Annotated in this window: 62 protein-coding genes and 1 tRNA gene (2 of these 63 only partly in view); 52 read left to right on the top strand and 11 right to left on the bottom strand. The window is 37.2% G+C overall.

The annotated features are described in order from the left end of the window. The 7 genes from NQ540_RS07640 to NQ540_RS07610 all read left to right on the top strand — a co-directional run. Positions 1–868 carry the 3' portion of a phosphotransferase enzyme family protein gene (locus NQ540_RS07640; RefSeq protein WP_005606957.1) on the top strand. The gene continues 248 nt to the left of window position 1, outside the view, so the window shows 868 of its 1,116 coding nt (coding positions 249–1,116); its start codon lies off the left edge, out of view; the stop codon is at positions 866–868. A 162-nt stretch (positions 869–1,030) separates the two neighbouring features. Continuing rightward, positions 1,031–3,229, top strand: a complete 2,199-nt coding sequence (gene nrdD / locus NQ540_RS07635; RefSeq protein ID WP_005606955.1) for an anaerobic ribonucleoside-triphosphate reductase — start codon at positions 1,031–1,033, stop codon at positions 3,227–3,229. Next, positions 3,222–3,785: an anaerobic ribonucleoside-triphosphate reductase activating protein gene (nrdG, locus tag NQ540_RS07630; RefSeq protein ID WP_005606953.1), complete on the top strand. Its 564-nt coding sequence runs from the start codon at positions 3,222–3,224 to the stop codon at positions 3,783–3,785. Before nrdD ends, nrdG begins: the two co-directional genes overlap by 8 nt. A gap of 50 nt (positions 3,786–3,835) precedes the next feature. Next, on the top strand, positions 3,836–4,225 hold the full coding sequence (acpS, locus tag NQ540_RS07625; RefSeq protein WP_005606952.1) for a holo-ACP synthase: 390 nt from the start codon (positions 3,836–3,838) through the stop codon (positions 4,223–4,225). An 18-nt stretch (positions 4,226–4,243) separates the two neighbouring features. Continuing rightward, a complete protein-coding gene (gene alr, locus NQ540_RS07620) occupies positions 4,244–5,359 on the top strand; it encodes an alanine racemase (protein ID WP_005606951.1) in 1,116 nt (371 codons plus the stop codon). Next, positions 5,352–5,702, top strand: a complete 351-nt coding sequence (locus tag NQ540_RS07615) for a type II toxin-antitoxin system PemK/MazF family toxin (protein WP_005606950.1) — start codon at positions 5,352–5,354, stop codon at positions 5,700–5,702. Before alr ends, NQ540_RS07615 begins: the two co-directional genes overlap by 8 nt. Before the next feature lie 134 nt (positions 5,703–5,836). Next, positions 5,837–5,909 (top strand) — tRNA-Lys (locus tag NQ540_RS07610). A gap of 292 nt (positions 5,910–6,201) precedes the next feature. Here NQ540_RS07610 and NQ540_RS07605 read toward each other — a convergent pair. Next, complete coding sequence (locus NQ540_RS07605) at positions 6,202–7,683, bottom strand: M protein trans-acting positive regulator PRD domain-containing protein (protein WP_005606949.1); 1,482 nt, start codon at positions 7,681–7,683, stop codon at positions 6,202–6,204. A gap of 285 nt (positions 7,684–7,968) precedes the next feature. Here NQ540_RS07605 and NQ540_RS07600 point away from each other — a divergent pair, with 285 nt between their 5' ends. Next, entirely contained in the window at positions 7,969–8,208 is a 240-nt protein-coding gene (locus tag NQ540_RS07600) for a GlsB/YeaQ/YmgE family stress response membrane protein (RefSeq protein ID WP_005606947.1), read from the top strand. Between the two features lie 192 nt (positions 8,209–8,400). Beyond that, positions 8,401–8,604: a CsbD family protein gene (locus tag NQ540_RS07595; protein WP_039849132.1), complete on the top strand. Its 204-nt coding sequence runs from the start codon at positions 8,401–8,403 to the stop codon at positions 8,602–8,604. A 258-nt stretch (positions 8,605–8,862) separates the two neighbouring features. Here NQ540_RS07595 and NQ540_RS07590 read toward each other — a convergent pair whose 3' ends face one another. After that, positions 8,863–9,264, bottom strand: a complete 402-nt coding sequence (locus NQ540_RS07590; protein ID WP_005606944.1) for a GNAT family N-acetyltransferase — start codon at positions 9,262–9,264, stop codon at positions 8,863–8,865. Between the two features lie 162 nt (positions 9,265–9,426). On the opposite strand from NQ540_RS07590, the gene NQ540_RS07585 reads away from it, so the two are divergent. The 7 genes from NQ540_RS07585 (at position 9,427) to NQ540_RS07555 (ending at position 15,740) form a co-directional block, all read left to right on the top strand. Next, positions 9,427–10,320 carry a DUF2268 domain-containing putative Zn-dependent protease gene (locus tag NQ540_RS07585; protein ID WP_005606942.1) on the top strand — a complete coding sequence of 298 codons (894 nt, stop codon included), beginning with the start codon at positions 9,427–9,429 and terminating at the stop codon, positions 10,318–10,320. 242 nt (positions 10,321–10,562) lie between these two features. Continuing rightward, a complete protein-coding gene (locus tag NQ540_RS07580) occupies positions 10,563–11,654 on the top strand; it encodes an ABC transporter permease (RefSeq protein WP_005606940.1) in 1,092 nt (363 codons plus the stop codon). After that, a complete protein-coding gene (locus NQ540_RS07575) occupies positions 11,644–12,333 on the top strand; it encodes an ABC transporter ATP-binding protein (protein WP_005606938.1) in 690 nt (229 codons plus the stop codon). Before NQ540_RS07580 ends, NQ540_RS07575 begins: the two co-directional genes overlap by 11 nt. 38 nt (positions 12,334–12,371) lie before the next feature. Then, positions 12,372–13,055 (top strand): response regulator transcription factor, encoded by a 684-nt coding sequence (locus NQ540_RS07570; RefSeq protein ID WP_039849128.1) that lies wholly within the window; start codon positions 12,372–12,374, stop codon positions 13,053–13,055. After that, entirely contained in the window at positions 13,048–14,100 is a 1,053-nt protein-coding gene (locus NQ540_RS07565) for a HAMP domain-containing sensor histidine kinase (RefSeq protein ID WP_005606934.1), read from the top strand. Before NQ540_RS07570 ends, NQ540_RS07565 begins: the two co-directional genes overlap by 8 nt. A gap of 102 nt (positions 14,101–14,202) precedes the next feature. Beyond that, the gene (locus tag NQ540_RS07560) at positions 14,203–14,928 is read left to right on the top strand and encodes a helix-turn-helix domain-containing protein (RefSeq protein WP_005608228.1); all 726 of its coding nucleotides are present in this window, start codon (positions 14,203–14,205) and stop codon (positions 14,926–14,928) included. Beyond that, positions 14,820–15,740: an IS3 family transposase gene (locus NQ540_RS07555; RefSeq protein ID WP_324602848.1), complete on the top strand. Its 921-nt coding sequence runs from the start codon at positions 14,820–14,822 to the stop codon at positions 15,738–15,740. Before NQ540_RS07560 ends, NQ540_RS07555 begins: the two co-directional genes overlap by 109 nt. Positions 15,741–15,904: 164 nt before the next feature. Here the strand turns inward: NQ540_RS07555 and NQ540_RS07550 are convergent, their stop codons facing one another. Genes NQ540_RS07550 through cbiM form a run of 3 tightly spaced genes read right to left on the bottom strand, consistent with a single transcriptional unit; the run spans position 15,905 to position 18,404 of the window. After that, on the bottom strand, positions 15,905–16,630 hold the full coding sequence (locus NQ540_RS07550; RefSeq protein ID WP_005606932.1) for an energy-coupling factor ABC transporter ATP-binding protein: 726 nt from the start codon (positions 16,628–16,630) through the stop codon (positions 15,905–15,907). Positions 16,631–16,642: 12 nt separating this feature from the next. Then, entirely contained in the window at positions 16,643–17,431 is a 789-nt protein-coding gene (locus tag NQ540_RS07545; RefSeq protein WP_039849125.1) for an energy-coupling factor transporter transmembrane component T, read from the bottom strand. Then, on the bottom strand, positions 17,424–18,404 hold the full coding sequence (gene cbiM / locus NQ540_RS07540; protein WP_005606930.1) for a cobalt transporter CbiM: 981 nt from the start codon (positions 18,402–18,404) through the stop codon (positions 17,424–17,426). The genes NQ540_RS07545 and cbiM overlap by 8 nt, the downstream gene beginning before the upstream one ends. A 170-nt stretch (positions 18,405–18,574) precedes the next feature. Between cbiM and NQ540_RS07535 the strand changes: the two genes are divergently transcribed. From NQ540_RS07535 to NQ540_RS07525, 3 genes are all read left to right on the top strand, one after another. Further along, positions 18,575–18,847: a GNAT family N-acetyltransferase gene (locus NQ540_RS07535; RefSeq protein ID WP_005606929.1), complete on the top strand. Its 273-nt coding sequence runs from the start codon at positions 18,575–18,577 to the stop codon at positions 18,845–18,847. Positions 18,848–19,097: 250 nt separating this feature from the next. Continuing rightward, positions 19,098–19,718: a class I SAM-dependent methyltransferase gene (locus NQ540_RS07530; RefSeq protein WP_005606928.1), complete on the top strand. Its 621-nt coding sequence runs from the start codon at positions 19,098–19,100 to the stop codon at positions 19,716–19,718. 3 nt (positions 19,719–19,721) lie between these two features. Then, the gene (locus tag NQ540_RS07525) at positions 19,722–20,489 is read left to right on the top strand and encodes a class A sortase (protein ID WP_005606927.1); all 768 of its coding nucleotides are present in this window, start codon (positions 19,722–19,724) and stop codon (positions 20,487–20,489) included. A 40-nt stretch (positions 20,490–20,529) separates the two neighbouring features. On the opposite strand, the gene NQ540_RS07520 is transcribed toward NQ540_RS07525, so the two are convergent. After that, a complete protein-coding gene (locus tag NQ540_RS07520) occupies positions 20,530–21,417 on the bottom strand; it encodes a cation diffusion facilitator family transporter (RefSeq protein WP_005606926.1) in 888 nt (295 codons plus the stop codon). Between the two features lie 980 nt (positions 21,418–22,397). Between NQ540_RS07520 and NQ540_RS07515 the strand changes: the two genes are divergently transcribed. Both NQ540_RS07515 and NQ540_RS07510 read left to right on the top strand, forming a co-directional pair. Next, positions 22,398–22,844, top strand: coding sequence for a flavodoxin (locus NQ540_RS07515; protein WP_039849122.1), 447 nt, complete (start codon positions 22,398–22,400; stop codon positions 22,842–22,844). 61 nt (positions 22,845–22,905) lie between these two features. Further along, the gene (locus NQ540_RS07510; RefSeq protein WP_005606923.1) at positions 22,906–23,136 is read left to right on the top strand and encodes a hypothetical protein; all 231 of its coding nucleotides are present in this window, start codon (positions 22,906–22,908) and stop codon (positions 23,134–23,136) included. Positions 23,137–23,213: 77 nt separating this feature from the next. On the opposite strand, the gene NQ540_RS07505 is transcribed toward NQ540_RS07510, so the two are convergent. Then, positions 23,214–24,725 carry a flavocytochrome c gene (locus NQ540_RS07505; protein ID WP_039849121.1) on the bottom strand — a complete coding sequence of 504 codons (1,512 nt, stop codon included), beginning with the start codon at positions 24,723–24,725 and terminating at the stop codon, positions 23,214–23,216. Between the two features lie 496 nt (positions 24,726–25,221). Here NQ540_RS07505 and trpX point away from each other — a divergent pair, with 496 nt between their 5' ends. From trpX to NQ540_RS07480, 5 genes are all read left to right on the top strand, one after another. After that, on the top strand, positions 25,222–26,256 hold the full coding sequence (trpX, locus tag NQ540_RS07500) for a tryptophan ABC transporter substrate-binding protein (RefSeq protein ID WP_005606920.1): 1,035 nt from the start codon (positions 25,222–25,224) through the stop codon (positions 26,254–26,256). A 106-nt stretch (positions 26,257–26,362) separates the two neighbouring features. Then, entirely contained in the window at positions 26,363–27,259 is an 897-nt protein-coding gene (locus tag NQ540_RS07495; protein WP_005606919.1) for an ABC transporter permease, read from the top strand. Next, entirely contained in the window at positions 27,260–28,042 is a 783-nt protein-coding gene (locus NQ540_RS07490) for an ABC transporter ATP-binding protein (RefSeq protein ID WP_005606918.1), read from the top strand. Between the two features lie 96 nt (positions 28,043–28,138). Beyond that, the gene (locus NQ540_RS07485) at positions 28,139–29,686 is read left to right on the top strand and encodes a ClC family H(+)/Cl(-) exchange transporter (RefSeq protein ID WP_005606915.1); all 1,548 of its coding nucleotides are present in this window, start codon (positions 28,139–28,141) and stop codon (positions 29,684–29,686) included. 52 nt (positions 29,687–29,738) lie between these two features. Further along, the gene (locus NQ540_RS07480) at positions 29,739–29,999 is read left to right on the top strand and encodes a hypothetical protein (RefSeq protein WP_005606913.1); all 261 of its coding nucleotides are present in this window, start codon (positions 29,739–29,741) and stop codon (positions 29,997–29,999) included. Between the two features lie 33 nt (positions 30,000–30,032). Here NQ540_RS07480 and NQ540_RS07475 read toward each other — a convergent pair whose 3' ends face one another. Beyond that, positions 30,033–30,758 carry an N-formylglutamate amidohydrolase gene (locus NQ540_RS07475; RefSeq protein WP_005606912.1) on the bottom strand — a complete coding sequence of 242 codons (726 nt, stop codon included), beginning with the start codon at positions 30,756–30,758 and terminating at the stop codon, positions 30,033–30,035. A 93-nt stretch (positions 30,759–30,851) separates the two neighbouring features. Here NQ540_RS07475 and pepF point away from each other — a divergent pair, with 93 nt between their 5' ends. Then, positions 30,852–32,660, top strand: coding sequence for an oligoendopeptidase F (gene pepF / locus NQ540_RS07470; RefSeq protein WP_005606910.1), 1,809 nt, complete (start codon positions 30,852–30,854; stop codon positions 32,658–32,660). A 135-nt stretch (positions 32,661–32,795) separates the two neighbouring features. Here the strand turns inward: pepF and NQ540_RS07465 are convergent, their stop codons facing one another. Next, positions 32,796–33,548: a DeoR/GlpR family DNA-binding transcription regulator gene (locus NQ540_RS07465; RefSeq protein WP_039849118.1), complete on the bottom strand. Its 753-nt coding sequence runs from the start codon at positions 33,546–33,548 to the stop codon at positions 32,796–32,798. Positions 33,549–33,688: 140 nt separating this feature from the next. Here NQ540_RS07465 and NQ540_RS07460 point away from each other — a divergent pair, with 140 nt between their 5' ends. The 16 genes from NQ540_RS07460 (at position 33,689) to NQ540_RS07385 (ending at position 47,418) form a co-directional block, all read left to right on the top strand. Beyond that, entirely contained in the window at positions 33,689–34,411 is a 723-nt protein-coding gene (locus NQ540_RS07460) for a class II aldolase/adducin family protein (RefSeq protein ID WP_005606906.1), read from the top strand. Positions 34,412–34,430: 19 nt separating this feature from the next. After that, entirely contained in the window at positions 34,431–36,197 is a 1,767-nt protein-coding gene (locus NQ540_RS07455; RefSeq protein WP_039849116.1) for an L-fucose isomerase, read from the top strand. Between the two features lie 18 nt (positions 36,198–36,215). Continuing rightward, positions 36,216–36,512 carry a PTS sugar transporter subunit IIB gene (locus tag NQ540_RS07450; protein WP_005606903.1) on the top strand — a complete coding sequence of 99 codons (297 nt, stop codon included), beginning with the start codon at positions 36,216–36,218 and terminating at the stop codon, positions 36,510–36,512. A gap of 4 nt (positions 36,513–36,516) precedes the next feature. Continuing rightward, positions 36,517–36,888, top strand: a complete 372-nt coding sequence (locus NQ540_RS07445; protein WP_005606901.1) for a PTS lactose/cellobiose transporter subunit IIA — start codon at positions 36,517–36,519, stop codon at positions 36,886–36,888. Beyond that, positions 36,881–38,377, top strand: coding sequence for a sugar ABC transporter ATP-binding protein (locus tag NQ540_RS07440; RefSeq protein ID WP_005606899.1), 1,497 nt, complete (start codon positions 36,881–36,883; stop codon positions 38,375–38,377). Before NQ540_RS07445 ends, NQ540_RS07440 begins: the two co-directional genes overlap by 8 nt. A gap of 18 nt (positions 38,378–38,395) precedes the next feature. Continuing rightward, on the top strand, positions 38,396–39,379 hold the full coding sequence (locus tag NQ540_RS07435; RefSeq protein WP_005606897.1) for an ABC transporter permease: 984 nt from the start codon (positions 38,396–38,398) through the stop codon (positions 39,377–39,379). A 77-nt stretch (positions 39,380–39,456) separates the two neighbouring features. Then, positions 39,457–40,539, top strand: a complete 1,083-nt coding sequence (locus NQ540_RS07430; protein ID WP_039849115.1) for an ABC transporter substrate-binding protein — start codon at positions 39,457–39,459, stop codon at positions 40,537–40,539. 30 nt (positions 40,540–40,569) lie between these two features. Beyond that, on the top strand, positions 40,570–42,060 hold the full coding sequence (locus NQ540_RS07425; RefSeq protein WP_005606894.1) for a rhamnulokinase: 1,491 nt from the start codon (positions 40,570–40,572) through the stop codon (positions 42,058–42,060). Continuing rightward, a complete protein-coding gene (locus NQ540_RS07420) occupies positions 42,054–42,476 on the top strand; it encodes an RbsD/FucU family protein (protein ID WP_005606893.1) in 423 nt (140 codons plus the stop codon). The genes NQ540_RS07425 and NQ540_RS07420 overlap by 7 nt, the downstream gene beginning before the upstream one ends. A 25-nt stretch (positions 42,477–42,501) precedes the next feature. Beyond that, a complete protein-coding gene (locus NQ540_RS07415) occupies positions 42,502–43,653 on the top strand; it encodes an iron-containing alcohol dehydrogenase (RefSeq protein ID WP_005606891.1) in 1,152 nt (383 codons plus the stop codon). A 180-nt stretch (positions 43,654–43,833) separates the two neighbouring features. Continuing rightward, the gene (gene agaF / locus NQ540_RS07410; RefSeq protein ID WP_005606889.1) at positions 43,834–44,274 is read left to right on the top strand and encodes a PTS galactosamine/N-acetylgalactosamine transporter subunit IIA; all 441 of its coding nucleotides are present in this window, start codon (positions 43,834–43,836) and stop codon (positions 44,272–44,274) included. Continuing rightward, positions 44,274–44,549 (top strand): preprotein translocase subunit YajC, encoded by a 276-nt coding sequence (yajC, locus tag NQ540_RS07405; protein WP_005606888.1) that lies wholly within the window; start codon positions 44,274–44,276, stop codon positions 44,547–44,549. The genes agaF and yajC overlap by 1 nt, the downstream gene beginning before the upstream one ends. Next, positions 44,527–45,048, top strand: coding sequence for a hypothetical protein (locus NQ540_RS07400; protein ID WP_005606887.1), 522 nt, complete (start codon positions 44,527–44,529; stop codon positions 45,046–45,048). The genes yajC and NQ540_RS07400 overlap by 23 nt, the downstream gene beginning before the upstream one ends. A gap of 223 nt (positions 45,049–45,271) precedes the next feature. After that, on the top strand, positions 45,272–45,748 hold the full coding sequence (gene agaV / locus NQ540_RS07395) for a PTS N-acetylgalactosamine transporter subunit IIB (RefSeq protein WP_005606885.1): 477 nt from the start codon (positions 45,272–45,274) through the stop codon (positions 45,746–45,748). 28 nt (positions 45,749–45,776) lie between these two features. Then, complete coding sequence (locus tag NQ540_RS07390) at positions 45,777–46,583, top strand: PTS mannose/fructose/sorbose/N-acetylgalactosamine transporter subunit IIC (protein ID WP_039849113.1); 807 nt, start codon at positions 45,777–45,779, stop codon at positions 46,581–46,583. Beyond that, the gene (locus NQ540_RS07385) at positions 46,573–47,418 is read left to right on the top strand and encodes a PTS system mannose/fructose/sorbose family transporter subunit IID (RefSeq protein WP_039849112.1); all 846 of its coding nucleotides are present in this window, start codon (positions 46,573–46,575) and stop codon (positions 47,416–47,418) included. Before NQ540_RS07390 ends, NQ540_RS07385 begins: the two co-directional genes overlap by 11 nt. A 55-nt stretch (positions 47,419–47,473) precedes the next feature. On the opposite strand, the gene NQ540_RS07380 is transcribed toward NQ540_RS07385, so the two are convergent. Both NQ540_RS07380 and NQ540_RS07375 read right to left on the bottom strand, forming a co-directional pair. Further along, complete coding sequence (locus tag NQ540_RS07380; protein ID WP_005606882.1) at positions 47,474–48,001, bottom strand: biotin transporter BioY; 528 nt, start codon at positions 47,999–48,001, stop codon at positions 47,474–47,476. A 19-nt stretch (positions 48,002–48,020) separates the two neighbouring features. After that, positions 48,021–49,013, bottom strand: coding sequence for a biotin--[acetyl-CoA-carboxylase] ligase (locus tag NQ540_RS07375; protein ID WP_005606881.1), 993 nt, complete (start codon positions 49,011–49,013; stop codon positions 48,021–48,023). Positions 49,014–49,182: 169 nt separating this feature from the next. On the opposite strand from NQ540_RS07375, the gene NQ540_RS07370 reads away from it, so the two are divergent. From NQ540_RS07370 to NQ540_RS07330, 9 genes are all read left to right on the top strand, one after another. Then, positions 49,183–50,442 (top strand): UDP-N-acetylglucosamine 1-carboxyvinyltransferase, encoded by a 1,260-nt coding sequence (locus tag NQ540_RS07370; protein ID WP_005606880.1) that lies wholly within the window; start codon positions 49,183–49,185, stop codon positions 50,440–50,442. Positions 50,443–50,453: 11 nt separating this feature from the next. Next, positions 50,454–51,722: a transcription termination factor Rho gene (gene rho, locus NQ540_RS07365; RefSeq protein WP_005606878.1), complete on the top strand. Its 1,269-nt coding sequence runs from the start codon at positions 50,454–50,456 to the stop codon at positions 51,720–51,722. 105 nt (positions 51,723–51,827) lie between these two features. Then, on the top strand, positions 51,828–52,331 hold the full coding sequence (ybaK, locus tag NQ540_RS07360) for a Cys-tRNA(Pro) deacylase (RefSeq protein ID WP_005606876.1): 504 nt from the start codon (positions 51,828–51,830) through the stop codon (positions 52,329–52,331). Then, positions 52,324–53,682 (top strand): bifunctional metallophosphatase/5'-nucleotidase, encoded by a 1,359-nt coding sequence (locus tag NQ540_RS07355; protein ID WP_039849110.1) that lies wholly within the window; start codon positions 52,324–52,326, stop codon positions 53,680–53,682. The genes ybaK and NQ540_RS07355 overlap by 8 nt, the downstream gene beginning before the upstream one ends. Then, on the top strand, positions 53,675–54,493 hold the full coding sequence (locus NQ540_RS07350) for a YutD family protein (RefSeq protein ID WP_005606872.1): 819 nt from the start codon (positions 53,675–53,677) through the stop codon (positions 54,491–54,493). Before NQ540_RS07355 ends, NQ540_RS07350 begins: the two co-directional genes overlap by 8 nt. Further along, positions 54,494–55,276, top strand: coding sequence for a TIGR01457 family HAD-type hydrolase (locus NQ540_RS07345; protein WP_005606870.1), 783 nt, complete (start codon positions 54,494–54,496; stop codon positions 55,274–55,276). Beyond that, entirely contained in the window at positions 55,264–55,908 is a 645-nt protein-coding gene (locus NQ540_RS07340; protein WP_005606868.1) for a TIGR01906 family membrane protein, read from the top strand. Before NQ540_RS07345 ends, NQ540_RS07340 begins: the two co-directional genes overlap by 13 nt. Before the next feature lie 138 nt (positions 55,909–56,046). Continuing rightward, a complete protein-coding gene (pgfS, locus tag NQ540_RS07335; RefSeq protein WP_005606866.1) occupies positions 56,047–56,997 on the top strand; it encodes a glycosyltransferase PgfS in 951 nt (316 codons plus the stop codon). After that, positions 56,987–57,671 carry the beginning of a YfhO family protein gene (locus tag NQ540_RS07330; RefSeq protein WP_005606865.1) on the top strand. Its footprint extends 1,943 nt past the window's final position, so the window shows 685 of its 2,628 coding nt (coding positions 1–685); the start codon lies at positions 56,987–56,989; its stop codon lies beyond the right edge, outside the window. The genes pgfS and NQ540_RS07330 overlap by 11 nt, the downstream gene beginning before the upstream one ends.

Genomic DNA, 57,671 nt, shown 5'->3' with positions numbered 1-57,671 from the left:
TGAAGCAGAAGGACGCGACGCTTCTCGTGAAACGCTACGTGTAATTCGCACCAAAGAGGGGCATTTAACGGCAAACTTGGATAATGGATCTTACTGGCGAATTTATGATTCAGTGGAAAACAGTTATTCATTAGATAAAGTAGAAAATCCGCAACAATTTTATATTACTGCAAAAGCATTTGGACGATTTGCTTATGATTTAAATGACTTCGATGCAAGCCAGTTAGTAGAAGTGATTCCACAATTCCACGATACTCGAAATCGTTATCGCCAATTAGAAGAAGCAATCCGAGAAGATCGTATAGGAAGAGTAAAAGAGGTTCAAGCAGAGATCGACTTTATCCAAAGTCGTAAGGCTGATTGCTTCTTACTATATGATTTGTTAGATGAAGGCGTATTGCCACTTCGAGTAACGCATAATGATACAAAATTAAATAATATTATGTTCGATAGCCAAACGAAAGAGCCACTATGTATTGTGGATTTAGATACCGTAATGCCAGGGTTAGTATTATTTGATTTTGGGGATTCTATTCGTTTTGGAGCGAACGATTGTGCCGAGGACGAACCGGATTTATCAAAAGTGAACTTTGATTTCGACTTATACGAAACATATGTGAAAGGCTTTATCGAAGGAACAAGCGGAATCTTAACCGAAGCTGAACTCGAATACTTACCTTGGGGGGCACGTGTAATCACGTTAGAACAAGGGATTCGTTTCTTGACGGACTACATCAATGGCGATGTCTACTACCAAACCAGTCGTCCAGGACAAAATCTGGACCGAGCACGTACACAATTAAAATTAGTACAAGATATGGAAAATAGTTGGGACCAAATGGTTCAAGCCGTCCAAAATATGAAATAAAAACAAAGCCTCTTCAGAAGAGAACTGAAGAGGTTTTTTTGCACCATTAAAAACTATATATATAAATTATAACGATTCAAAACACAATATATTGTGTTTTAGGGGTTGATTTTTAAATTCAGCATGATAAAATAGATTCGAGAGTTTTGAGGAGGGATTGTGATGTGTGTACAAGAATTGAAGACCTTATTAGTCACTAAAAGAGATGGTCGGGAAGTTGAATTTCAAAAGGAGAAAATCGAACGAGCAATCTTTAAAGCAGAGACAGAGTTAAATGGAGAGATGGATGCTAAAAGAGAAGCGGAATTGAATCGAATCGTAGACGAAGTTCTCCAAGAAATTTCTAGAAGATTTAGTGAGACTATTCAAATTTATGAAATTCAAAGTATTATTGAACATTTTTTAATTGAAGATGGGGAATCTGAATTAGCACAAGCATATATTTCATACAGAGTGGATCGTGATTTACGTAGAAAAAATCAACTGGATTTCCAATGGGCACTATCTCGATTAACGAATAAAGATGCAAGTGTGGTTAATGAAAATGCGAATAAGGATAGTAAAGTTTTTAATACGCAAAGGGATCTAACGGCGGGTACAGTTGGAAAAATTATTGGTTTAAAACTATTACCCCCTCATGTTGCCAATGCGCATTTAAAAGGGGATATTCATTATCATGATTTAGACTATCATCCATATATGCCACTGACCAATTGTTGCTTAATTGATTTTGAACATATGTTAGGACTTGGATTCAAGATTGGAAATGCCGAGGTAGAATCTCCAAAATCGATTCAAACAGCAACTGCTCAAATGGCTCAAATCATTGCGAATGTCGCAAGTAGCCAATATGGAGGATGTTCAGCCAATCGTGTTGATGAATTATTGGCCCCTTATGCGGAATTAAACTATCAAAAACATTTGGCAGATGCAAAAGATTGGATTGATGGAGCGGACCGTCAAGAAGCTTTTGCAATGAAAAAAACGGAAAAAGATATTTATGATGCGATGCAGTCATTAGAATATGAAATCAATACACTCTATACTTCTCAAGGCCAAACCCCTTTTACAACTTTGGGATTTGGACTTGGAACGAGTCGCTTTGAACGTTGTATTCAAAAAGCAATCCTGCAAGTGAGAATGGAAGGGATTGGCAAAGAAAAGAGAACAGCAATTTTCCCTAAATTAGTATTCACGCTAAAACGTGGAGTGAACTTAGAAGAAACCGATCCAAACTATGATGTAAAACAGTTAGCATTAGAATGTGCAACAAAAAGAATGTATCCAGATGTATTAAACTATGATCAAATCGTTCGATTAACCGGTAGTTTTAAAGTGCCGATGGGATGCCGTTCGTTCTTACAAGGATGGAAGGATGAAAATGGGCAAGAAGTGAACGATGGTCGAATGAATTTAGGGGTTGTTACTTTGAATATTCCTCGAATTGCGCTAGAAGCGGAAGGCTCAATTGATAAATTCTGGGAAATTTTCGAAGAGAAACTAGCAATTTGTAAGGATGCATTAACGTACCGCGTTGAACGCTGTAAGGAAGCGCAAAGAGATAATGCGCCTGTGTTGTATCATTATGGAGCGTTTGGACAACGGTTGAAGGATGGGGAAGAAGTGGATCTTCTCTTTAGAAATCGTCGTGCAACTGTTTCTTTAGGATATATTGGACTTTATGAAGCGGCAACAGCATTCTTTGGTCCAAACTGGGAAACAAACCCAGAGGCGAAGGAATTTACTCTAGAGATTGTAAAAGCGTTGAAGGCGCATACGGATGCATGGGGTGACGAATACGGTTATCATTTCAGTGTTTATGCGACTCCAAGTGAAAGCTTGACTGATCGTTTCTGCAAACTCGATATCGAAAAATTTGGTTTGGTACCGGATATTACGGAGAAAGAGTATTATACGAATAGCTTCCATTACGATGTACGTAAAAATCCAACACCATTTGAAAAAATTGATTTTGAAAAAGATTATCCAGTATTTTCTTCGGGCGGATTTATTCACTACTGTGAGTATCCTGTTCTTCGACAAAATCCAAAAGCTTTAGAAGCCGTATGGGACTATGCATATGATAGAGTGGGATATCTTGGAACGAATACTCCAATTGATCATTGTTATAAATGTGGATACGATGGTGAATTTACGCCAACTGCTAAAGGATTTGAATGTCCGCAATGTAAAAACCATGATCCACAAACGTGTGATGTCGTAAAACGAACTTGCGGATACCTTGGAAACCCTCAAGCGCGTCCAATGGTTCATGGACGTCATGTGGAAATTTCTTCTCGTGTAAAACATATGCCGAAACTGAAAGAACGTTACGCTTTAGGAGTGATGGAGGATGAATAATCCAAAACCAAAGGAGTGGACGAGTGAGCAATATTCTAAAGGAAAAATTGCCAGTTACAAACCGTATAATTTTGTAGATGGGGAAGGGGTACGCTGTTCACTGTATGTGAGTGGCTGCCTCTTTGCCTGTGAAGGCTGCTATAATGTAATCGCTCAAAATTTTAATTACGGAATACAATATACGAAAGAGTTAGAAGAGCAAATTGTTTCAGATGTTGGAGCTTCTTATTGCCAAGGGTTGACGCTTCTAGGTGGAGAACCTTTTTTGAATACAGGCGTTTGTCTGTCTTTAGTCAAAGCGTTACGGAAAGCTTATGGAAATACCAAGGATATTTGGTCTTGGACAGGATATACTTGGGAAGAGCTGATGCAAGAAACAGAAGATAAGTTAGAATTATTAAGCTTGATTGATATTTTGGTGGATGGACGATTTGAACTCGCTAAAAAAGATTTGACCTTGCAATTTAGGGGAAGCAGTAATCAGCGCATTATTGATGTACAGTCTTCTCTTAAAACCGGTGAAGTGGTCTTGTGGTCAGGGTTATGGAATTCTTAGGAATTGTTCAAATTTCTGACAAATGATGGTAAATTTGTTAAAATATAGGAATGAATCATAATGAAGGAGACGACAAACGGATGGCGATTAAGGGACTTGGTATGGACGCGGTAGAATTGTCACGCATTGAAAAAATCGTAGCAGAACCTAAATCTTTTTTGGGAAAAGTGTTAACACCAAAAGAGTTGGAAAAATATCATACGCTCCCTTTTAAACGGAAAGTGGAATTCCTTGCGGGACGATTTGCAGCTAAAGAAGCTTATGCTAAAGCACTTGGGACTGGAATTGGACAGCATGTTTCATTTCAAGATATTGAAGTATTGAATGATGCCACAGGAAAACCAGTTCTTGTATGTGAACGCTATTCTCATCAAACGTGGATATCGATTACGCATACGAGTCATGATGCCTATGCCGTTGTCGTACTTGAATCCAATTAAAAAAAGGAATGAATCATCATGTTAGAAGCGATCCATCGAAACACGAGAGTTGTAGTGGATTTATCAATTATTAAACAGAATATTTCTAAACTAAAGTCTAAATTAAACCCCTCCAAACAAGTCTATGCAGTTGTAAAGGCAAATGCATATGGGCATGGTATGATTCCTGTTGCTAAGGCTGCTTTAGAAGCAGGGGTTCAGGGATTTTGTGTCGCAAATGTAGATGAGGCTTTGGCTTTAAGAGAAGCAGGAATTATGGAACCTGTCTTAATACTTGGATTAAGCCGAGTTGAAGATGCGCCACTATTAGCAAGTAATCACATTACTGCTGCGGTCGACTCTGTAGAATGGCTCCTGCAAGCTGCGCCACTATTAAAGGAGATACCCTTAAAAGTACATGTTGCTGTAGATTCGGGAATGGGTCGTATTGGCGTCGTTAACGAAAAAGAATTAACGGAAGTTGAGGCTGTTTTACGAAACGGACCATTCGAGTTCGAAGCAATGTTTACCCATTTTGCAACAGCAGATGAAGAAGACACCGCACATTTAACAAAACAAGAAGAAAAATTCAATGGTATGATTGGAGAGTTGGAAGAAAGACCTCCTCACATTCATTGCTCGAATTCGGCTTATGCAATTTGGCATAGTGCCGGAGATAGTGATATTATTCGTTATGGCATCGGCTTGTATGGCATTAATCCTTCTAATGGAGACTTATGCGTTGAAGATGAAGAACTTCTAACCCCAGCCCTGCAATGGGAAACCGAGATGGTCAAGGTGAAGAAATTGGAAATAGGGGATACGGTGAGCTACGGTGCCACCTATAAAGCTAAAGAGCCTCAATGGGTGGCTACTTTACCAATAGGATATGCAGATGGGTATATACGTGCCTACAATAAAGGAGAGGTCATTGTAGATGGTGTTCGCTGTCCTATTATTGGAAGAGTGTGTATGGATCAATGTATGGTTCGACTGCCTCATGAATATCCTGTCGGCACAAAGGTGACTCTTCTAGGAAAAAACAAAGAAGAGGAAATTACAGCAATTGAATTAGCTAAACGTGCAGATACAATTGCTTATGAAGTCATTTGTATGATCTCTGATCGTGTGAAAAGGGAGTATATCAATGGTTGATAAAATTTTAAGAGGAGATGTCTTTTTAGCGGATTTGTCTCCAGTGATTGGTAGTGAGCAGGGAGGAAAACGCCCCGTTCTCATTATTCAAAATGATGTTGGGAATCACTTTAGCACAACTGTTATTGTGGCAGCAATCACAGCAAAGAATACAAAAGCTAACATTCCAACGCATATTGAAATCAAAAAAGATCAATTTGGGTTCGAACGGGACTCTGTTGTCTTACTTGAACAATTGCGTACGATTGATAAGGCTCGAATTCTTGAGAAAATTACGCAAGTGGATGCGGATTTTATGAACACCATTAACGAAGGACTGAAAGTGAGTCTGGGATTAGAATAAGAAAAGCCCTCTAATGAAAATTTAGAGGGCTGTTTTGATAAACGGTTGTCTGATGAAATACGAATTTCTTTGGAAAATCCCCTTGATTTACAATGGGGATGGTAGTATACTGATTAAGTACCTTAAGTACAAATGCCTCCTTAGCTCAGTTGGTAGAGCAGTAGACTCTTAATCTATGGGTCACAGGTTCGAGCCCTGTAGGGGGCATTTTTTTTACGCAAAAAGCCTTGGAAAACCAAGGCTTTTTGTGCGTATTGTTCCGTATTTGTTCCGTGAAATTGAAAGTGTAATGAAATGTTGAGTTATCAATGTTTCTCAATTTTTTTATACCTCAAAAGTGAAAAAGTCTTTAGATATCTCTTTAGACCAAACTAAACAAAACGGAAAAGAGAATTAAAAATAAAAATGTTGACCTCATTCGTTTTTTTACTATGTTTTAAGCCGCATTCTCCGCTTCACTTAGCCGGAGGATATTAATTTGTTATAAGAATAATCAAAGTTAATCGTCTAATCGAATAAACATCATCGCGTTAAGTAAGGAGATTAGAGCGACTGTATTAATATTATTGCAATAAATCAGTCTCTTATTTTCAATAGGAGGAATAATAAAATTAGAAATAATAATATCATACGGTGATTCTTTTAAAGAATCAATGGATAATTCTAATTCATTCCAAACTTCAAGTTCAAAATTGTTACTACAATAATAAGAAAGAGTTTCCGCTACTGATTTTGCATGATACTGATCAAAATTACTCATAACCAAAACTTTTAATTTGGGTTGATTTTGTAAAAGATTTAGCACTAGGTGTTTGCTATGGGTGATAAACGTATAGGCCAAATGATTGACTTTCATTGAACTACTATCAATATCCAAAGTCTGTAAGTAATGCAGAATCCCTTCTTTTAAATCGGAAACAAATCGAGGAAAAATATTTTGAAAGTTCTTGATTGTATTGCCTTTTTGATCAAATAGGATAAACTCTGTAGATAATTCTTGGCGATGAAGATGTGCCGTATTATGAAGATGCCAAATAAGATTATCCTTATTGTCTACTTTAATATTATACTCTTTTGATACCTGATCAACTAAATCCCCCAACAAATGATATGATTTCTTTACGTAGATGTCCGTTTTTGTATACTTCAGAAATACTTTTTCGTCTATGAAAAACATTTTTTGAAAATAAGATACAAACAATTGACCTATTACTTCTTTTGTTAAAGAGATATTGTATTCTGTTTCAAATTTTTTGACAATATCTTCCATTTCATCTTCCTGCATTAAAAATTCCAACAATTGATTATTAAAAGAATCTTTCTCAACTTCCAGGAAATGACCAAACTTGATTCGATATAAATTCGTAACTAAGAGCAACTTTAACATTCTGTGAGTTGATAAATTCATCGGGAAAGATGTTGCTTTATAAACTAGTTCCAATAATTGAGAGAGCGGATCTGGTGAAAAATCTTCAAATGGCCATTCAAGAAAATAATATTTTTCTGAAAAATATTGGGCAAAAAAGTAACGAATATCTATCTCATTTCCAGTAATTCGAACAGGATTGAGGCTAATTTCAAAATGATATTGTTTCTTAATAATTTTATTAATATGACTAATGATACGGTAAAGAGAGGAAGAACTGATATAAAACTCTTTGCAAATACTCTCAGCATCATATCCTTCATTAAAAAAAACAAATTCTAAAATTGAAAAATGAGTTGAATGCTTAAAAAAATGATGATAGGCCATCTCAATATCACTATCATCGGTATTAATAATACGTATACCATTTGTTGAAGAATGAAATATCAAGTCAGGAAAAGAAGATCTGACATGGGATAAATCATCTTTTACTGAACGCTCTGTAGAATTCAATAATTCAGCTAGTTCAGAAATGTGAAACCAGCGCTTATTTTCAAATAGTATTTCTAATAATTCTAATTGTCTGTGACTTTTTTTAGACAGTAATTCTCGCATAAAATTGTTATCTTTCTTTATAGTATAGTGGTTTTATTATAATTCAATCTTACCATAATGTGTATGTTTTAATTCACTTAACAACTCATAATATATGAAAAGCCATCTTAATTTTCTCTCAAAGCCATCTAAAATCAATGTTTTATCGTTTTATTGTATTTAAAGTACATAAAATCGGCGGAAAAATTAAGCTGAATTATTATGTTTCCAAGTTTGCAAATTATATAATCACATTAATCAAAAGATTTGAATTTTGATTTAGTAAATTTAGAAAGGAGAATCGATATGCTTTGGTCTATTATTGTCGGAGGTGTCATTGGTCTTATTGCTGGATCAATCACTAAAAAAGGTGGCTCTATGGGTGTTATTGCAAACATTGTTGCAGGTTTAGTCGGTTCATCTGTGGGTCAATCACTTTTGGGAACTTGGGGCCCTAGTTTGGCTGGAATGGCCTTATTTCCCTCTATCATTGGTGCAGTTATTGTAGTAGCTGTTGTATCATTCTTTTTGGGTAAAAAGGCATAAATTGTCTTATAACATTCAAAATACAATTTAAAATTTAATGATGTGAGGATTCAATAGGTCAAAATAAAAAAATACTTTGTCTAAGCAAAAAGCTCGCGTTCATTAAAACTCTAAGTACGAAAAGAGATTCTTATTTTATTTCTTTTCTATAAATATATGAAAAAATTAAAACTCATAATGGAGGTAAAGACTATGTCTGTAGAAGAAAAATTCAATCAAGCTAAAGGCTCTGTTAAAGAAGGGCTTGGAAAATTAACTGGTGATAAAAAAACAGAAAAAGAAGGGGCTGCTGAAAAAGTAGTTTCTAAAGTTAAAGAAGTTGCTGAAGATGCAAAAGATGCGGTCGAAGGAGCAATCGAAGGCGTTAAAAATATGATTAATAAAGATGACAAATAAAGCTAAGAGTTAGTTTCTCTTGCAAAGCATCTTTGTAATTTATAATTTAAAAAAAGAGAACATTTAATGATATGTATCCAGAATCCTGGACACATTTTTAAATTAAGCTGAACATATGGATGTTTCCCTGTATTGAACAGGGGACATCCATTTTGTTTTTTTTGAATTCTTTTGAAAAGCAAGGTCTTTTTTGTTGATTGTAACTAAAGGATTCTGGGAGTTTAAAGTTAGTGATTCTATAAAAAGATGATAAGTCTTTTATTTTTCTCGAATCATGCCCACTCGAGTTTCGTCAAGATAGGAAAAATGATGTTTATGATAGAGTTTGTCTGCAGGGACTTTAGCTAGTAAAGTGATAAAACTGCTCTCATGTGTATTTTCGTCAAACCACTGATCAATCATTTCCATGATTCTATTGGCAATTCCACGTCTTTGAAACTTTTTGTCTACCATAATATCGGATACGACAAAAGTGACGCCGCCGTCTCCAACAATTCTTCCTAGACCAATGAGTTCATCATCTTCATAAACAGAAACTAAGAAAAGAGTCCCTTCAAGTGCCTTTTTCACTTCAGAATGAGGTTTAGTGCTATTCATTCCAGCGTTTACTCTTAATTGATTGTAAGCTTCAACGCTAGGAATTTTATGAGTAAATTCCATAAAACGATTCCTCCAATAACTTTTTTTGTCTATTCATTATATCATCATTCCTCTATTTTGTATTTGATGAGAGTTTATTTAAGAAGCGTGAATGAAAAGGTGTTTACTCTGACGTAACGTAAGGGTATATACTCCTAATATCAATCAAAGGAGGAATATGTTATGAAATTACATTTAATCGAATCAGACAGTGTTTATAGAGAGCTCTTAACGCTTCCTGTAGATCAGAGAGATGCTTTATTCAAAGAAAAATTATTACTACCCTTCAAAGAAAAGTTTGCTATTCAACGGATATCATTTGATGAAAGAATTCCATTCAATGTGATGACACTAATGGGGTACATGCACAAGATGCCAAAAGATTTATCTGAAGAAGACCTTCAAATGATCAATCAATTCGATAAAGAGTTTTGGGAGACTATTAAACAAGCCTTTAACCGTTCCGTTGAAAGCTTTACATCGAAAGGAATTTCATTAAAACAACAAGATTACTATGTTACGGCTTTACTAGGAAACGAAGCGAGTCCAATGATGAGGATTAATGAAAATTACAGTGGGGATGGAGGGATTCCAGGGTATATTTTCCTATCCCTCGTGCCAAATGAATATACGATTAACAGAATTGCTTCTGCCATGGCGCATGAATGCAATCATAATATTCGTTATCAATTCGTTGATTGGGAAATGGGATCTTTAAAAGAAATGATTGTTGCAGAGGGGCTTGCAGAGAATTTTGCAGAGAAAATGTTTGGACAAGAAAATATTGGTCCCTGGGTCACAAAGAATGATCTTGAAACATTAAATACGATTATTAAACCAAAATTAAAAGACAGTCTTTCTATTAACAATATGCAAGAAGCAATGCCGTATTTATATGGCGATGAAATTACAAAGATGCAAGGTGGTAATCCAGTCGGTCTTCCTTACGCTTCTGGATATACTTGTGGGTACTATCTCATCAAGTACTATTTGAAGAAAACAGGGATTTCTATTGAAGAAGCAACACTAAAAAAAGCAGATGAAATTTTAAGTCAAGTAGAAGAATTTTGGAATTAAAGTAAAAAAGAAAAGCAGTAGAAACCCAATCTACTGTTTTTTTCGTTATCTGCATTTTCCATCAATTAAATAAAAAATACCTGAGTCAGAAAAATAGTCCCTCATTAAAAGTCCTCACATAACTCTAACTCAATGAGGAAGTGATTTGTCCTTGAAAGCCCTAATTTCCGAAATGATGTCATATTCAGGTCATAAAACTCACGTATACTAGGCTTATGATTTTATAAAGAGGAGAAATTACATTGAAAATAGCATGGAATGAAATTAAATACCAACCGAAAAAATTTATATTAATTGAGGTACTGATTGTTATCATGATGTTTATGGTCATTTTCTTGTCCGGTTTAACGAACGGCTTAGGACGAATTATTATGGCACAAATTGATACATTTGGAGACGTTCAATATATTCTCTCAAAGGATTCAGAAGGCGTGATTCCTTACTCAACTCTTACAAGTTCAGACCTAACGGAAATTGAAGACCTCCATCTAGAAGAGCAAACAGGACTAGTAATTCAACGTTCTACGTTTATGAAAGAGGATGAAGAAGGTTCGCAAGATGTGACGTTCTTTGCGATGGATACGTACAAGAATTTAACGATTAAAGCAGAAGACGGTTATGTAACTGCGAACTTATCCGATAATGAAGTGATTCTTGATGAATCGTACAAGGCAAAAGGGATTCACGTTGGGGATACCATTAAAGATAAGACTTCAGATATTTTACTAAAAGTAGTCGCTTTTGCGAAAGATGCAAAATATGGACATAGTTCAGTAGCCTTCATTAGTTCTAAGACGTTAGAAGAGATGCGTCAGAAGAAAAATCCAAATTACACTTGGCAACCACAAGCCATCATCACAAACCAAGAGCTGACAGCCGACGCTTTATCAGAGCAGTTGATGGTATCGAATAAGCAACAAATTATTAATAAGATTCCAGGGTATACTGCAACCAATATGATTTTAAAAACAATGACTTGGGTATTATTAATCGCTTCAGCCGCAATCCTTGGAGTATTCTTCTACATCTTAGCTTTGCAAAAACTGAAACAATTTGGTGTGTTAAAAGCAATCGGGATGTCGATGGGAGAAATAACTAGAATTCAACTGTCACAAGTAGGGATTCTTTCTATTATCGGGATTGGCATTGGATTAAGTCTCGCCTTAGCCTTAACGCCATTCTTGCCTGTAAGCATGCCGTTTTATATGAAAGCAGAAGATAATGCAGTCATTTCAGTTAGCTTTATCGTTATTTCGATTATTTGCGGAGCATTATCTCTATTAAAAATTAAGAAAGTAGATCCAATCGAAGTGATTGGTGGAAATGGTGAATAAGATGTCAGTGATTGAATTACAACAGATAAAAAAATCATACGCAGATGGAAATCAAATGAGAGATGTTATTTGCGATTTGAATTTAACCGTTGAACCACAAGAATTTGTGGCAATCCTAGGGCCTTCTGGGTCAGGAAAATCAACACTTTTATCGATTGCAGGATTACTCCTATCTTCTGATAGCGGTCAAGTAATCATCGGGGGACAAAATCTTACGAATTTAAAACAAAGTGAATGGACGAAGAAGAGACTGGAGTTATTAGGCTTTATTTTCCAGGATCATCAATTGTTGACCTATATGAAAATTGGAGACCAATTAGAAGTAGTAGCAAAATTAAAAGGTGAGAAAGACGCTTCAAAACGAAAAGAGGAAGTCAAAGGATTATTGGCAGAGCTAGGTATAGAGAATTGCTACGGTCAGTATCCAAATCAAATGTCAGGCGGTCAAAAGCAGCGTGTTGCGATTGCTCGTGCCTTTATTGGGAATCCGCAATTAATATTAGCGGATGAGCCTACCGCAAGTCTTGATCCTGAAAGAGGAAAAGAAATTGCGCAATTAATTCAGCGTGAAGTGAAGTCTAAACATAAGAGTGCCATCATGGTGACTCATGACCGTTCAGTGCTTGAGTATGTAGATACGGTTTACGAGATGAAAAAAGGGAAGTTAGTTCGTCTGTAAGCATTTGTGCTATAATGTTCCAGAAAGAAGGTGGAGCTATGTTTAGTATATTAGTTGCTGAAGACGATCATGCGATTCGCACATTGATTACGACCAAGTTAAAACAAGAAAACTACACGATTTACGTTGCTGAAAACGGAGAGGAAGCCCTCTCGTTAATGGAGAAGCATCAAGTCGATTTATTAATTTCTGATATTATGATGCCTGTGATGGATGGATACGCTCTTGTAAAAGCTTTACGAGAAACGAAGCATACTTTACCCATTTTAATGATTACGGCAAAATCTCAGTTAGAATCTCTGGAAGAAGCTTTTAAGTTAGGCGTTGATGACTACATGGTGAAGCCGATTCGTTTAACTGAACTTGTTCTACGAGTACAAGCCTTACTTAGAAGAGCTCAATTAGAAACAGAGAAAGTGTTGCTTTTTGAACATACAAGACTTGATTACAATGCATTAACTTTAACGGATTTAGAGAGAGATGAAGTCTATCAAATTCCTCGAAAAGAATTCTATTTACTCTATAAATTACTCAGTAATCCAGAAAAAATATTTACTCGTTTGGATTTATTGGATGATATTTGGGGGATGGAAGAGGACCTTGACGAAAGATTAGTAGATGCATGCATTAAAAGGGTCCGACAAAAATTTAAGGAGAATAAAGATTTTGAAATTGTAACGATACGAGGGTTAGGGTATAAAGGGACGATTAAAAATGGATAAACAAAAAGAAATACAATTTCCTCTCAGAAACTATTTCGTCTTCATGTTTTGCAGTGTTTTAGTGAGCACAAGTATTATTGGTTTAATGACTGTTTTTGTCCTAAAACACTGGTTTATGGTAGAGGTTAGCTTCCAAACATGGTTAATTATTTTTAGCTTAGTCATTATTCTCGTAGGGAGTCTTGCCATGTGGTATGGGTCTGTTCATTTAACGAAACCTATTTCAGAATTGAATGAATCTGTTAAGGCCATTTCAAGAGGAGATTTTAACCGTAAGATTCCTCTCAAGCATTATCCTAAAGACACTGCTAAATATCATAATGAATTGGCTCAGCTTTCTCAACATGTGAATCAGATGGCTGAAGACTTGAGACGTAGTGACGAACATCGATCTGCGTTTATTGCTAATCTTTCTCATGAACTGAAAACACCAATCGCTTCTCTTGTAGGAGTGAGTGACTTATTAGCTGACGAAAAGCTTGATGAATCTACTAGAAAAGATTTGACAGGTATTTTGCGTTCAGAGAGTCTTCGTCTAAGTCGTTTATGTGATGGAATCGTCACATTGACAAAGATGGAACGTGATTTTAAACCAAAGAAAAAACCACTTCAACTGGATGAACAAATCCGTCATGCTGTGATTTTGATTACGGAAAAGTGGAAGCAAAAAGAGATTGACTTGACCTTTACGAGTCAGCCCGTTCATTGTGTGACGGATCCAGATTTAAGCATGCAAGTGTGGACAAATTTGCTGGATAATGCGGTGAAGTATTCTTCGGATAACGTGCATTTAACGATTGATATCCAAGAAGAGAATGATACCGCTAGAGTCACGATTGCTGATAATGGAATTGGAATGAGCGAGGAAGATCAACGACATATTTTTGAACAATTTTATCAAGTGGAACATTCTCATGTGCAAGAAGGGAATGGCTTAGGATTAACGATTGTAAAAACAATTGTAGATCAACTGGGTGGAAGTATATCAGTTGAAAGCGAGATTGGAAAAGGGAGTACATTTCAAGTAATACTGCCAAAACAATAAATTATTGGAGTTAAAATAAAAAATCCCGAAATTCACTTTGATATGCTCCCTCTAAAGTAGACACTTAAAAAAGTAAACTACTTTAGAGGGGGCATTTTTAAGTTGGTCAAAAAACATACTGCAAAAGAATTAGAACAATTCATAGAATTGTATTTAGATGGTGTATCTTTTCATGAGCTGCGTAGTGAATATGGTTTAAAGATATCGCCCGGAAGCTTTAATATGTATTTTCTGAATTATAAAGCACACGGACCTTCTGTATTAGAAGATCGAGATGGGTTTAACACTTATACAAATGAATTTAAAGAAAAGGTGGTCAAAGAGTTTTTAGAATCGAAAACTTACTTTACTGCAATCGCAAGAAAATACAAAATCCCTTGTGCTAAAACTGTACGAAATTGGATTATTAAGTATACTAATGGTGAGGCCGAGAAGGCCTACTATCCTAAGCCAGAGGTATATACTATGAAATTTAGAAAAACATCGCATGAAGAAAGAATATTTATCGTCAAAGACTGTATTCAAAATCAATTAGACTATAAACAAACCGCACAAAAATTTAATGTCTCTTACAACTCAGTGTATCAATGGGTTAAAAAATATCAAAAATATGGTCCTGATGGATTAGTAGATAGTCGAGGAAAACGAAAACCAGATAATATACAGACAGAAACCGAGCGTATTCGTGCAGAAATGGCTATATTAAAGGCACGAAACGAATATTTAGAAACAGAAAATGCCGCACTAAAAAAATTACAAGAAGTGGAAAGCGAGTTGATGTTTGCCAGACGAAATTTGAAGCGGAATATCAAACGATTAAAAAATTAAGTAAAAGAGGATTTCATATTACTCAATTATGTAAAGCCTTAAACGTTAGTAGAGCCGGCTATTATAAATGGTTAAATCGAGTCCCTTCGGAATCTGAAAAACGACTACGTCGTTTAATGTCATTAATACACGAAGTATATGAATCCGTTCAAGGTATATATGGATATCGTCGTATCACAATCTATTTAAACTATTATAGAAATGCGAAGGTGAATCATAAATGTATTCAGCGCCTTATGAAATTAATGGGATTAAAGGCAATTATACGAAAAAAACGTTATCGTTATAAATCTAACTCTGAAGAATACACCGCAGCTAATATTTTAAATCGAGAATTTCAGAAAGATTACGAGCCAATGGCTCTACTATTAACGGATATCACTGAATTGAAATATGGAAAGGGAGAAAAAGCTTATTTAAGTGCAGTTTTAGATTATGGCACAAAGAAAATAGTTGCATATCAAATATCTAAACAAAACAATAATCAAATCGTTAAAGATACTTTTGATCAAATAAAGAGAAAGATAATTCCAACAAAAACAATGATTCATAGTGATCGAGGATTTCAATATACTTCTCATTTCTTTAAGCACTTTATAGAAAAAGGACAAATAACACATAGTATGTCACGTCCTGGCCGATGTATAGATAACGGACCAATTGAATCATTCTGGGGAACATTAAAGGAAGAAGTATATCGTTTATATCATTTCAAAACCTATGAGTCTCTCTTCAAGAAGGTTGAGGAGTATATCCACTTCTATAATGAGAAAAGAATTACTTTATCAATGGGGTTAAAAATTCCTGCATAAATAAAAAGACGAGTTCATTAGAACTCGTCATACAATTTAATTATTTTCCTGTCTACTTGACAGGGTGCACTTCAAAGTGAATTTCGGGATCTTTTATATACTGTAGAAAAGTTTATAATATAGAACTAAAAAATCGAATGTATCAAAAATGATACATTTGCTTTTTAACAAGTAGTAAATGCTTTTCTTAGTTCTGGATGGTTTTCCCAATCCATTTTTGAATAGCTAGTAGTAATCGTATGTTCTTCTGAAAAGAGAAGGACACGTTCAACGATAGAGGCAATTTGATCGAAATGATGAGAGGAAATAATGATGGTTTTTCCTGCGGTTTTTAACTCTTTTAGTAATTCCACAATGAGGCGTTGATATTTTGGTGAGAGGCCGTTAAAGGGCTCATCAAACAATAATACGCTTGGATTCATAGTGAGGACGCTAGCTATCGCCACGAGTTTCTTTTCCCCGCCAGAGAGGTGGTATGGAATCCGTTCTTTTAAGTGTTCGATTTCAAGGAGCGTCAGTGTATCCTTCACTCGTTTTTCGATTTCTGTTTCTGATAATCCGAGTTGACGTGGACCAAAGGCAAGTTCTTCAGCAACCGATGTATTGAATAATTGGATATCGCTGTTTTGGAAAATTAAACCAACTTGTTGGTATAAGTGACCAGCGTTACATGGGTCTTTTAAGAAGTCTGCATCAATTACCCAATTGTTGAATTGGTATTTCCCAGAAGAGAGAGGAAGTAATCCAACCAAAATTTTAAAAAGTGTTGATTTTCCGGCTCCATTTGGTCCCATTAAAGCCACGGTTTCTCCTTTATCAATATGAAGATTGATGTCGTGAATTCCAATGTCTTCGCTGTAGTGATAATTTCCATCTTGAATTGTAATCATAAGCGTTCCTTTCTAGCGTAGCACGGTTGTTACAACAACCAGCACGATTAATTCGAGTAATAATAAGACGTCCTCTTTCTTCCAGTGGAAAGGGACTTTATTTTTGACATCCATTCCGTAACCTCGAAGCGTCATGGCCTCGTAGACTTCTTTCGTGTGGTTTTTCGATGATAAATACAAGAGCCCAAGAATCGATCCAAATAACCCGAGATTTACTTTTTGTCCGATGGTTCGCAATTGGACGCATTCGATTTGTTGCTGTAGGTGCTTTCCAAGGATATACGTGTATTTCATCGCGAGTTCGATTGTTTGAATCATCGTTTTGGGAAAATGCAACTGGCGAAGCGCATCAACGAGTTGGATGCTTGTCGTTGTTGCTAAAAAGAGCGCCAAGTTTAAGACAAGAATTCCTGTGCGGCCAAGGAAGATACCGCTGTTTTGGAAACCTCTTAGAAGCATACTTGGTAAGAGGACAATCACTGTAAAGATAAGTACGCGAGTGAGAACTTTCCACAGACGGAAGAGCGCTTCACCTGGAAGAAAGGCGATATGCGCTAATAGGAAAATCACCAAAATCCATAGTTGGATGGTGGAGTGGCTGAGTGTAATTAAAATGGCTAAGCACACAAAGTAAACGAGCCGCATTGAGGACGAAGATTTCGCCTTAAATGCGGGTGTCGTTTGCTTCATTTTGCCAAGGAGACGGCGTAATGAGTTGATATTCATTTGTAAATATTGATGGCTTTTTGAAGAGGCTGCGAGTGCTTCTTCGGTTTTTAGCCAATCAGGTAGTTTACGCATGAGATACTTTTGCTCCATTCATTGATCGAATCATTTTTCCTAAAATATAGAAGATTAATAGTGCAGTAATAGCAGATAAAATATAACCAATTGCGATATTTGTTCCAGGGATGGTGTAGTCACTGAAGAGGGCTTCGAATGAAAATCCATTCTCGATTCCTGCTGGAACAATGGTCATCATTTCGGCAAGTTCTTCAGCAGACCATTCTCCAAAAGCAGTACCTTCTGCTAATAATCCTAATGGACTTAACACAACTAAGGCGATTAAGACATAGCGGATTTTCTTCACGAAAGAAGTCGTATTGACTGAAGTTGGTGTGTATAGTTCTTGTGGAGCAACTTGTTTTACGAAACGATAAATCACATAAGTAAAGAAGACTTCCACGGCACCGGCAATCGTTAAGTGAGTTGCCATCATGGCAGGAATCGTAACTGCTAATCCATAAGGGTTATACAGTGGCTCTCCTCCTTGATTGGCAATGATTGGCTGAATTCCAAGTTCAATGGCTGTTAAGAAAGCTGCCACATTGATTCCTACGTATGATCCAACGAGAACTCCGGCTGTTTCATGGTTTTGTTTACGGAAGAAATTGTAAACAGCATATCCGGCAAATGGCATTGCAATCGCCATGTTGAAAATATTTGCGCCAAGAGCAAGAATTCCTCCATCTCCAAATAGAAGAGCTTGTAAGAGAAGGGCGACGCTGAGTGCCAGACTCGCGGCATACGGTCCAATTAAGATTGAAAGTAACACGCCGCCAACAGCGTGAGCAGTTGTACCACCAGGGATTGGCACATTAAACATCATTAATAAGAAAGATAATGAAGCAGCGATTCCAAGCATAGGAGCTAATTCTTTATTCTCTTTTAATTGAGCTTTTACTTTCGTAATGGATAATCCCACTACCGGTGCAGCAGCAACTGCTAAAACTGCACAAGTTGTTGGGCTTAAATAATTATCGGGTATATGCATAACAAATTCTCCATTCTTAAAAATAATTTCTGTTAACAGAATACCATAATCAAAAAAATGACTTCGTTATAAAATAGGTATAACAAATGTTACTATTTTGAATCACATTCTTCGATTTCTACATCATTGAGTCGTATACTAGAGATAGAACTATAAAGGGGGACACGTTAATGGAATTTGTTCAAGAAAATCAAGCGTTTAGACATTATAATGCTGCAGGAGAAGTGGATGCTGAAATCACGTATACTCTGGAAGAAGAGGGAGTGATTGGTGCGGACCACACTTTTGTCGATCCTAGTCTTCGTGGACAAGGAGTAGCGCGTCAATTAGTAGAACGATTAGCTGTGTATGCAAGAGAGGAAAACTTAAAAGTTCGCCCAATTTGTTCGTACGTAGTGGAATTATTCAAAAAAAGTACTGACTACGACGATATCAAAATATAAAAAAAGTTTCATTTTAAAAAAATTCAAATTAAAATTCACAAAAAATTCAAAAGTAACCTCTATAATCTATTCATACCCAATAAAACACCTAAGGTTTACTTCTCCCAAATAAAAAAATGAACTCCCAACATTTTTTTATTAGTAAACCCTCCTAACCTTTTCCCGCTGTTCCCAAACAGCGGGTTTTTTTGTTTTGGAAAAAAGGTGATTTATGCTAGTATGAAGAAAGATACAAAAAAAGGAGATACTCATGAATCAAAATCACTATTATACACAGCAACCAAATAGTAAGAGTCAAGAGAAACATTTTCGTTATGTTTTAAAAGGATTCTCTTTCCAGTTTGTTAGTGACAATGGAGTGTTTTCAAAGAATACCATTGATTTTGGAAGTCAGTTATTGATTGAGTCTTATGAAGTTCCTTCTTCTTTTCAGGAAGGAAAACTGTTAGATGTTGGTTGTGGTTATGGTCCAATGGGTTTGTCTTTTGCAAAGGCCTATCCGAAGATGCATGTAGAAATGGTAGACGTCAATGAACGTGCACTCGAATTAGCTAGACGTAATGCTAAAGCGAATGGGATTGAAAATGTATTGATTCACGAAAGCTCGATTTATGATGAAATAAATGCGAAGGACTATTCTGTCATTATTAGTAACCCGCCAATCCGTGCAGGAAAAGAAGTGGTTCATCGTATTTTAGAAGAGGCATATGACCATTTAATAGATGGCGGCCAACTAGTCATCGTAATTCAGAAGAAACAAGGTGCTCCAAGTGCGCAAAAGAAAATGCAGGAAGTCTTTGGAAATGTAGAGCGTATTGCTTTAGATAAGGGATATTGGATCCTTGTGAGCACAAAAGAGAAAGAGGATTGATGTATGGAAAAAATAGAAGGAAGAAGAAATAGTCGAAACCAACAGCAGAATCATAAGCCAAAGAAAAAATTCAACTGGAGAATCTTTTTGGCGTCAATTTTATTTGTGATTGCTGCCATCTTGTTAGCTGCGGATCCGATTCGTACATTCTTATTATCTAGACTACAAGCAGAACAGTCTGAAATCAATTCTTCGTTAACATTGTCAGCGGTTAAAGCCAATGAATTGCAAGAAGCGGAATTTGACTTTTCTAAAGTAGAACCGATTGATCTAAATCAAGTCTTAAAAGCCAATATGAAAAAAGGGACATTTTTAACACTAGGACAAATTGCAGTTCCAAGTGTGAAATTGAATTTACCGATTTATAAAGGTTTAGCAAATGAAGTCCTTCTCTCAGGAGCCGGAACAATGAAACCCACACAGAAAATGGGCCAAGGAAACTACGCATTAGCGAGTCATAATTATTTCGGAGATATGACTTTATTATTCTCACCTCTTGTCAATTTAAAGGTAGGAGATAAGATTTATACAACAGATTTAGAGTATGTGTATGAATATGAAACAACGTCTGTAGAATTAATCGAACCAACACGAGTGGAAGTCATTAATGACCAACCTGGTGTTACAGAAATTACTTTAATTACATGTGATGATTACAATGCGACAAAACGTTATTGTTTTAAAGGAAAATACGTTTCAAAGACTCCCGTTAGCGAAGCAAGTGATTCTGTAAAACAGGCGTTTAACTTGAACTTTAATACGATTCAATAATAGAAAATCCCAATCTCTTCAAAAAGAGATTGGGATTTTTTTACTCATAAGGATACGGTTCGACATGAATATCGATAAATGAAATAGCAAACTCGTTGTAAAGCTCTTTTTCAATAAATTCCGTTACTTGATGACTTTTGAAAACTGTTAAGGCTTCGTCCATACACACCGTTAAGTCAATATAAATATTCGATCCATAACGACGGGCTTTGATTTCACGAATATCTTTAACTTCGGGATGACGTAGGATAACTGGAATATATTTATCTAGTTCAGTTTGATCGAAGCCATCTGTTAATTGGAAGGCACTCTCAGAAAATACTTCGTAAGCAGTGCGGACAATGAGAAGACCGACTACGAAAGCCATGATGTTATCGAGCCAGTGTAAGCCAAGAGAAGCAAATAACACCGCTAAGGCTGTCAAGAAACTGGTCATCGCATCGCTTAAGTTATCTTTAGCGGTTGCCTTAAGTCCTAGTGATTGAATGCGTGCTGCCAGATTTTTGTTGTAGAAGTATACACCAATCATCACAATCCCTGAGAAGAATCCAACGACAGAAGAAATGAGTGAAGGAGCCTCCGTTACTGGGTTAAGGAATGCTTGGAAGGCATTTCTGACGACTTCAATCCCGATAAAGAACATGATAAATGAGGTCGCAAGGCTAGCAATTGTTTCGAATTTCCAGTGGCCGTAGGGGTGGTTTTCGTCGCTTGGTTTTTGCGACAAGCGTAACCCTACGAATACAAGAATTGATGAAATCACATCTGTAAAGTTGTTCCAACCATCGGCAAACAGGGCTTCGGAGTTGAAGAGTTTCCCAACGAACAGTTTTGCTGCGGATAAAAAGATATATGTGCCGATACTTAAAAGGGCTCCGCGTTCGGCTTGTTTGAGGCGATCCGTTGCTGATAATGGCAAAATTGTCATCTCCTAAAAATAAATTCGTTTATTATAGTAAAACTTTTGAAAAAGGGGTGCAACAGATAAAGTATACCTAAAACTCGGTGGATAGTGCTGAAATCAATTCTGTAGGATCCTTACGGCTCTTTTTTATCATTACCATAATAGGATACCGGCGCAAGCCTTGGTCTTGCGCCTTTCAAGACTCAAAGTAGGAGTAGGAAGCAAGCTTCAACTCCCACTAATTCGCATTGAATATTATTCCCTATTATGGTAATGATAAAATCCGTAAGGTCCAAGAATTGATTTACTACGTATCCACCTTCGTGAAAAGGAGAGGTGCAGAGAGTTAATGAGTGCTCCTCACAATTTTTTAAATCGTTACGGATGATAAAATCCGTAAGGTCCAAGAATTGATTTACTACGTATTCACCTTCGTGAAATGGAAAAGTGCAAGGAGTTAATGTGTGCTTCTCACTAACTTTTTAAATTGCGGACGATTATTATCATTACCATAATAGGATACCGATTCGAGTCTTCGTCTCTCATCTTTCAATCTTCAAAGTAGGAGTAATGAGCAAGCTCAAACTCCTACTAGGCACAGTGGTTGAATGGCATGAGCTTCACTGTGAACAGTTTGCTCATACCTATTCAACTTTGTGGGGGAAAGAAAACGAAACGCACGCGATGCAATAATGTATCTCGTGAGTTTCTGTCTTTCTCCCTCGCATTGAATATTATTCCCTATTATGGTAATGATAAAATCCGTAAGGTCCAAGAATTGATTTACTACGTATTTACCTCTATGAAACGAAACGGTGCAAGGAGTTAATGTGTGCTTCCCACTAATTTTTAAATTTGTAAAGGATTATTATAGGAGTGCTTGAATAGTTTTTTAAAGTTTTCGATGTTTAGTATAGAGACTTCATTATTTTTGTCAGAAACAATAGACGGAGTTTTGTGGATTTGTTATAATCGTTGTATTGAATGAGAAAGAGAGTGGTATCATGGCAACAGCATTGATCGTATATGCAAGTTTAACAGGTAATACAGAAGAGATTGCGGATATTTTAGCAGAAGCATTAGAAGAACGTGGAGTAGAAGTAGATGTGAAAGAATGTACTTCAGCACAAGCAAGCGAATTCCATAATTATGATATTAATGTTGTCGCAACATATACTTACGGAACAGATGGCGACTTACCTGATGAAATCGTTGACTTCTATGAAGAATTAGAGGAAGAAGATTTAACAGGAAAAGTATACGGAGCGCTTGGCTCAGGAGATACTTTCTATGATAAGTTCTGCCAATCCGTATTAGATTTTGATGCTCAATTTGCAAAAACAGGTGCCAAAAAAGGTGCTGAAAATGTCTTAGTAGACTTAAACGCTGAAGCAGAAGATATTGAACATATCCAAGCTTTCGCACAAAGCCTTGTTGAAGCTTTAGCATAATTGAAAATGTTGGCTACCTTAGACCATTCGTTTAGGGTAGCTTTTTTATTGGAGGAAAAGGATGTATTATACCGTACAACAAACTGCAGAGAATCTGGAAATCGAATTAGGGTATCTCATGCATTTAATCCAAACAAAGCAAGTGAAGACGGTGGAAGTGGATGGAGAGGTACTCTTGAACAGTGCGCAGTTCGACTTCTTCTTGAAACAACGGGAACGTCTCTTAGAAGAATATCAAAAGTACTTGGATGAACCAATCCCAGAAGATATTGATATTAAGGATGAGGATTAGTCTTTTATAGCTCACTTCATAAAAAAACTCTGAAGCACAGCTTCAGAGTTTTTCGTTTTTGTTCAATTGGAAATTAATTAGTTTTCTTTTGCATATGCAGCAGATTGGGCACCTGCTTGACGACCAAAGATGATGATATCAGCAACTGCGTTACCACCGATACGGTTTTCACCGTGAACACCACCTGTTACTTCACCAGCTGCATACAGACCTTGAATCGCAGAACCGTCTTCTTTAAGAACTTGAGCTTTCGTATTAATCTTCAATCCTCCCATTGTATGGTGGATACCAGGAGCAATTTGGATTGCGTAGTAAGGACCTTTAGATAAGTCATGATCCATTGCTGTTTTACGGCCAAATTCAGCATCGTTCTTATCGGCAACAGCTTTATTCCAAGTTTCTAAGGTTGCTTTTAAAGCATCAGCAGGAACATTAATCTCTTTTGCTAGGGCTTCAATCGTGTCAGCTTTTTTCACTAGTCCACGTTTTTCGTAGAATTTAACAGCTTTAGCACGTTCAGTTAAAGCAGAGTCAAATACTAAGTAAGCATATTTTTCTTTTAATCCAATAATTTGTTGAGAAACTTTATCACGAGTTTCCATTTCATTATAGAAACGTTTACCATCTTGGTTCACAAGAATAGCACCTTCACCACGAACAGATTCAGAAATCAATGTTGAAGTAGATTGTTCTACTGTTGGGTGAATTTGAATATCTTTCATATCTACTGTAGCAGCGCCTAATTCTTTTGCTAAAACAATTCCGTCACCAGTAGAACCTTTTTGGTTTGTAGTAACAAAGCCTTTTAATTCTGGTTTGTATTCAGTAACCATTTCCATGTTTGCACCAAATCCACCAGTTGTTAGAACAACTGCTTTTGCAGAGACTGTTTTTTCTTTACCGTCAATAGTTACATTAACTCCAGTTACTTTACCGTCTTTTTCATTTACTTTTGTCACTACTGCATTGACGAATAATGGAATTTCTCTTTCAGAAACATTACGTAATAATCCATTTACTAAATATTCACCAACAGCTGAACCATCAGCAGGGCGGTGAGTACGTTTTTGACTCATTCCACCAGTAGTTGTTAAATTGCTTAGTGTAATTCCCATTGAATCTAACCAATCGATGGCACTCGCTGAATTATCTACTAAGTAACGAAGTAGTTCAGGGTTGTTAGTTCCATGTCCACCTTTTAGTGATTCTTCATAGAATTTATCGTTAGAATCTTGAATTCCTTCTTTTTCTTGGAATTTCGTTTGAGAAGCATTCATACCAGCTGAAGATTTTGTAGTATTTCCTCCTGCAGTTGGCATTTTTTCCAAGATGACTGGATTTAAGCCAGCTTCTTTAGCTTGGATGGCTGCTGAAAGACCAGCACCCCCTGAACCAACGATGATAACATCGTAGCTTTCTTTTAATGTTGAAGGATCTGCGTATTTTTGAGCAGAAGCACTTGCAACAGCTTCAGCAGTTGTAGTAGTTGTTTCTTTAGCTGAAGACGAAGATTGTGAACTATTATTTCCGCATGCTGCTAGTAATAGTACGGAAGATAAAGCTAAACTAGCTATAATTCCTTTTCTCATTTTCATTCTCCTTTGTGAAAAAAATGTTTTATTAATTTCCTTTGATATAATAGCACAGATTTAAGAAAACCTCAATAAAAAATAAAGAATTGTTTAAGAAATAACAATGTGTTCATAGATATTGATAAAAATAAAAGATCATCTTTTTGAAAAAAATAGTTGACACCGAGGACATTTGCGTTCATAATGAACACATCACTAGAAAAGGAGTTAAGAACATGGCAAACATTTGTATCGTATTAAAATTAAATACGCGTTGGCAAAGCCACTAGATACAGGTTGTTCTTAACGTACATTTGTACATGTAGATACAACCTTCATTGACGTGAACTTGTATCTATGTGGAATTTATCTTTTAAAGCAAACTCGACCACGTAGATCTATAGACTAGAGCTGACGTGGTCTTTCTATTTGTATGAGAGACTCGTAGTGGAATACGTAGTCTCTTTTTTTAATAGAGTTTGCAATATCATATTCAATTTTGGAGGAATTCATCATGAAAAAGAACAAAGGCATTTATTTATTCGGAGTATTATTAGTATTAGTAGTGATAGGAGCACTATTCTTCAATCAATCAGGCGATAAAAATAAAGATACAAATACAACTAACACTTCATCTACACAAACAGAAAATGTTAAAATTGGGGTATTACAATTACTTAGCCACCCAGCTTTAGATGCCATCTATAAAGGGCTACAAGACGAATTGAAGAACGAAGGATACGAAGTTGGTAAAAACTTAGAAATCGACCTTCAAAACGCGCAAGGAGACCAAAGTAACTTAGCCAGCATGTCTGAAAAATTAGTTTCAGGCGGAAACAACATCTTAGTAGGGATTACAACTCCTGCGACTTTAGCGTTGGCGAACAATACAAAAGAAACACCAATTATCATGGGTGGGATTACTTATCCAGTTGAAGCAGGCCTAATCGCAAGCGAATCAAAACCAGGAAACAACATCACAGGGGTGAGTGACCGTACACCAATCAAACAACAATTAGAAATCATGAAACAAGTTCTTCCTAACATGAAGAAAGTGGGAATCCTTTACACTTCAAGCGAAGATAACTCTGTGAAACAAGCCGAAGAAGCGCAAAAAGCAGCGAAAGAATTAGGCCTAGAAGTTAAAGTATCAACAATTGCAAACACAAACGATATTCAACAAGTAACTGAAAGTTTAGCAAGCCAAGTAGATGCCATCTTCGTTCCAATTGATAACACAATCGCAAGTGCAATGGCAACAGTCGTTCAAGTAACAGATGCAGTTAAAGTGCCAGTATTCCCATCAGCAGATACAATGGTTGCTGATGGTGGAGTATTAGGAGTAGGGGTTGACCAATACCAAATCGGTGTAGAAACAGCTAAAGTAGTTGTAAAAGTATTAAAAGGTGCAAACCCAGCCGATACACCAATCACATTAGCAAACAAAGGTGTTGTTTATGTCAACGAAGAAAAATCGAAAAAATTAGGCATTACAATTCCAGAAAGTATCTTAAAAGATGCACAAAAAGTAACACCAACAATTAAATAAGATAGTTTAGAAACGTTGATATGATAACGACTATATGATGTGGTGATTCATACACAATATGACTTAAACGTCATATTGATCGTTTCAGAGGAGGATTTTTTTCGAAATGGATTTAGTAATTTCTTCGATTTCTCAAGGGATATTATGGGGCGTATTATCCCTAGGGTTATTCATTAGTTTTCGAATTTTAAATATTGCAGATATGACGACTGAGGGGAGCTTTCCTCTTGGGGCTGCCACTTGTGTGATTTTGATTCAACAAGGGGTAAACCCATTTTTAGCAACGCTCGTAGCCATGATTGCTGGAGCGCTTGCTGGTGGAGTGACAGCGTTCCTTATGACTGTTTGTAAAATTCCAAGTTTATTAGCAGGGATTTTAACAATGACGTCTCTATTATCGATTAACTTACGTGTCATGGGGAAAGCGAATATCACACTTCTTGGACAAGATACGATTTTTAGTGTCTTTTCAAAACTAGGCTTACCAAAGTATTTTGACATTATCATTATGGGGCTTGTCGTGATTGGGATTTTAATCTTCTTGATGTATTGCTTCTTCAAAACAGAATTTGGACAAGCACTGATTGCGACAGGGGACAACGAAAAGATGGCACGCGCGCTTGGAATCAACACGCGTAAAATGACGGTATTTGGCTTGATGCTCTCAAATGCACTCATCGCCTTAGCCGGTGCGATTTTAGCGCAAAATAATGGATACGCAGACGTAAACTCAGGTCTTGGAACCATCGTTATTGCTCTAGCTGCGATTATTATCGGTGAAGTAATTTTTGCAGACGAATCATTCGTTGGACGTCTTGTCTGCATCCTTTACGGATCAATTATTTATCGTTTACTATTAATGCTTGTGTTATTACTCAATGTCTTCCAAGCAAATGACTTCAAACTCATCTCAGCAGCACTGATTGCTTTCTGTTTAACAGTGCCGCAAATAAAGAGCTGGATTCAGCAAAAAAGCACACGTCATAGAAAGGGGGAAAACTAAATGAGTATTGAAATTCAAAACTTATCTAAAACATTTTTCCCTGGAACTTCACGTGAGCATAAAGCGTTGAAAAACGTCAGCCTAACGATTACAGAGGGAGACTTCATTACGATTGTCGGCGGAAATGGTGCAGGAAAATCGACTTTCCTAAACGCGATTGCTGGTAACTTTGCTTTAGACGAAGGAACGATTTCGTTTGGAGGTCATCAAATCGAACAGACTGCGGACTTTGAACGCGCAGCTTACATTAGTCGTGTCTTCCAAGACCCAATGCAAGGAACAGCTCCTCGGATGACGGTTGCTGAGAACTTAGCCTTAGCGAATCGGAGAGGTCAAAAACGTAGCCTCTTTAAAACGTCTTCTAAAGAAGAATTGCAACAATTCGAAGCCTTACTAGCCCCGCTAGCACTTGGCTTAGAAGACCGTCTTCATACAGAAATCGGACTCTTATCAGGCGGACAACGCCAAGCCATTTCACTCCTCATGGCAACGATGAACGCTCCGCAACTATTACTATTAGACGAACATACAGCAGCGCTTGATCCGAAAACACAGCGCAAAATTATGCAGAAAACACAAGAAACCATCGAAGAAAAGAACTTAACCGCGCTTATGATTACACACAATCTATCTGACGCGATTCATTTTGGAAACAGACTCATTGTCATGCATCGTGGCGAGATTGTACGCGATTTTTCAAAAGAGGAAAAAGCAGCATTAACAGAGGAAGAACTATTCCGTTTAATGAATGCTCTTGATGAAGCAGACTTACAAGGTGAATAAAATAAAGGAAGAAGTGAAAGAAATTTCATTTCTTCCTTTTTTTATGGGCAGACTTTGATATAATGAAAGAGAATAAATTGTAAAGGATGAGTGCGAGTGGAGTTTTGGAGTCATTTGAACCCTCGGAGATACCGGAAATCAGGGTATATTGCTATTGGCGCATTAATCGGAGTCCTAGCAGGAAGTGCGGTTAGTTTATTTAGATATATGATTGGCTTTATTTTAGAACAAGTAGTGACCGTCTATTCGTTTTTAAGAGAACAACCGCAATGGATTCCGGCATGGATTCTCTTTAGCCTTGTAATGGGGGTTATTTTAGGGCAGATTGTAAAGAGCGATCCGGATATTAAAGGAAGTGGGATTCCACAAGTAGAATTACAACTTCAAGGAAAGATGGATATGAATTGGTGGTCTGTCTGTTGGAAGAAATTCGTCGGTGGAGCGATTTCAATCGGATCAGGCCTCTTACTTGGTCGTGAAGGTCCTTCGATTCAATTAGGAGCATCGGTTGGTCAAGGAGTAGCAGAGACCTTTAAGGCAAATCGTGTACAGAAGAATGTATTTATTTCCAGTGGAGCAGGTGCCGGACTAGCGGCGGCGTTTAACGCACCGATTGCAGGACTTATGTTTGTACTGGAAGAAGTCCATCATACTTTTAGTCCACTTGTCGCCGTGACAACTCTAACAGCAGCAATCGTGGCTAACTTTATTTCATTAAATGTATTTGGGACGCATCCATCGCTTAACCTTGGGAATGACCAACGTTTTCCGATGGAATATTATGGGTATGTTGTCCTTCTTGGCATTGTCCTTGCAATTTTTGGATTAGCGTACCATCGTCTCACATTAGCTTTGCCAAAGATTTACAAGACACTTTTTCCAAAAGTGGCACCATATAATTACTGTCTCATTGCCTTTATGTTGATTATTCCTCTTGGAATATGGAATCCTCATGTTTTAGGCGGTGGTGGTGAGTTAGTATTAGCACTCGTTAAAGAAAATCATACTGTACAATTTTTAGTGGGGCTATTTGTGATTCGTTTTGTCTACTCAATGATTTCATACGGAACAGGACTGCCTGGGGGAATTTTTTTACCGATTCTTTCACTTGGAGCTCTTCTTGGGTTGGCATATGCTGAATTTCTCATTGAATTTTTAGGGGTAGACCCAAGTGTACGTGTGAGCTTCGTCTTTTTTGCGATGGCAGGGTATTTTGCGGCGATTGGGAAAGCGCCCCTAACAGCTTTACTTCTTGTAACAGAAATGGTGGGAGGCTTAAACCAATTAATGCCGCTTGGGATTTGTACTTTAGTGGCGTATATTGTGGCTGACTTCTTGAAGATGGACCCAATTTATGAAGTGTTAGCAGAACGTTTAGATAAAGAACATTCTACTACTACCAAAGGAGAACGAACGACTTTTGAAATTCCAATTATGGTGGATAGCTCGCTGGTTGGAAAAGCCATTCGTGAAGTAGAGTGGCCAAAAGAGATTATTATTGCAACCATAAGACGTGGTGCTAAAGAAATAGTGGCAAAAGGAGATACGATTCTTCTGTCTGGTGACATCTTAATCGTTGTGTGTGATGAAGGTATAGTGGGTGCAATGACCGAACAAATGACCAAAATTGCAAGTGCTATCTAGAGATATTTCAAAATAAATGGTATACTGTTGAAAAGTCAAGAGGTGAAGATGAATGAGTAACTCAGGGAAAAATTTTCAAAGAACATTTAACCAATACGTCAGAAGAAATCAAGGTTGGGTATTTATTATTCTAACGCTCGTAATATTATTTTTATCAGTATTTATCTTCCGAAGTTTCTCGAAAACGACATCAACTCCATTAGAGAACTATCAAGATCAAATGACGAAAATGCAAGAACAAATTAATTCTCAAGCGGAGAAGATTCAACTCCTCGAAGAGCAAATTAAAAAATTACAGGAAAACACAAATTAGAATAAACACCTAGATACAATCGTAAGAAGGTATCTAGGTGTTTTCATTATTGAGTTGATCAAAAATATGATGTAGTTTTTTCTGCAATTTATTAAACTTTATGTCGTCTGGTTTCTTTCCATTTAAATAGAAGGAGTAAGGAATTTCTATTTGTAGAGCTTGAACACGTTCTTGCTTTCCAAAAGTGGCAACAATACTTCCACCTGAAAAAGGAGTATCTAAACGAGTAGGGAGGTTTTGTTCTTGAAAGAGAGCTTCGATTCTCTGAAGGGAATTCTTACTGATAGAAGTCTGTTTCCTGCTCGCGAGTATCATTTCATGAGAAGGAAAAAGCGAATCATCATAACTGTGTAAATCTAAAAGAAAAACCTGTTGGTGAATGCTTAATTTTTGAGTTAAGAGCTCTTGAATTTTACGATAGTAAGGCTCGTAATAATCTTGAATCCATTGCCTTTGCTTCTGTTTAGAAGGGAAGTTTTTAAATAGAGGGACACCTTCTTCATCTGTCCGAGGAATAATCGGTTGAATGGAGTGTTTCTGTGTCATTTTAAATCGATTCACATCAACAATGTATCTAGAAACAGTAGCTTGGATGATTGTATAAGAATTAGAATCGACTAATTCAGGAAGAAACCAATCGGTATGATTTCGTTTGGCATGTGGATTACAAAGAACTTCTATTTCTTCTGGAATATGGAGCCCACTATGAGGAATAGACAGTAAAAGAGAACTGTTAGAAAGTTTGTTTTGAATATACAAAGAGCCACCTGCTTTCGATTTTCTAATAGTCCTAGTATAGCAAACGCTAGGGAGATTGTGTATAATTGATACTAACTGAAAAGGAGTGAAATTATGGCTGAAATTAAATTAGTACCAAGAAGTGAAGTAGATCCTTCTATTACATGGGATATGACTTTACTTTACCCAAGCGACGAAGCATTTTATGCAGAGTTGGACAAACTAAAGAAAGAAATGAAAGCTTTCAAAGAAAAATATGAAAATAAATTAGGGGATTTAGAAGTATTAGATGAAGCGATTCGCCAATATGAAGCGATTGAATTAGCAGTATACCGCGCTTCTCATTATGCGGAACTCCCAATGACGGTTGACCGTTTGAATCCAAAAGTGATTGAAAATGCGACAGCATTTGAAGCAGTCAGCGTATCCTATGCGGAAAATATGAGCTTTGTGATGACAGAACTCATTTCATTAGACGAAGATTTCTTAAATCAATTCGTAGCCAAGAAGAGACCAGACTTAGCATACTTTGTTGAAAAAGTGATTCGTCAAAAGAAACATACGCTCTCTAAAGATGCAGAACAAGTGCTATCAAACTTAAGCAGCTTACCAAGTTTCTATCAATTATATGAAGTAACAAAACACGAAGATATGCAATTCGAGTCATTTGAAGCAAATGGCAAGACACTTGAAAACAGCTTCGTATTATACGAAAACTTACATGAAATGGATCCTGATAAAGAAGTGCGTCGTGCTGCGGCTAAGAGCTTCTATAAAACATTAAACGCATATAAAAATACAGTTGCCAATGAATACATTTCTCAATTGAAGAAAGAAAAAATGATGGCAACAATGCGTGGTTATGATAGCGTGATTGACTACTTATTAGATGAACAAGATGGAGACCGTGAATTATACGACCGTCAAATTCGTATGCTGATAACAGACTTAGCGCCTCATATGCAACGCTATATTAAATTGTTATCGAAAGAACATGGCATCTCTGATATGCAATTCATGGATGCGAAAATCAACTTAGATCCAGAATTCGAAGTGGATATGACGATTGAAGAATCTCGTGAATACTTGAAGAAAGCTTTAGGTATTCTAGGTGAAGACTACAAGGCGATGATTGACGAAAGTTATGACAAACGCTGGACAGACTTCCCACAAAACATTGGTAAGAGCACTGGTGGATTCTGTGCGACTGTTCCTAACGTTGCCGGATTTATCCTATTATCATGGACAGGTAAAATGAACGAAGTGTTCGTGTTAGCGCACGAATTAGGGCATGCATACCACTTCATGTCAACAGGGAAGCATCAATCGATTTTAAATAATGAATGTTCGTTATACTTTGTTGAAGCTCCTTCAACATGTAATGAAGTGATTGTTTCAAACTACTTACTCAAGACAAGCACAGACGCTCGTTTCAAACGTTGGGTGATCAGTAATATGATTAGCCGTACGTACTTCCACAACATGGTAACGCACTACATGGAAGCTGTGTACCAAGATCGTATTTACAAGATGATTGATAATAACGAAATGTTGAATGCGGATGTATTATCAAATGTGAAAAAAGAAGTGATGCAAGAATTCTTTGGAGACAGCTTAGATGTCAACGAAGGGGCAGAATTAACTTGGATGCGTCAACCGCACTACTACATGGGATTATATCCATATACGTATTCAGCAGGGCTTACAATCGGTACTGCAATTGCCAACCAAATCGAAGAGAATCCTGAACACGCTAAAGTGTGGTTAGATACTTTATCTAAAGGTGGAAGCATGTCTGCCAAAGACTTAGCGATTCATGCGGGTTGTGATGTTTCAACAGATGAACCATTAAAACAAGCCATTGCTTACGTTGGACATTTAGTAGACCAATTAGAAAGCTTAACAGCAGAATTAAAAGCATAATCATAGTAAATAAAAAACGCGCTACAATCGTAGCGCGTTTTTTATTTAAGTGATAACTATGACTAACTTGAGATGAAGATAGTCCACTTTCAAAATGTTCAATTGAATTCATTTATTTATCTTTGTTTTCTATTGTTACCAAAGAATTTCGCATTGAGCACCCACCGTATCTTGAAAGGATTCGACAGGAGCTTGATTGGTTACAATATAGTCAATAGCATTGTAATTAGATAACTTGAAGTAATGACTCGTATTAAACTTTGAGTGGTCCGCAAGAAGTATCGCAACATCAGAGTTTGCAATCATCTGTTGCTTAAAAAGTGCTTGACTATGATTAGCTTCATAAGCAGCGAAACGGTCAAGCCCTCGACAGCTCATAAAGCAAATATCAGCATGGAAATTATTGATAAAACCCGTCGCAAAATCTCCCAAAGCCGAGTTTGTTCCATAGCCGATATGTCCTCCGCAGAAGAACAAAGTTATATTTTCATAATTGTTCAACTTACGTGCAATTTCGATCCCATTTGTAATCACACGTAAATTCTGAAGAGTTCCTAAGTGAGGAGCGAGTGTGGCGCACGTGGATGAACTATCGATAAAAATCGATTGGTTATCCGTTAAAAAAGTGGAGGCTGTTTCCGCTATTTGTTGTTTTCCCTGAGTTTCTTCATGGCTTCTGCTATCGTAAGCGTATTCAATATTGTTTGTAGTAACAAGTCGAACTTCACCATGAGATCGAATGATTTTTCCTTCTTTTTCCAATTTAATCAGGTCACGCCTCAATGTAGAGGTGGAGCAGTACATCAACGCTTCCAATTGAAAGGTTGAGATGATTTTCCTTTTCGTTAGAATATCCATAATACGGGACATTCGCTCGAAAGATACCATAATAAAACCCCCTAGTTGAACGTTTTTGAACATTTATGAACAAATTATAGCACAATATTTGAAGGATGTTCAATAGTTCATCCACGTATTGTATCCGCTTTCTTCAGTTGCTAATATATTAATCAGAAAGGGATGATACTATGACTTTTGATGAACAAGTAGTACGCGAACAAATTTGTGATGTGTGTCATAAAATGTGGCAACTAGGATGGGTAGCTGCCAATGACGGAAATGTCTCAGTTCGTATTGATGAGGATACCATCATCGCAACACCAACAGGTATCAGTAAGAGTTTTATCACTCCTGAAAAACTCGTTAAATTAAATATGAAAGGGGAAGTAATTGAAGCCAACGAAGGCTATCGTCCTTCAAGCGAAATTAAAATGCATATTCGCTGTTATGAAGAACGTGACGATGTGAGATCTGTTGTTCATGCTCATCCACCAATTGCAACTGGATTTACATTAGCACATATTCCATTAGATACTTATTCACTAATTGAAAGTGCGATTGTTATCGGTTCAATTCCAATTACACCATTCGGGGTTCCTTCAACAATGGAGGTTCCAGATGCGATTACACCATACTTACAAGAACACGATGTGATGTTACTTGAAAACCATGGTGCATTAACAGTGGGTAGTGATGTCATTACAGCATACTACAGAATGGAAACATTAGAACTCGTGGCTAAATCAACATTCCACGGAAGAATGTTATTACTAACAAAAGGCATTGAAGAAAAAGAAATCTCAAGAGAAAAATTAGAGCAAATGTTCAAGATGCGCGAAAACTACAAAGTTACGGGACGCCACCCAGGATACAAGAAATACAATCCTGACGGAACGGTTCGTGAAGTGTAGAAGAATAGGAGGAACAAAAATGATTCAACATCCACGCATTGGGATTCGCCCAACTATTGACGGTCGTCGCCAAGGAGTTCGCGAGTCTTTAGAAGTTCAAACAATGAATATGGCGAAGAGTGTCGCTGCTTTAATCGAGTCCACATTGAAATATCCTGATGGACAACCGGTTGAATGTGTGATTTCACCATCAACAATTGGTCGTGTACCAGAAGCAGCAGCATCTCACGAACTATTCAAAAAATCAAACGTTTGTGCAACGATTACAGTAACACCTTGCTGGTGCTATGGTAGTGAAACAATGGATATGTCTCCTGATATTCCACATGCTATTTGGGGATTCAATGGAACTGAAAGACCAGGGGCTGTATATTTAGCAGCAGTTCTTGCTTCTCATGCTCAAAAAGGAATTCCAGCATTCGGAATTTACGGTAAAGACGTACAAGAAGCTACAGATACAGAAATTCCTGAGGACGTTAAAGAAAAAATCTTACGTTACGCAAGAGCAGCTCTTGCTACAGGTTTAATGAGAGATACAGCTTACTTATCTATGGGTAGCGTATCAATGGGTATCGGTGGTTCTATCGTAGATCCTAACTTCTTCCAAGAATACTTAGGAATGCGTAATGAATCAGTAGATATGACAGAATTTACTCGCCGTATCGACCGTGGCATTTATGATCACGAAGAATTCGAACGTGCGCTTCAATGGGTGAAAGAAAACGTTAAAGAAGGATTCGACCACAACCGTGAAGACCTTGTTTTGAGCCGTGAAGAAAAAGATAAACAATGGGAATTCGTGATTAAGATGTTCTTAATCGGACGTGACTTAATGATTGGAAACCCAAGACTTGCTGAACTAGGCTTCGAAGAAGAAGCGGTTGGTCACTACGCTCTTGTGGGAGGATTCCAAGGTCAACGTCAATGGACAGACCACTTCCCTAACGGAGACTTCATGGAAACATTCCTAAACACTCAATTTGACTGGAACGGAATTCGCAGACCATACATCTTCGCAACTGAAAATGATGCGTTAAACGGTGTATCAATGCTATTCAACTACTTATTAACAAACACTCCACAAATCTTTGCGGATGTTCGTACTTACTGGAGTCCAGAAGCAGTTGAACGTGTAACAGGACATAAACTTGAAGGCCATGCTGAAAATGGATTCTTACACTTAATCAACTCTGGTTCTTGTACATTAGATGGTACTGGTCAAGCTACAAGAAACGGTGAGCCAGTGATTAAACCATTCTGGGAATTAGAACAAAGTGAAGTAGATGCAATGCTTGCAAATACTGACTTCCCAGCAGCAAACCGCGAATACTTCCGTGGCGGCGGTTACTCAACTCGTTTCTTATCTAAAGGAAATATGCCTGTGACAATGGTTCGTTTGAACTTATTGAAAGGCGTTGGACCTGTATTACAAATCGCAGAAGGATACACACTTGAATTACCTGAAGATGTACACCATACATTGGATAACCGTACAGATCCAGGCTGGCCAACAACTTGGTTTGCTCCTCGCTTAACAGGTAAAGGCGCATTCAAGTCAGTATACGATGTAATGAATAACTGGGGTGCAAACCACGGTGCTATCACTTATGGACATATTGGTGCTGACCTTATCACTCTTGCTTCAATGTTACGCATTCCTGTAAATATGCATAATGTTGCTGAAGAAGATATTTTCAGACCTAAGAATTGGTCATTATTCGGAACAGAAGATTTAGAATCAGCTGACTACCGTGCATGCCAATTATTAGGACCTATTCATAAGTAAGAGAGAGGAGAGACTAAAATGACAAAAACAATTATTTTAGCCTGTGTCGGTGGATTGACAACAAGTATGCTCGTTGAACGCATTCAAGAAGTCATTTACCGTGACAAATTAGATTACTCATTCTACTCAGTAGGGATTACTGGGATTGATACTCTAAAAAATATTGATGTCTTATTATTAGGACCTCAATTAGCTTATTTAGAAGAAAAAGCAAAAGCTTCACTTCATGTTCCAGTTGCTGTAATTTCAGACGATGACTTTGAAAACATGCGCGGAGAAGAAGTTCTAAAACAAGCGATTGAATTATTAGGTTAAGCCAATGAGCGAGACAAAAAAAGCAGATACGCAACGATTGATGCAACTCATTGTCAAAAGTAGCAAAGTAACAACTTTAGCAATGCAATCCGTTAAGAGTGCTCTTGCAGGTGATATTTCATCTGCAAGAGGCCTCCTTGATGAAGCAAGAGCTAAAGGAGTTGAAGCGCATAATGTTCAAACAGAAATGATTCAGCAAGAAATAAGAGGAGAGGGAGATAGCCCTACACTTCTTTCCGTTCATGCGCAAGATCATTTTATGAACAGCCACTTGCTGCTAGAAGTTGTAGACATCATTGTAAATCAACAAGAACAAATAGAAACGCTAAAAGAGCGTATTACAAAACTGGAACAGGTAGGTGAAATGCATGAGTAATCCAGTTATTCTTGAAATGAAGGGAATTGTGAAATCGTTTGGACCTGTAAAAGCCTTAAAAGGTGTAGACTTCGACCTAAGAGCAGGTGAAGTACACGCACTAATGGGTGAAAACGGGGCTGGTAAATCCACTTTGATGAAAGTTTTGACAGGTATTTACGGCGCGAACGAAGGAACGATTCACTATAACGGAAAACAAGTAGAATATTCAAAGCCAAAAGAGGCTATGGACGATGGGATTGTAATCGTGCACCAAGAGTTGAATATGATGAACCACTTAACAGTGGCTCAAAACATCTTCATCGGTCGTGAAGAAATTAATCAAGGTCTCTTCATCAACGATAATGCCGGAAATAAAAAGGCAAAAGAATTATTCAAATTGTTGAAACTGGATATTAATCCACAAGAAAAAGTGGGAAACTTAACAGTTGGTAAACAACAAATGGTTGAAATTGCCAAAGCATTGTCAATGGATGCTAAGATTATTGTTTTCGACGAACCAACAGCAGCGTTAACAGAATCAGAAATTAATGAATTATTCGCAATTATTGATGACTTACGTGCTAAAGGTGTAGGAATTATCTATATTTCTCACCGTATGGACGAAATTGCCCGTATTACGGACCGTGTAACGGTTATGAGGGACGGGGAATATGTTGGAACTGTAAATACAAAAGAAACTACAAAGGACGAGATCATCGCAATGATGGTTGGTCGTACTATTTACGAAGATCCGAAAGCGGTTTCTGCAGTACCAGAAGGAGCACCTGTTGTATTAGAAGTGGAACACTTAAACTCAGGAAGCCACGTAAAAGATGTTAGCTTTGTGCTTCATAAAGGTGAAATCTTAGGTTTCTCTGGATTAATGGGAGCGGGCCGAACAGAAGTAGCTCGTTTACTATTCGGAGCGGATAAGAAAGATAGCGGAACAATTAAAATTAATGGTAAAGAGGTTGATATTAAAAATCCTCAAGATGCTATTAGAGAAGGTATTGGTTATCTTTCAGAAGACCGTAAACGTTATGGATGTATCGTTGATATGACCATTGCCAATAACACAGTAATGACAAACCTTGATAAGTACATTAAAGGTGGTTTAATTGATGACGGTGAAATTGTGAAAGTCAGTGATGAATTCGTTAAACAATTAAGAACGAAAACACCATCATCGAAACAACTAGTTCGTAACTTATCAGGTGGTAACCAACAAAAAGTTGTTATTGCGAAATGGCTAGAACAAAATAGCGATATTCTAATTTTTGACGAACCAACTCGAGGAATTGACGTTGGTGCGAAAAGTGAAATCTACTCATTAATGAATGAACTAGTAGCTCAAGGAAAATCAATCATTATGATTTCTTCAGAGCTTACAGAAATTTTACGTATGAGCGATCGTATTGTTGTCATGTGTGAAGGACGTAAAACAGGTGAACTTGATATCAGTCAAGCAACTCAAGAACGTATCCTCGCTTTAGCAACGGATCGATAATCGAAGAGAGGTATTGATATGGAAGAGAAAAAGTCCCTATGGACGAAACTGGTACAATCAGTTGGATTACAAAAATTAATTGCATTAATCGCGTTGATCGTGATTTTCACATTCTTTGCAGTCTCAAGTGAATCGTTCCGTTCGTTTGATACAGCGGTAAGCATTTTAGACGCATCTTATTACATTGGTTTCTTAGCAATTGGGGTAACATTCGTTATTATCACCGGTGGTATTGACTTATCAATCGGTACAGTAATGATGTGTTCTGCCATCGTTGGTGGAGTACTCCATACAAAAATGGGTTGGCCATTATGGCTAGCATTGTTGGCAATATTAGTGATTGGGGGTGTATTTGGATTATTCAACGGAATTTTAATTGCGAAATTTGGATTGCCACCATTCATCGCAACACTTGGTACAATGATGATTTCACGTGGTTTAAGCTCAATCGTATCAAACGTACAAAGTGTAACGTTCCCATTACGTGGAACTGGTGAAGGCTGGTACAAAGACTTATTCAGAACGCAAGATAATTTTCCGACCGGGTTGATCGTCTTGATTGTCGTAGCGATTATTGCAGCCATTGTTTTAAACAAAACAAAAATTGGTCGTTACATCTTTGCTATCGGTTCAAATAAAGAAGCTACTAGACTTTCAGGTGTAAACGTTATCAAATGGGAAGGTATGGCTTATGTTATCAGTGGACTTCTAGCAGGTCTAGCTGGTATTGCATATGCTGCAACATATTCAACAATCCTTCCTGGTACAGGGAACGGTATGGAACTTGATGCCATCGCCGGAGTAGTAGTTGGTGGTACTTCACTTGCTGGTGGGGTTGGTTCTGTTGTTGGTACAATCATCGGGGTATTCATTATGTCTGTCTTGAAGATCGGTTTACCATACATCGACTTACAACCACACTATCAATTATTCATTACAGGTTTTGTTGTAATCGTTGCCGTTTACTCAGATATCTTAATCCGCATGAATAAGAAAAAATAAGTTTGATATTGTACACAATGAGTTGGGAAGACTCCTTCTTGGAAGGATCAAAAGGGACATATAAAGGAGAAAACATTATGAAAAAGTCATTCAAATATGCTATTGCAACTCTAGCTTGTGCTTCTGCATTATTAGCAGGATGTACTTCAAATAAATCAAATGCTGATGGTGGAAAAACTCAATCAGGCGGCGACTTCAAAGTAGAAGTAATCGCGAAAGGTTTCCAACATGACTTCTGGAAAGCAGTTAACAAAGGAGCTGAAAAAGCAGCTCAAGAATTAGGGGCTAAAGTTACTTTCGTAGGACCTCAAAATGAAACAGCTATCGCAGAACAATTGGAACAATTAAATAACGCGATCAACAAAAATCCAAAAGCAATCGCTTTAGCTGCATTAGATACTGAAGCAGAATTAGATGCGATTAAACAAGCACAATCTAAAAACATTCCTATTATCGGGTTTGACTCAGGGGTTCCTGGGGCACCAGAAGGAGCAATTAAAGCTACTGCCTCAACAGATAACCATGCTGCTGGTGGTAATGCCGCTGAACACTTATTCCCATTACTAGAAAAGAAAATCGGCGACAAGAAAGTTCGTATCGGGGTTGTTTCTCAAGAAGTAAACTCACTTTCAATCACTCAAAGAACAAGTGGTTTCATTGATAAAATGGTTGAATTATTAAATAAAAAAGGCATTAAAACTGCTGTAACTGGACATGACAAGTTCAAAAACGATGTAAACGAAGCGGATGCAAAAGTTGTAATCGAAGTTCGTGTTCCAGCACAAGTAGATGATGCTGCAGGTAAAACAGAAGCTTCTACAGTTCTTGAAAAAGAAGATACTGTCGCAATCTATGGTTCTAATGAATTCGCTGCAAAAGCAATCATCAATGCTAACGGCGGTTTTAAAGAATCTAAACTTGGCGCAGACAAGATCTTAGCTGTTGGGTTCGACTCAGGTGCATTACAACAAGATGCTATCCGTAAAGGAATCTTCGTTGGTTCTGTAACTCAAGACCCAGTTCAAATTGGTTACCAAGCTGTTAAATTAGCAGTTGCCGCAGCTAAAGGTGAAACAGTGAAAGACGTGGATACTGGTTCTAAATGGTATGACGCTAAGAACATCGATAGCGATGAAATCAAAGCTTTACTATACGAATAAAAAATAGGGATTAGTAATGGAGGAGAAAACATGAGCTTGATTAAATTATTAGCCATTGATTTAGGTGCAAGTTCAGGACGTGTTATGCAGGCGATTTATGACGGACGCTCCCTCCAATTATCAGAGGTTCATCGGTTCAAAAACGAACCGGTGAATCTTAATGATGGTTTGTATTGGAATTTGTTGCACTTGTTTGGAGAAATTAAGCAAGGAATCAAGAAGGCTTCCAAAGATTCGATTCCGATTCGTTCCATCTCTGTTGATACATGGGGAGTAGACTATGCCTATCTAGATCAAAATGGAGATTTGCTCTATCAACCACATTGTTACAGAGATAACCGGATGGGTCGATATGAGGAGTCATTTTATAACGCTATCTCGAAGAAAGAATTATTCCAAAAAACAGGTGTGCAGCCTGCAACCATTAATACGGTCTTACAAATCTACTCAGATTTGCAAGAAAAACCACAACTTAAAAATATCGTTCAACGCGTGTTGTTTATCCCAGATTTAATCAACTACTTACTTTCAGGGGTGCTCTCAAACGAATATACTATTGCAAGTACAAGTGGGTTACTGGATATTTTCACACAAGATTTCTCTGAAGAAGTATTTGAACGCTTAGATATTCCACGTAAATGGTTTACAACACCAACGAAGAATGGTGCAGTTTTAAGACAATTATCACCTCGCATCACTCAACAGTTGAAAGTTGATTCATTTGACGTGATTGCAGGAGCTGGACATGATACAGCTGCTGCAGTACTTGCGATTCCATATGAACATGAAAAAGGGACTGTCTTTATTTCATGTGGTACTTGGTCGCTTGTCGGAACGGAATCCGACGAACCTGTTGTAACCGATGAAGCATTTGCCTCAGGACTAACTAATGAAGGATGTTTTGATGGTAAATATCGCCTCTTACAAAACACAACAGGAATGTGGATTATTCAAGAATTACAACGCGACTGGCGCTTGCAAGGGGAAGAAGTTGGCTTTGGCGAAATGGTGACATTAGCCGAAGAAGTAACGGACAACCAAACATGGATTCATCCAAACGACCCAGTTTTCGCTTCTCCTGGAGAAATGGAAACAAAAATTAAAGAATGGTGTAAAGTGAGTGGGCAAAGAGTTCCACAAACGAAAGGTCAAATCGTTCGTGTCGTTCTAGAAAGTTTAGCTTTAACCTATCTAGAGACGATTACGCAATTAGAACAATTGACAAAACATGAAATGACAACTGTTCAAATGGTCGGCGGAGGTATTCAAAATAAATTGCTTTGCCAGTTAACGGCAGACTTTACAGGACGTACAGTCATCACAGGACCAATCGAAGCGAGTGCACTTGGAAATATCTTGTCACAAATGCTAACTCTTGGAGTGATTTCAAGCCGCAAAGAAGCACAAGATATTATTAAGGCTTCAGAACCTGTGACACGTTATGAAAGTCGTGTGATTGAGAATTTAGAAGAAATTCGCTTGAATTTCAATAAAGTGAAGAGAGGAATTCAGTCATGTTAAAACAAATTCCTAAAATTTTAAGCCCAGAACTTGTGAAATATTTAATGGAGATGGGACATGGAGATGAATTGGTACTTGCGGATGCTAACTTCCCAGCTCATCGTATCGGTCAACGAGTGATTCGTATGGACGGACATGGGGTGCCTGTTGCTTTAGAAGCGATTCTACAAGTATTACCATTAGATACTTACAGTTCATATCAAGCAGGATTAATGCAAGTCGTTCCGGGAGATCCAACTGTTCCGGTGATTTGGGACGAATATAAACGTCTCTTAGAAGAAAGCCACCCAGGAGCAGCAATTAAAGAGTTTGAACGATTTGAGTTTTACGAACAAGCAAAAGACGCCTATCTTGTAATTCAAACAGGAGAAAGTGCCTTGTATGGAAACATCATCTTGAAAAAAGGTGTTTTATAAATTTACTAGTTAGGAGAGAAAAATTATGTCAACATTTTATGTACCAGCTATTAACTTAATCGGAAGAGGAGTCGTTAAAGAAATTGGACCTTATGTAAAAGATCTAGGATATCATAAAGCTCTTTTAGTAACGGATAAATTTATCGAATCAAGTGATATTCTTCCTAAAGTCACAGAACCTTTAAAAGAAGCAGGTGTAGACTTCGTTGTTTACTCTGATGTAGAGCCAAACCCAACTTGTAAAAATGTTAACGATGGGGTTGCTGCATTAAAAGAAAACAACTGCGACTTCATCATCAGCTTAGGTGGTGGTTCACCTCAAGACTGTGCAAGCTGTATTTCAGTAATTGCAACAAATGGTGGAAAACCACAAGACTACGAAGGATTACACAAATCTGCTAAAAAAGGTTTACCAGTTGTTGCTATCAACACAACTGCTGGTACTTCAGCTGAAATTACAATCAACTATGTAATTACAGACGAAGAAAGAAAAGTTAAAATGGTAATGGTTGATAAAAACAGCCTAGCTTTAATCTCAGTAAACGACCCTGAATTAATGGTATCTAAACCAGCAGCATTAACTGCAGCAACTGGTATGGATGCATTAACTCATGCGGTTGAAGCTTTAGTAACTCCTGGTGCTTACGGGGTTACTATGAAATTATCAATTGGTGCAATCGAATTGATTAAAGAATACTTACCACGTGCTGTTAAAGATGGTCATGACATCGAAGCTCGTGAAGGTATGGTGAACGCAATCTTCTTAGGTGGTATGTCATTCAACAACGCTGGACTAGGATATGTTCACTCAATGGCTCACCAATTAGGTGCTGTTTACAAACTTCCACACGGTGTATGCTGTGCTATGTTATTACCAGTAATCGAACGCGAAAATGCTAAACGTGTTCCAGCTGCATTCCGTGATGTTGCAAAAGCTTTAGGTTTACAAACTGAAGGTAAATCTGATGAAGAATGTGCAGCATACGCAATCAAAGAAATCGAAACTCTTTCTGAAACAGTAGGTATTCCTAAGAAATTAACTGAATTAGGAATTGAAGAAAAAGACTTCGACTTCGAATATCTATCTAAGAATGCGTTAATCGATGCTTGTGCACCTGGTAACCCATTCATGCCAACATTAGAAGAAACAATTGCTTTCTACAAAGAATTGTTCTAATCGGTAAAACAAAAATATTCGTATAGCTTTTTGAACGTGGAGTATTGTCCCCCCCAGTATTTGGACAATACTCCTTATTTATTTCTGGATAAGATTTTATGAAAACGCATAAATTGTGCTTGAAATTTCAGTTTAGCTAGTCTAGTATTAAGGTATAGAATAAAAATAGGAGGAAATAGAATGATAGGGTTAATTCTTACAGGACATGGGGAGTTTGCAATTGGAGTAGGACACGCTTTAGAAATGATTGCAGGAAAACAAACTGCATATAAGGTAGTGCCTTTTTTAGAAAGCGATCCAATAGAAACTCTTGAAAATAATCTAAGAGACGCTATGAAAGAGTTGCAAGAGGAAACAGAAGGGATTGTAGTATTTGCAGACCTTTTAGGAGGAAGTCCTTTCAAATCAGCAATGGTTGCATCAATGGATTTTGATAATGTTGAGGTTGTCGTAGGTACAAACTTACCAATGTTAATTGAAATAGCGATGTTACGCGAGTTTGCTTCAAGCGCTCAAGATGTAGTGACTCAAAGTTTAACAGCAGGTCGAGAAGCCATTCAACAGGTGAGTCTTCCAACGCCTCAAGATAAAGTGGTCGAAGAAGACGGAGATGGAATTTAATGACAGCAGAAATTATTTTAGTGAGTTCACTGACATTTATCGTTTTTGTTGCTGTTATTTTAGGGGTTTATTATTTCTTCTCTAGAAAGAATATGAAGCGCCAGCAACAATATTTCGAAAAATTGCACGGTGATTTGCAGGTAGGAAAAAGAGTGATTTGTGCAAATGGTCTATACGGGACTGTGAAAAAAATTGATGAAGAAAAGACTGAAGTAGAAATTGCTAAAGGAGTTATCATTACCGTTTCTCGATATGCAATTTCTGAAGTCTTATAAAGGTGAATCTATGAAGTCTTTCTTTGGTGAATTCTATACGGGAAAAGATGGAGAAAAGTATTTTTATTTACCTTTATTAAAGAGTGTTTATAAAATTCCAGATGAGGATTTAGTAACTTTTAACGCCTTTAGACATCGCCTCATTATTGCCTTAGCAATGGGTGCCATTATCTATAGCTTTTATCCGGAGAGTATCCTCCTAAGTATTTTAGCAACACTGCTTTTTTACGCATTGTCAACAATTGCTTATGTTAAAAGTATTTTGCCAAAATATCTTGTGAAAAAAGAGGTTTTTATTTCGGAAATAGAGAAAGAAGCAGTAGAGGATTCAACCGTCCCAATTGTTAAAACTTGGATGGTAAGTCTGGTTGGAATACTGATTATTGCTGGAAGTTTCTTTGTATCTGGAGAGATACTGAATCGAATGATCGTAATTGCGTTTGGATTAGTCGTCACTTTCAGTGGAACAAGTGCAATGATTAAAAATACCAAAAAATAAATTTTCTGAAGCTTGAAGTTCAAGCTTCTTTTTTTATATAAAAAACATGTTAAAAAATGGGGGAATTTAAAACATATCATTCTTTTTTCTATTGAAAGAATGAATGAAAATGATAAAGAAGAAACAATGAAGAAAATATTAAAAATATTTTTTGTTAAACGCTTCCAAAAATCGTTAGAATTAGATATAATGAACTTAGCTTTTTATGAAAGGAGAGCGAACAATGCCAAATATTTTATTAACACGAATTGACAATCGTTTAATCCATGGTCAAGTGGCGACTCAATGGTCTTCTTATTTAGGGGCCAACCTATTATTAGTAGCCAATGACAAAGTGGCGGGAGATCCGATGCGTCAAGGGTTAATGGATATGGCTGCTCCTGCTGGTGCACAGACTCGTTACTTCACGATTGAAAAAACGATTAACATCATCGGTAAGGCAGCAGATCGTCAGTTGATTTTCATTATTTGTGAAAATCCACAAGACGTTTTAAAACTAGTAGAAGGGGGGGTACCGATTAAAAAAGTCAACATTGGGAACATGCATATGGCGGAGGGTAAACGTCAAGTTGCAGGTGTTGTCGCAGTGGATGATGCAGATGTAGCTGCATTTAAGAAACTGCAAGAGTTAGGAGTCGAACTTGAAATTCAGAAAGTTCCAACTGAAGGAAAAGAAGACGTATCGAAATTATTTCAATAATTTATATTTATAAAAGGGGTCAATGAATATGCAAGCAAGTTTTATTCAAATTTTATTAGTATTCCTAGTAACGTTTGTAGCTGCGATTGACCAATTTAGCTTTTTAGAATCACTTTATCAACCAATCGTTATGGGTCCTGTGATTGGAGCTATTTTGGGAGATCTCCAAACTGGTTTAATTGTTGGGGGTACTTATCAATTAATGACAATCGGTAACATGCCAGTCGGTGGGGCACAACCACCTAATGCCGTAATCGGTGGAATTATGGCGACAGTTTTGGCTATCAGTCTTAAATTAGATCCAGCTGCTGCAGTAGGTGCGGCTGTTCCATTTGCACTTTTAGGTCAATATGGCGTTACTTTGATTTTTGCTTTAATGTCACCAATGATGGCAGTAGCCGATGGATATGCACATGATGCTAATCCAAAAGGTATTGTTCGCTTGAACTACTTAGCGATGGCTGCTCTTGGGGCTATCTTTGGTCTTGTAGTTGTATTATTCTTTATCGGTGGACAAACAATCGGGGATACTTTAACGAAATCTATTCCTGAATGGTTTATGGCTGGTTTAGGTGCAGCAGGGGGTATGATGCGCTTTGTTGGGTTTGCAATCTTACTTAAAGTAATGGTTTCTAAAGAACTATGGGGCTTCTACTTCTTAGGTTTTGCTTTAGCAAACATTGTTTCTGCAAGTGAAAGCTTAGGTGGCTCTGCATTAGTATTATTAGCGTTTGTTGGTTTTGCAATTGCATACTGGGATTTCCAAATCCATACAAAATTCAAAACAGCTGGTGCTAGCATTGTGAACGATGGAGGTGAAGAAGATGGCATATAATATTCCAGATTCTTATAAAAACCAAACGCCTGCTCCACGCTTAGATAAAGCGACTTTAAATAAAATGGCATGGCGTTCAATTTTCCTACAAGCTTCTTTCAACTATGAACGTATGCAAGCAGCTGGTTGGTTATACGGTATTTTACCAGGGTTAGAAAAAATCCACACAGACAAAGATGACTTAGCTGCATCAATGTCTCATAACTTAGAGTTCTTTAATACTCACCCATTCTTAGTAACATTCGTAATGGGGATTGTATTATCTCTTGAACAAAACAAAGCAGATATTCAAACAATCCGTGCGGTACGTGTTGCTGCAATGGGACCATTGGGTGGTATCGGTGACGCTTTATTCTGGTTCACATTAGTTCCAATCGTAGCCGGTATTTCTTCAAACTTTGCTTTACAAGGAAGCATCGCTGGACCATTACTATTCTTGGCAGTATTCAATATTGCACAATTTGCAATTCGTTACTGGTTAATGCACTGGTCTTATAATTTAGGAACAGATGCAATTGGTATCTTTACTGCAAATGCCAAAGAATTCACTCGTGCTGCTTCAATCCTTGGAGTATTCGTTGTGGGGGCTTTAACTAGCCTTTACGGTGGTACTAAATTAGGGATTCAAATCGCAAACGGTGAAAAACCAATCGTTATCCAAACAATCTTAGATGGTGTATTACCAAAATTAATTCCACTTGGAATTACTTTAGGACTATATTACTTATTAGCGCGTAAAAAATGGACGCCATTACGTTGTATCGTTCTTCTATTAGTTGCCGGAATCGGTTTTGCGTTCTTAGGACACATACTAGGAGTTAAATTCTGGGGTTAGTCAGAATACACAAAAAAATAAGCTAGGCATTAAGCCTAGCTTATTTTTTATATTTTTAATTGTGTTTTTTTGTAAGAACTTTAATACGGTCTGCAAGAAAGACTGCAATCACTAATTTCCCTAAATCAGGAAGAATGAACGGATATAAACCGAAGCCAAGGATTTGTTGAAGACTTAGTTCTTGCATCTTAATGCTTAAGAGTACAAAGGTCATATAAGGAATTCCGATGACGTAGAAAATGACTTCACCAACAAGTGCGGCTAGAACCCATCCAAAAATATTGTTGATACGGTTTCCAATAAATGAGATGACAGGTGCAGCAACCATAAATCCAATTACAAAACCAAATGATGGAGAAATAAATAATGCAGTACCTCCTCCTAATAAGAAAAGTAATAGGAAGTGAATAAATTGAGCAGCAAATGCAGCAACTGGTGGCAAGAGTAGTGATGCCAAAATAACTGTAGCAGTTTGTGCTGAGAATGGTACTGGTCCAATCGGGATTTTTAAGTAGCTAGATACGTAGCAGAGTGCACCAATAAGTGCAGCAAGTACAATTGTTTGAATTGATAATTTTTTCATGTGTTTAACTCCTAATGATTTAATTTTCTGGGCGAATACTTACTTCGCCATATGATAATGAATGAATGGATCCATCGTCTGTTTGAACGATGAGATGACCGTTATTGTCCACGCTTTTTGCAGTGGCGGGATATGTTTTCATACCGCTAATGACATTGATTTTCTTTCCGACAATAATCGAATGAGATTTATACTCTTCCATGAAGTCACGCTTACCCGAATTGATGGCCTCGTAGCATTGATTCCATTCTTTAAGGAAACGAGCTACAAATTCGTTGCGGCTAAAACTTTTGGGAATCTCTTGCGGAGAAAAGAGGGAACCGATAATTGGTTTTAAGTCCTCTGGAATAATGGCGTCGTCGATATGCAAATTAATTCCCATGCCAACAATCAACGCATCCACCCTTTGAGCTTCAATATTTGTTACCGCCTCTGTTAAGATGCCAGCAATCTTTTTATCGTGGTAGTAGAGATCGTTTACCCATTTAATTCCGACGGTTTCGTGAATGAAAGATTCTACTGCACGCGTTGCGGCAACAGCCGTAGCGCAAGTGATTAATGAAATACTATCCAAATCACCTTCAGGAAAAATACAGATGCTCATGTATAAACCAGATTTGGGAGGTGAGAGGAAGGTTCTTCCGAGACGGCCACGTCCAGCTGTTTGCTCTTCGGCAATAAAAAAGGTTGGAACCCTTTCTCCTGAAGCACCATAATTTTTAGCTAAATCATTGGTTGAAGTGGTTTTCTCAAAGACTTGAATATCCCAATCTTGTAATTGTTCACCTAGATGAGTCCGAATGCCTTCAAGGGTTAACAAATCTGTCTGTCTGGATAATTGATAACCTACTTTTGTGCTTGAGGTAATTTCGTAACCGTCTTTTTTTAATTGCTGAATAGCTTTCCACACTGCGGTTCGAGAAAGTTTCAATTGGTCAGCGATATCTTGTCCAGAAAGGGGTTTGTCTACGGTGCTATATAATAGACGTAAAACTTCCTGTTTAGTACTCATAATAGCCTCCTTTCGTCAATATTCATGTTTTTAAGTGTAACAGATTTCAATTGATTGTCAACTGTATTTTTTATGCAGGTTAACAATTGCTATAAATGGTTAAAATATAGCAGATTCTTATAGGAACATGGTATAATAACTGAGAAGATTTAGTGAAAGGAATTTTAGTATGAGAAAATTAGTCATTAACGGTGGGAAACCATTAAAAGGTGAAGTGACCATTAGTGGAGCAAAAAATAGTACAGTAGCTTTAATTCCGGCTGCTATTATCGCTGAAGAACCAGTAGTATTAGAAGGTGTACCAGACATCCAAGATGTTGCTGCATTAATTGAGATTTTAAATGATTTTAACGTGAAAACAGAATATATAGATGGCACATTAACCATTGATCCAACGGAAATGAAATCCATCCCAATGCCAAAAGGAAAAATCCAAAGTATGAGAGCTTCTTATTATTTTATGGGAGCAACTCTTGCGAAGTTTGGAGAAGGCGTGGTAGGACTTCCTGGCGGGTGTTTCTTAGGACCACGACCAATCGATCAACATTTAAAAGGATTCAAAGCTTTAGGTGCCAATGTAGTAGATCATGATGGGGCAATCTATTTATCAACCGATGAAGAAGGTCTAGTAGGAACAAAAATTTATATGGACGTTGTTTCTGTAGGGGCAACCATCAACGTTTTATTAGCTGCTGTTCGTGCTAAAGGAAAAACGATTATTGAGAATGCCGCTCGTGAACCTGAGATTATCGATGTAGTGACACTGTTAAATAAAATGGGTGCCAATATTAAAGGAGCAGGAACAAGTATGATTCGTGTGGAAGGAGTAGAAAGACTCCACGGATGTAGTCATACAATTATCCCTGACCGCATTGAAGCAGGAACTTATTTATCAGTTGCCGCAGCAGTTGGAGAAGGAGTTCGCGTTAAAAATGTCATTTTTGAACACTTAGAAAGTCTCATTGCAAAGATGGATGAGATGGGCGTCAAGATGGAAGTTGGAGAGGATGATATCTATGTTTATCCTTCTACAAATCTTAAGGCAGTGAATATTAAAACCATGCCGTATCCAGGATTTGCTACAGACCTGCAACAAACGATTACTCCATTATTTATGAAAGCAAATGGGACTGCGATGATTGTAGACACCATTTATCCAAAACGTGTTGGGCATGTTCCAGAATTAAATCGTATGGGAGCCCATGGAAAAGTGATTGAAGATATTATTACATTTGAAGGACCAACGCCTCTAGTAGGAGCAGAAGTTGCTGCAAGTGATCTTCGTGCTGGAGCTGGACTTGTAGTCGCGGGATTAATGGCTGAAGGAACGACTAAGATTTCTAATATTGAACATATTCTTAGAGGTTATTCAAATATTGTTGAGAAACTTCAAGCTCTAGGTGCTGATATTACGATGATTGAAGAATAAGAAGGGACAATATGCCAGAACAAGTAGAAACTGTTACCTTGCAAAGTTTGCAAGAAAAGACTTTAAAAGAGATGTACGGCTTTGCTAAACATTATAAAATTCCTTATTATGGCCAGATGAATAAAAAGGAATTGGCACTTGCGATTATTCGCGCCCAAGAAGAAGCTACGGGATTTTTTCAAGTAGAAGGGGTCTTGGATATTAATCGCGCAGAGGGCTTTGGATTCCTTAGACCCATCAACTACTCAAGTAGTCAAGAAGACATTTACATCTCTTCTTCCCAAATCAGACGCTTTGATCTTCGAAATGGAGATTTAGTGAGTGGAACTGCACGTCCTCCTCGCCAAGGAGAGAAGTTCAATGGGTTGATGCAAGTGGGATTTGTAAATGGAAAAGATCCCGAAGAGGCAAAAGAAAGAGATCATTTCCCAGGACTTACACCACTTTATCCAGAAAAGCAAATGATTTTGGAAACAACAAGAGGGCGAATCGCCTCTAGAATGCTGGATTTAATTTGTCCGATTGGCTTTGGGCAACGAGGGCTAATTGTTGCTCCACCAAAAGCAGGGAAGACAAGTTTATTAAAAGAAATTGCTAATGGAATTACGACCAATCATCCAGATGCTGAGTTGATTATTTTATTAATCGATGAACGACCAGAAGAAGTAACAGATATTGAACGAACAGTAAATGCTGAGGTGGTTTATTCAACGTTTGATCAGCTCCCAGAAAATCATATTAAGATTAGTGAATTAGTATTGGAACGTGCTTTGCGACTAGTGGAGGACGGGAGAGATGTCATTATTTTAATGGACAGCTTGACACGATTAGCTAGAGCATATAATTTAACGATTCCACCTTCAGGAAGAACTTTAAGCGGGGGGATTGATCCTGCTGCTTTCTATCGCCCTAAAAAATTCTTTGGTTCGGCTAGAAATATTGAAGAAGGCGGAAGTTTGACGATTTTAGCGACTGCTTTAGTTGAAACGGGAAGTCGAATGGATGATGTCATTTATGAAGAGTTTAAAGGAACTGGAAATTCAGAAATCCATCTTTCAAGAGAACTTGCAGAAAGAAGAGTGTTTCCTGCGATTGACGTTAAGCGCTCAGGAACGCGTAAAGAAGAAATGTTACTTTCAAAAGAAATCATTGATGTGATATGGAAAGTGCGTCATTCGATTAAAGGTGATGGGCTTGAGACAAGTGAGCAACTAGTGAAACAGTTGAAAGAAACAAAGTCCAATGACGATTTTATTCGTCGATTAAACTTACTAGGTTAATCTAACATCCCCTAAGTTTTTTCTTAGGGGATGTTGTTTTTTATGTCAAACGGAATTTTATTTAGAATGCTCCTTATGGTAGAATAAAAGAAGGAGTGATTTCACGTGAAAAAGAAAAAAGTAATCAAAACAAATGCTGTAAGAATGGTAGAACAAGCCAAGATCCCCTATGTTATTCATGAGTATGATGTGGATACCGCTCATTTAGATGCGCTTCATGCTGCAGATGGAATGGGAATTCCTGTTGAAGAAGTGTATAAAACGATTGTGTTAACAGGGGATAGAACAGGGCATCTAGTTGCTTGTATTGCCGCTCATAAGGAATTAGATTTAAAACAGGTGGCAAAAATTTCAGGGAATAAGAGAGTTGAATTACTATCTCTAGATCAGCTCGAACCTCTTACTGGGTATGTGCGCGGAGGTTGCTCTCCCATCGGTATGAAAAAGAAATTTCCAACTTTTATTGAGGAGAGTGCGATGCACCATAAGACTATTCGCATCTCAGCGGGAAAGCGTGGTTTGCAAATGGAATTGGCACCGAAAGACTTACAAAAAATGACTGAAGCAACCTTGTTTAATAATGCTAGTCATGAGGAAATTGATGAGTGATTTAACGATTCTTCACGTGAATGATATGCACTCAAATTTTCATTCGTTAAAAACGCAAACGAATTTTATGAGGGCCAGAAGGAAAGAACTTGAAGAATTAGGTCACACTGTTTGGGCAGTTGATTTAGGAGACTTGATTGATCGAGTTCATCCTCTTGTGGAAGCAAAAAATGGGCAAATTGCGTCGGCCATTTTGAATCAGCAAAAAATAGATTTTGTAACACTAGGAAATAATGAAGGGACTGCTTATACTCCAGAAGAACTAGAAGGTGCCTATAAGGAAAAGGAGTTTAAAGTCATTATCTCTAATGTGAAGTGGCAATCTACAGGGGAAACACCGCCTTATGCAACTGAAATCCAATTCGAAAAAATTGATCAGTGTAGTATTGCGATACTAGGGCTGACAGCTTCCTATCCAGAAAGTTATGAACCGAATGGATATTGGATTGAAGACCCTTTAAAAACGCTTGAAAGATTAGTTCCTAGACTTGCTAGTGAGGGACACCAAATTATCCTTTTATCCCATTTAGGTATTGATTTGGATACCTTGATAGCCGAATCGTATCCAGAAATTCAAGTGATTCTTGGAGCACACACACATCATTTATTTAAAGAAGGAAAAAGGGTAAACCAAACACTCTTAACGGGTGGGTTCAAATATGGTGCTTACATTGGAGAGCTCCATTTAAAAACCGAGAAAGAAAAGCTGATTTCTTTAGAAGAAAGTATGATTGAAGTTGAAACGCTAAAAGAGGATTCTGCCACAGATGAAGGAAAAATCTACCTAGAAGAAGGAATCAAATTACTCAAAGAAAATATTGTTCTTCGTCAGATTCCAGATTATTCAGTAAGAGACTTGGCACAACTTTCCCTTGAAGCCATGATTAGGCAAACAGGGATTCCAATTGCATTTACGTATACTGGTCTCTTCGTGCATGAGTTTAAGAAGGGGGCGTTAACGAAGTTTGATTTACATGACTGTATGCCTCATCCGATTCACTTAAATAAAAGTCAATTTTCTGTAAAAAATTTCAAACAATTACTCCGAGTTTTTGAAGAACAACAACCAGAATTACTAGAAAAAGCTATTCGCGGATATGGTTTTCGTGGTAAACTATTTGGAGAGATCTTATATACTGGTTTTTCTAAAAAGGGTGAAGAAATTATCGTCAATGGAAAAGTTTTAGCAGACGATGAAATCATTACATTTGTGTGCCCAGACCATATGCGTTTTGTTCCTTTTTTCCCGATGATTGAAGAAAAAGGCATCAACCAAATTTTATATCCAGATTTATTAAGAACGATTATTGAAAAAGAATTAATTTTTAAAGAAAGGAACTATCATGACTGAGAAAACCGTAGAGACGCTTTCAGATGAATTGAGTCAAGTTTTGCAAGAAATTGTGACGAATCCTGAAGAAGAACCAAAAAGAGCGGTGGTAGTGGACGAAAAGACAATTTTGGTCGATGAGGTACATTACCAAATCATTGAAGATTATAGAAACGGCTTTAATATTGAAGCATTCAATGAACGATATAACGATATTTTTGAGCGTTATGACTATATTGTAGGGGATTGGGGCCATGAAAAATTACGATTAAAGGGCTTCTTTAAACATTCTCATAAATTAGCAACACCAGATAGAGATATTGATTATTTACAAGAGTATATTTTGGAATATTGCAATTTTGGCTGTCAGTATTTTGTATTAGAAAGAGATCCTGAGGCAAAACACAAACCTGTTCTTGAGGAAGAAAAACCACAACGACCAAGACGTGAGAGAAGTTCTCAAAGAAAACGCCAAAATAATCCAAGACGAGAGCATGTATTTAGTCCAGTAGATTTAGATGCTCCTGCGAGAAATCAACAAAATCGTAAATTCAAAGAGAAATCTCAAAATCGTCAAAAGCGTCGCAATAATGAAACAAATCCGCGCAATAAAAAAGAACAAGATTTTAATCTAAAAGAATTTATTCCAAAAGAGACAATGAAGGAATATGGAGAAAAGACTTTTAAACCGAAAACGAAGAAATCAAATTCGCAACATTTCTCAATGAAAGAAGTTGAAAAATCTTCAAGTAGCAAGGTGAAAAAAAGTGTCGTTAAAAATCCTCAGAAAAAAGGATTCCATATTAGAGAAAACCAACAAAGAGGGAAATAAATGTATAAAGCGTATTTTATTGATTTAGACGGAACCATGTATAAGGGAAAGGAACGGATTCCCACTGCAGAAGCTTTTATTAAAAGACTACAGGAAGCCAATATCCCGTTTTTATTCGTAACAAATAATGCGACGAAAACTCCTGAACAAGTGGCTCAAAACTTGCGTGAAAATTATGGGACAAATGTTGAAGCAGCTGAAGTGTATACGAGCGGCGTTGCTGCTGTAGATTACATAAAATCGCACTACCCAGTGGAGCGTATTATGGTAATCGGAGAAGAAGCGATTAAGAACCAAGTAAAAACAGCGGGCTTTACACTGGATTCAGAAAATCCTGAATTAGTTTTACAATCTTTAGATCGAAATGTTACTTATAAAGATTTAGAGAAAGCGACTTTAGCTATTAGAGGTGGAGCAACTTATATTGTTACAAATATCGATTCCAATTTACCGAGTGAAAAAGGCCCTGTTCCTGGTTCAGGAGCAATAACAGGATTCTTAAAAGTAGCTACCCAAGTGGAACCGATTGTTATTGGTAAACCTAGTAGTATCATTATGGAATCAGCATTAGACTATCTTAATACGAAGTTCCCTAACTCACATTTTTCAAAAGAAGACATTGCCATGGTTGGAGATAATTATCAAACAGATATTCAAGCAGGTATTCAATATGGAATGGATACAATTATGGTCTTAACTGGATTTTCTACAAAAGAAACATTGTTGAACGTAGAGGAACAACCAACCCATTTAGTAGAGGATTTGAGTAAATGGAACATTTAATGAGACCTTATCGAGTTCAAAAATGGGGGATCGCTACTGCTCTATTTTTATTCTGGTTAAGTTTAGGAATTACCTTTGTGATCTTTTTCGAACCTCTATACCATTGGTCCATTCAGTGGTTTGGAGTAGAAAAAATGACTGGATACAGTGCAGATGTTCTTAAAACAAATTATCATGAACTGATAGGATATTTGACGAATCCATTGAATGATTCACTGGTGATGAGTAATTTTACGAGTTCTCAGCAAGGATTATTTCATTTTTTTGAAGTCAAAAGGCTATTCTTTATTAATTTTGCGATATTCCTTTCATCTGGTTTAGTCAGCTTTTTTGGAATTCGGTCCTTAAAACAAAGGCGTCTAACATGGCTTTTGAGAAGGCCAATTCGGTGGCTAGTTCTTGTTCCGATTTTCGTTTGTGTTGGTATTGCAAGCTTTTTTAATACATTGTTTATTAAATTTCATGAGCTCTTTTTTAACAATGATGCTTGGATTTTTGATCCCAAGAAAGATCCTATTATTTTAGCTTTGCCAGAAGAATTTTTTATGGTTTGCTTTATTGTGGTCTTTAGCATATTACTACTCGGGTTATTGGGAACCAATGTATTGATTAAAAATTTAAAAGAAATCTAGTCTTTTTATACGAGAAGTGACCTTTTATCGAAGGTTGCTTCTCTTTTTTTATAAAAATATTCATTTTTGGAAGCACTACTCATGAAAAAATGATATGATAGGGATAGCGAATTTTTTAAGGATTGGGGGAATGAATCAATGAAATTATCGATTGTAATTCCATTTTATAACGAAGAAAATATGATTCAAAAAATGTATGATGCTTTAGTAAAAGAAATTAATCAAATCACACAAGCTGAATTTGAATTAATTTTTATTAACGACGGGAGTAAAGATCGTACTTTTGAGAAGATGCTGGCCATTGCAGATGCAGATTCTCGCGTAAAATACATTAGTTTTAGTAGAAATTTTGGTAAAGAAGCTGGGACGATAGCAGGTCTAGAATACGCAACTGGGGAAGCTGTGATTTTAATGGATGGAGACTTACAACATCCACCTGCACTATTACCTAAGATGATAGCGGCTTATCAAGAAGGCTATGATGTTGTTAGCGCGAGACGTACACGGACAGGAGAGAAACCGCACCGTACGTTTTTAGCAAAACATTTTTACAAATTAGCCAATAAGATGATGGACATTGAATTAATGGATGGAGTATCAGAATTCCGTTTATTCAGTCGTAAAGCCGTTCGTGCCATTTTATCTTTACAAGAATATAACCGTTTTTCTAAAGGAATTTTTTCTTGGATTGGCTTCAAAGAAAAAGTAATTGAATATGAAAATCAAGTTCGTACAGTGGGAGAAACTAAGTACTCATTGAAGTTTTCGTTGAATTATGCTATTCAAGGGATTTTATCTTTCAATGACAAACCATTGCGAATGTGTATTAACTTAGGTCTTTTCTGTTTAATGATTTCAGTCGCTTATGTATTGTGGTCATTTGTACAATATTTTGTAGCCCCTGACACGATGGTTAGTGGATATTTCACAACTATTTTTTCAGTAGTTCTTTTTGGAGGAATTCAACTGATTTCTATCGGCGTGTTAGGCGAATACATTGGAAAAATTTATTACGAAGTTAAAAAACGCCCTCATTATCTTGTGGATCAAACCAACATGACTCAGAAAGGAGAGCAAAATGACAACTAAGAAAAAAGTCTATTTAGCTAGTTTCCTAGCTCCGATGCTAATTATGCTCGTAGCTTGGATCATAGATGGATTTTTCCCTTTTGGTGCTAAATCATTAATGGCGGTTGATTTTAATGCACAATATATTGGTCTCTATGCCTATTTTAAACATTTATTTTTAAATGGAGATTGGAGCAGTTTTTTCTATTCGTTCTCTAAGTCGATTGGAGGAGGAATGCTTGGGATTTGGGGATTTAATTTATTGAGTCCTTTTAATTTTCTGTTTCTATTGTTTTCTGAAGAGAATTTTCAATGGGTTGTTCCTGTGACCATTGCCTTACGTTATGGAACGATGGGTCTAACAATGACGCACTTTTTAGTAAAGCGATATGATGGCTTAAAGAAAAAAGCCTATTTATTACCAATTGTAGCGACAATCTATGCATTAAATGGGTTTAATGTTAGTTATCAAATGAACCCTATTTTTTACGATGGCATGATTGTCTTGCCACTTGTATTAATCGGAGTAGAACAAGTTTTAGATAATGAATCTTCAAAGGGCTATATCGGAATGCTTGCTCTTGCATTGTTTGTTCATTTCTATATGGGCTATATGACCTGTATCTTTGTGGTGATTTATGCATTCTTTTATATTATCCGCTCTAAAGAGTTTACGAACTTCAAAATTACGTTTG

It is taken from the genome of Granulicatella adiacens ATCC 49175 (assembly GCF_025150565.1).
GTDB classification, from domain to species: domain Bacteria; phylum Bacillota; class Bacilli; order Lactobacillales; family Aerococcaceae; genus Granulicatella; species Granulicatella adiacens.
Note: the sequence above shows the minus strand (reverse complement) of the source record. Positions and strands in the feature narration are given on the sequence as shown.

Bases quoted from the DNA above. Each gene is read 5' to 3' on its own strand.
- nrdD (WP_005606955.1), top strand. From the start codon at position 1,031: ATGTGTGTACAAGAATTGAAGACCTTATTAGTCACTAAAAGAGATGGT.
- nrdG (WP_005606953.1), top strand. From the start codon at position 3,222: ATGAATAATCCAAAACCAAAGGAGTGGACGAGTGAGCAATATTCTAAA.
- acpS (WP_005606952.1), top strand. From the start codon at position 3,836: ATGAATCATAATGAAGGAGACGACAAACGGATGGCGATTAAGGGACTT.
- alr (WP_005606951.1), top strand. From the start codon at position 4,244: ATGTTAGAAGCGATCCATCGAAACACGAGAGTTGTAGTGGATTTATCA.
- NQ540_RS07615 (WP_005606950.1), top strand. From the start codon at position 5,352: ATGGTTGATAAAATTTTAAGAGGAGATGTCTTTTTAGCGGATTTGTCT.
- NQ540_RS07605 (WP_005606949.1), bottom strand. From the start codon at position 7,683: ATGCGAGAATTACTGTCTAAAAAAAGTCACAGACAATTAGAATTATTA.
- NQ540_RS07600 (WP_005606947.1), top strand. From the start codon at position 7,969: ATGCTTTGGTCTATTATTGTCGGAGGTGTCATTGGTCTTATTGCTGGA.
- NQ540_RS07595 (WP_039849132.1), top strand. From the start codon at position 8,401: ATGTCTGTAGAAGAAAAATTCAATCAAGCTAAAGGCTCTGTTAAAGAA.
- NQ540_RS07590 (WP_005606944.1), bottom strand. From the start codon at position 9,264: ATGGAATTTACTCATAAAATTCCTAGCGTTGAAGCTTACAATCAATTA.
- NQ540_RS07585 (WP_005606942.1), top strand. From the start codon at position 9,427: ATGAAATTACATTTAATCGAATCAGACAGTGTTTATAGAGAGCTCTTA.
- NQ540_RS07575 (WP_005606938.1), top strand. From the start codon at position 11,644: ATGGTGAATAAGATGTCAGTGATTGAATTACAACAGATAAAAAAATCA.
- NQ540_RS07570 (WP_039849128.1), top strand. From the start codon at position 12,372: ATGTTTAGTATATTAGTTGCTGAAGACGATCATGCGATTCGCACATTG.
- NQ540_RS07565 (WP_005606934.1), top strand. From the start codon at position 13,048: ATGGATAAACAAAAAGAAATACAATTTCCTCTCAGAAACTATTTCGTC.
- NQ540_RS07550 (WP_005606932.1), bottom strand. From the start codon at position 16,630: ATGATTACAATTCAAGATGGAAATTATCACTACAGCGAAGACATTGGA.
- NQ540_RS07545 (WP_039849125.1), bottom strand. From the start codon at position 17,431: ATGCGTAAACTACCTGATTGGCTAAAAACCGAAGAAGCACTCGCAGCC.
- cbiM (WP_005606930.1), bottom strand. From the start codon at position 18,404: ATGCATATACCCGATAATTATTTAAGCCCAACAACTTGTGCAGTTTTA.
- NQ540_RS07535 (WP_005606929.1), top strand. From the start codon at position 18,575: ATGGAATTTGTTCAAGAAAATCAAGCGTTTAGACATTATAATGCTGCA.
- NQ540_RS07530 (WP_005606928.1), top strand. From the start codon at position 19,098: ATGAATCAAAATCACTATTATACACAGCAACCAAATAGTAAGAGTCAA.
- NQ540_RS07525 (WP_005606927.1), top strand. From the start codon at position 19,722: ATGGAAAAAATAGAAGGAAGAAGAAATAGTCGAAACCAACAGCAGAAT.
- NQ540_RS07520 (WP_005606926.1), bottom strand. From the start codon at position 21,417: ATGACAATTTTGCCATTATCAGCAACGGATCGCCTCAAACAAGCCGAA.
- NQ540_RS07515 (WP_039849122.1), top strand. From the start codon at position 22,398: ATGGCAACAGCATTGATCGTATATGCAAGTTTAACAGGTAATACAGAA.
- NQ540_RS07510 (WP_005606923.1), top strand. From the start codon at position 22,906: ATGTATTATACCGTACAACAAACTGCAGAGAATCTGGAAATCGAATTA.
- NQ540_RS07505 (WP_039849121.1), bottom strand. From the start codon at position 24,725: ATGAGAAAAGGAATTATAGCTAGTTTAGCTTTATCTTCCGTACTATTA.
- trpX (WP_005606920.1), top strand. From the start codon at position 25,222: ATGAAAAAGAACAAAGGCATTTATTTATTCGGAGTATTATTAGTATTA.
- NQ540_RS07495 (WP_005606919.1), top strand. From the start codon at position 26,363: ATGGATTTAGTAATTTCTTCGATTTCTCAAGGGATATTATGGGGCGTA.
- NQ540_RS07490 (WP_005606918.1), top strand. From the start codon at position 27,260: ATGAGTATTGAAATTCAAAACTTATCTAAAACATTTTTCCCTGGAACT.
- NQ540_RS07480 (WP_005606913.1), top strand. From the start codon at position 29,739: ATGAGTAACTCAGGGAAAAATTTTCAAAGAACATTTAACCAATACGTC.
- pepF (WP_005606910.1), top strand. From the start codon at position 30,852: ATGGCTGAAATTAAATTAGTACCAAGAAGTGAAGTAGATCCTTCTATT.
- NQ540_RS07465 (WP_039849118.1), bottom strand. From the start codon at position 33,548: ATGGTATCTTTCGAGCGAATGTCCCGTATTATGGATATTCTAACGAAA.
- NQ540_RS07460 (WP_005606906.1), top strand. From the start codon at position 33,689: ATGACTTTTGATGAACAAGTAGTACGCGAACAAATTTGTGATGTGTGT.
- NQ540_RS07455 (WP_039849116.1), top strand. From the start codon at position 34,431: ATGATTCAACATCCACGCATTGGGATTCGCCCAACTATTGACGGTCGT.
- NQ540_RS07450 (WP_005606903.1), top strand. From the start codon at position 36,216: ATGACAAAAACAATTATTTTAGCCTGTGTCGGTGGATTGACAACAAGT.
- NQ540_RS07445 (WP_005606901.1), top strand. From the start codon at position 36,517: ATGAGCGAGACAAAAAAAGCAGATACGCAACGATTGATGCAACTCATT.
- NQ540_RS07440 (WP_005606899.1), top strand. From the start codon at position 36,881: ATGAGTAATCCAGTTATTCTTGAAATGAAGGGAATTGTGAAATCGTTT.
- NQ540_RS07435 (WP_005606897.1), top strand. From the start codon at position 38,396: ATGGAAGAGAAAAAGTCCCTATGGACGAAACTGGTACAATCAGTTGGA.
- NQ540_RS07430 (WP_039849115.1), top strand. From the start codon at position 39,457: ATGAAAAAGTCATTCAAATATGCTATTGCAACTCTAGCTTGTGCTTCT.
- NQ540_RS07425 (WP_005606894.1), top strand. From the start codon at position 40,570: ATGAGCTTGATTAAATTATTAGCCATTGATTTAGGTGCAAGTTCAGGA.
- NQ540_RS07420 (WP_005606893.1), top strand. From the start codon at position 42,054: ATGTTAAAACAAATTCCTAAAATTTTAAGCCCAGAACTTGTGAAATAT.
- NQ540_RS07415 (WP_005606891.1), top strand. From the start codon at position 42,502: ATGTCAACATTTTATGTACCAGCTATTAACTTAATCGGAAGAGGAGTC.
- agaF (WP_005606889.1), top strand. From the start codon at position 43,834: ATGATAGGGTTAATTCTTACAGGACATGGGGAGTTTGCAATTGGAGTA.
- yajC (WP_005606888.1), top strand. From the start codon at position 44,274: ATGACAGCAGAAATTATTTTAGTGAGTTCACTGACATTTATCGTTTTT.
- NQ540_RS07400 (WP_005606887.1), top strand. From the start codon at position 44,527: ATGCAATTTCTGAAGTCTTATAAAGGTGAATCTATGAAGTCTTTCTTT.
- agaV (WP_005606885.1), top strand. From the start codon at position 45,272: ATGCCAAATATTTTATTAACACGAATTGACAATCGTTTAATCCATGGT.
- NQ540_RS07390 (WP_039849113.1), top strand. From the start codon at position 45,777: ATGCAAGCAAGTTTTATTCAAATTTTATTAGTATTCCTAGTAACGTTT.
- NQ540_RS07385 (WP_039849112.1), top strand. From the start codon at position 46,573: ATGGCATATAATATTCCAGATTCTTATAAAAACCAAACGCCTGCTCCA.
- NQ540_RS07380 (WP_005606882.1), bottom strand. From the start codon at position 48,001: ATGAAAAAATTATCAATTCAAACAATTGTACTTGCTGCACTTATTGGT.
- NQ540_RS07375 (WP_005606881.1), bottom strand. From the start codon at position 49,013: ATGAGTACTAAACAGGAAGTTTTACGTCTATTATATAGCACCGTAGAC.
- NQ540_RS07370 (WP_005606880.1), top strand. From the start codon at position 49,183: ATGAGAAAATTAGTCATTAACGGTGGGAAACCATTAAAAGGTGAAGTG.
- rho (WP_005606878.1), top strand. From the start codon at position 50,454: ATGCCAGAACAAGTAGAAACTGTTACCTTGCAAAGTTTGCAAGAAAAG.
- NQ540_RS07355 (WP_039849110.1), top strand. From the start codon at position 52,324: ATGAGTGATTTAACGATTCTTCACGTGAATGATATGCACTCAAATTTT.
- NQ540_RS07350 (WP_005606872.1), top strand. From the start codon at position 53,675: ATGACTGAGAAAACCGTAGAGACGCTTTCAGATGAATTGAGTCAAGTT.
- NQ540_RS07345 (WP_005606870.1), top strand. From the start codon at position 54,494: ATGTATAAAGCGTATTTTATTGATTTAGACGGAACCATGTATAAGGGA.
- NQ540_RS07340 (WP_005606868.1), top strand. From the start codon at position 55,264: ATGGAACATTTAATGAGACCTTATCGAGTTCAAAAATGGGGGATCGCT.
- pgfS (WP_005606866.1), top strand. From the start codon at position 56,047: ATGAAATTATCGATTGTAATTCCATTTTATAACGAAGAAAATATGATT.